The organism is Halomonas sp. MCCC 1A11062, assembly GCF_021404355.1.
Classification (GTDB): domain Bacteria; phylum Pseudomonadota; class Gammaproteobacteria; order Pseudomonadales; family Halomonadaceae; genus Halomonas; species Halomonas aerodenitrificans.
This window is the reverse complement of sequence record NZ_JABFTW010000029.1, coordinates 1-51,734: the sequence shown is the minus strand read 5'-3', so window position 1 is coordinate 51,734 and position 51,734 is coordinate 1. Positions and strand designations below refer to the sequence as shown.

The following is a 51,734-nucleotide window of genomic DNA, read 5'->3' as shown; positions in this document are numbered from 1 at the left end:
TGCGGCTCATGTTGAACGGCGCGGAGATGTCACGCCAGGTGGCGTAGTGCTCCAGGTAGCCGATCATGGAGTGGTAGACCTTGGCGTGGTCCGGGTGCTCGCAGGCGCCGCGCAGGATCACGTCGTTGGTGACTTGCTGGATATGAGCCAGGTCGGATTCAGAAAAATGGTTGATGGTCACACCGGCGTCGATGAATTTCTGAGTGCCCTCGGTCGACTCCCTTTCCGACCAAGCCAACGACCAGGCCAGGGTGGCATCGGCGGCGATCCTGAGCTTCTCCTGGGTCTCCTCGGAGAGGGCGTCCCAGGCGTCCTGGTTGATCATCACGCCGAACACCGTCGCCGACTGGTGCCAACCCGGCGTGGCCCAGTAGTCGGCCACTTCCGCCAGGCCCACGCTATAGTCGATCCCCGGCGCCGAAAACTCGGCGGCATCGACTACACCACGCTCGATGGCCTGGTAGACCTCACCGCCGGCCAGGGTGACTTGGGAGCCGCCCAGCTGCTCGAGCACGCGGCCCTGGTCGCGTCCGGCGAGACGCAGGCGCTTGCCGTCGAGATCGGCAAGGCTCTCGATGGGCGTGCGGCCCATGAAGCCCGACTCGTTGTTCAACACGCCATACGGCAGGTAAACCAGACCGAACTGACCGTAGATCTCTTCGTAGAGCTCGCGGCCGCCCCACTGCTGAATCCAGTTCAGGTAGTCCACGGCGTTGAACAGCATGGGCGTGGAGGCCAGCGGCGAGAAGGCCGGGTTGCGGCCGGCCCAGTAGCCGGGCCAGTCGCCAGAGGCTTCGATACTTCCGGTCTCGGTGGCGTCGAACACCTCGGTGCCGGGCATCAGGGTGCCGCCGGCGCGGAAGTCGATCTGCAGCTCGTCGCCGGCGAGTTTGTTGACCAGCTCCACCCAATGACGGTCGATCTTGATCGCATCGATACTGTCCGGCCAGGTGGTGGTCATGGTCCAGTTTTGCTGAGCCTGAGCGGTAGCGCTCAGAGAGAACAGGCTCACGCCGATGGCGAGCCCGGCGAGCATGATGGCGTGCTGGGATTTCATCTTGTTTTCCTTACCTTTCAATCAGCTTGATGCTGTTTTTATAAAAGAGGCGTTTTCACTCCCGACAACCCAGGCCTGTCTGGCGCTCTTTTGGCGAACCCTCGTCAATGGCCTCGGGAGCGATGTTGTCTGAGGCTACTCTACAAAGGTATCCTGGGTTCAAGGAAGGTCAGAAACGGTCTTCATGAGGTCTTTTTCGGACATTCATCGAGGCGGCCATCATGCCTGCTTTCCAAACTAACCTGCTGAATCAGAAGATTTATGCGCCTTATAAGATTGCCGCTTTGGTCGATGCCGTGGCGGCACAGGGCATAGCGCCCGAGGTGGTGTTGGATGGCCTTGGCCTGGATCGGGAGGCCCTCGCGGACCCGGCCACCCTGGTTTGCATCAAGCAGTACATCGATGCATGCACCAATGTCATTGAAGCAGGGGCCAACCTTTCCACTCCTTTCGAAACTGCCGCCAGGCTGCATTTGACTGCCTACGGCATGTATGGATATGCCCTGCTCACCAGCCCGACCATTCGTGATTACTTCAATTTCGGCGTGAAGTATCACCCCCTGGCGACGCCGACCCTGCATATGACATGGCGGGAATCGGAAGAGTCGGCCATCTTTGCGTTCAAGGAGGCCTACTCGTATATCACGAACATCGACACGAGAAATTTTCTTATCCAGCAACAGATGGGGCAAAACGTTATCCATATTCGTGACGCCGTTGGCCCCAGCCTGACGCCTACGAAAGCCCTGCTTGCCTATTCCGACGAAGGCACAAGGGACATTCACGAAAAATATCTTTGCTGCGAGTGTCACTTCGATCAAGAAGCGAGTGAGATTCACTACCCCAAGGAAATTCTCGATCAATCTCCTTTGTTGGGAAATCAGCTTTCCATCAAGTTGCTTCAGGAGACCTGCAACCAACTCCTCGGCCAGACCAAGATGTCGTCTGGTATCACGGGGGAGGTCTATCAAATCCTGATGATGTCGCCGAACAGCTTTCCCAGCATGGAAGCCGTCGCCAATACGCTCTGCATCACCACCCGCACCCTGCGCAGAAAGCTGGACGCAGAAATGACGAGCTACAGGGAAATCCTTGATGACGCCCGCAGCGCTCTGGCAACCGAGTATCTGCTGGCAACGAAAATGAGTACGGACGACATCGCAGCAAGACTGGGATTCAGCGACAGCGCAAACTTCCGAAGAGCATTCAAGCGCTGGACAGGCAAATCGCCACACCAGTTCAGAAAGAGCGGATAGTCGGTGCCGCCAGACACCGAGTGGCACGTTCTGCCTTCCAACCTCTAGACCAAAGTCTTATCCCCCACCTTTGCCCCACATAGTTGGCACGAATTGCAAAAAGTGTGGCGTGATGCGTAAACCCAGCGAATCACTTTCCTCCTACCATGAACGGGCGAGCCTGGGAGCGAGTGGCCGCTTTTGAGCCAACTCACACCCTTTGCACAGAGGTTCACCAAATTACACACAGGCTTATCCACAGCCTGTCGCAACGACCCACAGCCTCTCACAACAACCACAAGGGCAGACAATGACAACGACACGCCGCTTCACCCTGGGAGCGCTCGCCGCCTCCATCATGCTCGTCGGCCAAACAGCACACGCCGAGATCACCGACAACGAGATCCGCATCGGCTACCTGGCCGACATGTCGGGCCCCTATCGCGACCCCATCGGCCCCTTGGGGCTGGATGCCATTCAGATGGCCATCGAAGATGTCGGCGGCAGCGTGGCCGGCGCCAATATCGTGGTGTTCAGCGCCGACGACCGTAACAGCCCCGACGTGGGCTCGAGCATCGTTCGCGAGTGGATCGACGAACGCAACGTCGACATGGTCACCGGCCTGGTGGCCTCTTCCGTCACTCTGGCCGCCGTTCGGCTGCTGGAGGAAGAGAACCGCCTGGGCCTGGTCAACGGCGCCGTCTCCTCCGGGGTGACCAACGAGAGCTGTTCGCCCAACCACATTCACTGGGTCTACGACACCTGGGCCATGTCCAACGGCACCGCCAAGGCGATCACTCAGGAAGGCCACCACAACTGGTACCTGCTCAGCGCCGATTACTCCTTCGGCCATGCGCTGGAAGGCGACGTCGAGCGGGTGGTGCTAGAGAATGGTGGCACCATCGTGGGCAAGGCGCGCCACCCCTTCCCCAGCAACGACTTCTCCTCGTTCCTGCTGCAGGCCCAGGCCTCCGGTGCCGACGTGATCGCCCTCAACAACGCCGGTTCCGACACCATCAATGCCATCACCACGGCTGGCGAATTCGGCATCACCCAGGCGGGCCAGGTGCTGGCAGGCATGGTGCTGTTCAGCACCGACGTGCGCAGCATCGGCCTTGATGCCGCCCAAGGGCTGCAGTTCACCAAGGCCTGGTATTACGACCTCAACGACGAGACACGTGCCTGGGCCGAGCGTTTCCGCGAGCGTACCGGCAGCATGCCGACCATGGTTCACGCCGGTCTCTACTCCAGCACGCTGCACTACCTGCAGGCCATCGACACCATCGGCACCGACGAAGCCCAGGCCGTACGCCAGCAAATGGCGGCCACGCCGATCGACGACATCTTCGCTACCGGCGGCTACATCCGCGAGGACGGCCGCATGGTGCATGACATGTATCTGGTGGAAGTGAAGGCACCGGAAGAGTCCCAGAACGAGGACGACCTGTTCCGCGTGGTGCGCACCATTCCCGCCGAAGAGGCTTTCCGCCCGCTTTCGGAGAGCCAGTGCCGACTGGTCGCCAACGGCGCCTGAGCCAGGAGGATCATGCCATGAACCATATGCCCCCTTCCGCGCCGGCAACGGTCAATGCCTCCTTGCTGTGGGTGCTCTGCCCCGACGAGCCGGGCCTGCCTGCGGCTGAGTCCGCCGGCAGGCTGACGGGCCGCGAGGCAGGCACCCGCCTGGCAGGGAAGTGCGTCGATGCCCCCGCCGTCACGGCGGGGGCGACACGCCAGCGACAGCGTGGCATTGCGGCCAACGATGACTGAGAGGTCCAGGTAATGATGAACCAGACAGCATCCACACCCAGCAGAATTCAGCAGAACACCATCGGTGCCGCACTGAGTCGCAGCGCACGCAAGCACGGCGACAAGCTGGCGCTGGCCTTCGAGAGCCGACGCTGGAGTTACGCCGAGCTGAATCGGGCGGTGAACCGGGTCGCCAACCGCCTGCTGGCATCGGGCATGGCGCCGGGCGACCGCCTGGCCGCCTACGGCAAGAACTCCGATGCCTACGTGATCGCCTGGCTGGCCGCCACTCGCGCCGGCTTGGTGCACGTGCCGATCAACTTCGCGCTGAGCGCCGATGAGCTGCGCTACATTCTCGAGCAATCCGGCGCGAGTGCGCTGCTCAGCGACCTGAGCCTGGCCGACAACGTGGCCAGGGCGAGCGAAGGGCTCGGCCTCTCGCTTTCCGGTACCCTGCACGCCGAGGGCGAGACGGGCTTCGACGTGCTGCAGGTAGCCCTCGACAAGGAGAGCGGCGACGCTAGCGAGCCGGATGTCGCGATCGACAGCGCCAGCCTGGCCCAGCTGCTCTACACCTCGGGTACCACGGCGGCCCCCAAGGCGGCGATGATGACCCACCAGGCGCTGCTCGCCGAGTACATGGCCTGCATGGTGGAGCTCGACATCAAGGGCGACGAGCCGATGCTGGCCGCCCTGCCGCTCTATCACTCGGCACAGATGCACGTGTTCCTGATGCCGGCGCTGCTGCTCGGCGCCCCGGTGCACCTGCGCATGGCGCCACTGCCCGACGACTGCCTGGCGCAGATCGCCGGCGAAGGCATCGCTTCGTTCTTCGCCCCACCCACGGTGTGGATCAGCCTGCTGCGTCATCCCGCTTTCGACAAATTCGACCTCTCGACGCTGAAGAAGGCCTACTACGGCGCCTCGATCATGCCGGTGCCGGTGCTCGAGGAGCTGCAACAGCGCCTGCCCGGGGTGGGGCTCTACAACTGCTACGGCCAGAGCGAGATCGCGCCGCTGGCCACCGTGCTGCGCCCCGAGGAGCACGCCGAGCGCCCGGCATCCGCGGGCCGCCCCATCCTCACCGTGGAAACGCGCGTGGTCGACCTGGAGATGAACGACGTGCCACCCGGGGAGCACGGCGAGATCGTGCATCGCTCGCCGCAGTTGCTCACCGGCTACTGGGACAAGCCCGAGATGAGCGAGGAAGCCTTCGCCGGCGGCTGGTTCCACTCCGGCGACGTGGGCTACTTCGACGAGGCGGGCTATCTCTACATCGTCGATCGCATCAAGGACGTGATCAACACCGGCGGCGTGGTAGTGGCCAGCCGCGAGGTGGAAGAGGGGCTGTTCAAGCATCCTGCCGTTTCCGAGGTTGCCGTGATCGGCCTGCCGGACGCGAAGTGGATCGAGGCGATCACCGCCGTGGTGGTGCCCAAGGTGGGCATGGAGGTGAGCGAAGAGGAGCTGATCGCCCACGCCAAGGCCCACATGGCGCCCTACAAGGTGCCCAAGCGCATCCTCTTCGCCGAGGCCCTGCCCAAGAGCACCGCCGGCAAGATTCTCAAACGCAACCTGCGTAAGGAGCTCGGCTGACCCATGAGCGCACCGCAAGACGACCTGACGCCGTTGTTCCACGACACCATCCGCCGCTTTCTCGAGCAGGAAGTGGCGCCCCACTACGAGGCGTGGGAAGAAGCCGGCGAGATGCCGCGTTCGCTGTGGCAGCAGCTCGGCGAGGCCGGCCTGCTGGGCATCGATCTGCCGGTGGAACTCGGCGGTAGCGACGCCGACTTCGCTATCGTTCAGTTGGCGCTGGAGGAGATATCGCGGCAGGGCTTCGGCGGGTTGGCCAGTGCCTACAACATCCACGCCAACATCGTCATGCCCTACCTGCTGCACATCGGCACGCCGGCCCAGCGCGAGCGCTGGCTGCCGGCCATGGCCAGCGGCGAGACCATCGGCGCCATTGCCATGACCGAGCCCGGCGCGGGCAGCGACCTGGCAGCAATGAAGACCCGCGCCAGCCGTACCGAATCGGGCTGGCGGCTCGATGGCAGCAAGCTGTTCATCACCAACGGTCAGATCGCCGATCTGGTAATCGTCTGCGCCAAGACCGACCCCGCCGCCGGCGCCCGCGGCGTCTCGCTGTTCCTGGTCGATACCACCCTTGCCGGCTTCTCCCGCGGCCAGCCGATCAAGAAGATCGGCCAGCACGCCAGCGATACCGCCGAGCTGTTCTTCGACGACCTGCGCCTGCCAGAAGACGCCCTGCTCGGCGAGGCGGGCGCCGGCTTCGCCTATCTGATGCAGGAGCTGCCCCGCGAACGCCTCGGCGTGGCAGCCCAGGCGCTGGGCGCCATGGAGGGAGCGCTGGCGCTGACCCTCGACTACGTGCGCGAGCGCCGCGCCTTCGGCCGCGCCGTGGGCGACTTCCAGAACACCCGCTTCACCCTGGCCGAGGTGCGCGCGCAGATCGACATGGGCCGCGCCTACTTCGAGCAGTGCGTGACGAAGTACCGTCGCGGCGAGATGAGCAGTACAGATGCCGCCATCCTCAAGCTTCAGCTCAGCGAGATGCAGTGCCGCACCATCGACGCCTGCCTGCAGTTGTTCGGCGGCTACGGCTATACCCGCGAATACCCGATTTCACGCTTCTACCTGGATGCCCGCGTGCAGACCCTCTACGCCGGCACCTCGGAAATCATGAAGGAAGTGATCGCCCGCTCGCTGCTCGGCAAGAGCGACACGGCCTGATCGCTTGCCCAGGCAATCCAAGAAGGGCAATTCAAGGTACACAGGAGAGTTTCATGCGTCTCGATTCCGTCGTCATTCTCGACAGCGCCCGCACCGCCATCGGCAGCTTCGGCGGCAGTCTGGCCGGGCTCGCTCCCCATGAGTTGGGCACCATCACCGCCCGTGAGGCGCTGGCCCGCGCCGGCATCGAGGCCGGGGCCATCGACCATGCCATCTACGGCCACATCATCACCACCGGACCGCAGGACGCCTACCTGGCCCGTCATATCGCCCTGGATGCCGGCGTGCCCGAGGGCGCGGCGGCGTTCAACGTCAACCGCCTGTGCGGCTCAGGCGTGCAGGCGATTCTCTCAGCTGCCCAGCAGATCGTGCTCGGCGACAGCCGTCTGGCGCTGGCCGGCGGCGCCGAGTCGATGAGCCGAGGTGCCTACCTGCTGCCGCCCCAGGCTCGCAACGGCCTGCGCATGGGCCACGCCAGCGTCACCGACCTGACCCTGGGCGTGCTCAGCGACCCCTTCGGCAGCGGCCACATGGGCGTGACCGCCGAGAACATCGCTAAACGCTGCGGGCTCGAGCGCGAGGCGATCGACCGCTTCGCCCTGGAAAGCCACCACAAGGCTGCCCGCGCCATCGCCGAGGGCCGCTTCGATGAGCAGATCGTGCCAGTCACGGTGCGCGAGGGGAAAAACGAGCGCCAGTTCTCGCGTGACGAGCACGTGCGCGACGGTGTCACGCTGGAGGATCTCGCCCGACTCAAGCCCGCCTTCGCCAAGGAGGGCGTGGTCACCGCCGGCAACGCCTCGGGCATCAACGACGGCGCCGCCAGCCTGGTGCTGGCCCACGCCGACGAGGCCGAACGCCGCGGTCTTGCGCCACGCGCGCGGCTGGTCTGTGCCAGCACCGCCGGGGTCGAACCCGGGCTGATGGGTCTGGGGCCGATTCCCGCCGTGCGCCGCTGCCTCGACGAGGCAGGGCTCTCCATCGCCGACATTGACGTGATCGAATCCAATGAGGCCTTTGCCGCCCAGGCCATGGCGGTAGCACGCGAGCTCGACTTCCCCGCCGAGCGACTCAACCCCAACGGCGGTGCCGTGGGGCTGGGGCATCCCGTCGGCGCCACTGGCGCGATCCTGACCATCAAGGCGCTGGCCGAACTGGAGCGCACCGGCGGTCGCTACGGGCTGATCACGCTGTGCATCGGCGGCGGCCAGGGCATCGCACTGATCATCGAACGTTGCGCTTGATCGAAACGCAACCTGCCGCAGAGTGAAAAACAAATACAAGGACATGTAGATGAACACCGTCACACCAAAAATTCTGCCTGCCACGCCCTCCGCCACCAACCCACCGCTGCTGATCGGCGAGCTGCTCGACTCCGGCGTGCGCATGGCCGGCAACAATCAGATCGTCTATCGCGACCTGAGCCGCCATGATTACCGTCGCTTCCGCGAGCGGGTCCATCAGCTCGCCCACACGCTCAGCGCCCAGGGCGTAAAGGCCGGTGACGTGGTGGCAGTGCTCGACTGGGACAGCCACCGCTACCTGGAAGCGTTCTTCGCCATCCCCATGCTAGGCGCAGTGCTGCACACGGTGAACGTGCGCCTGTCGCCAGAGCAGATCCTCTACACCATGGAGCACGCCGAGGACGATTTCGTACTGGTGCATGAGGACTTCGTGCCGCTGCTCGAGCCCTTGGCAACGCGCCTGCCGCGCATTCGCGGCTACCTGCTATGTCAGGATGCTCCCGCTCGGGTAGAGAGTTCACTGAATCTGGTGGGCGAATACGAGGCGCTGCTGGCCACACAGCCTAGCCATTACGATTTCCCCACCTTCGACGAGAACGCGGTGGCCACGCTGTTCTATACCACCGGCACAACCGGCAACCCGAAGGGGGTGTTCTTCACCCATCGCCAATTGGTCCTGCACACCATGGGCGAGGCCAACGCCTTCCAGACGCCGGGCTTCGATCTGCTCAACCGCGACAAGGTGTACATGCCGATCACACCGATGTTCCACGTGCATGCATGGGGCGTGCCCTACACCGCCACGCTGATGGGTGCCACCCAGGTCTACCCCGGACGCTATGAGCCGGAAATGCTGGTCAAGCTGCTGGTGGGCGAGAAGGTCGACTTCTCCCACTGCGTGCCGACCCTGCTCAACATGGTGGTCGGCGCCGAGGCCATTGCTTCGGGCAAGGTGAACCTCTCCGGCTGGAAGGTGCTGGTGGGCGGCAGTGCCCTGACCCAGCCGCTGGCGCAGAAGGCCTGGGAACTGGGCATCGACACGCGCAGCGCCTACGGCATGTCCGAAACCTGCCCGCTGCTCACCGCCGACATCCTGCCGCGGGATATCAACGAGGCGGACTTCGCGACCCAGCTGCCGTGGCGCTGCAAGGCGGGTGTCGCGGTCCCGTTCGTGCATCTGGAAGTGGTCGACGAGAGCGGCACCCCACTGCCCCACGACGGCGAGAGCGTGGGCGAAGTGCGCGTACGTGCGCCCTGGCTCACTCAGGGCTACTACAAGGAGGAGACCCGCAGCGAAGAGCTATGGCGTGACGGCTGGTTGCATACCGGCGACGTGGCGGTACTCGACGAGCGCGGTTTCCTGCAGATCCGCGACCGCATCAAGGACGTAATCAAGACCGGCGGCGAGTGGATCTCATCGCTGGAGCTGGAGAACCTGATCGGCCAGTGCCCGGGCATCTCGGAGGTGGCAGTGATCGGCGTACCCGACGAGAAGTGGGGCGAGCGCCCCGCAGCACTGGCGGTGCCGAGCGATCCCAACAGCCCGCCCCAGGCGGAGGAGGTCCAGGCCTTCCTGCAGCGCTTCGTCGACGAGGGCCACATCAACCGTTGGGCGGTTCCGTCGTTCGTTCGCTTTGTCGACGAAATACCCAAGACCAGCGTGGGCAAGCTCGACAAGAAGCGTATCCGCCAGGAGGTATAGACAACGATGAAGGGGGACTTCGGATGCCCATGGCCTCTGAAGTTCAACTGTCGTTCAACAGCAGAGCTGGTTACTGTAAGCAAATAGACTGTAAGAAAGTAGACTGCAAAGAAAGTAATAAGAAAGGGCCTGGTTCACTGTGTTGGCGAATACCGTCGTGCAGCAGCCAGGCCGCTCATGAGAGGCCATTCATGTCGAACGTTCAGTATTACGATAACAAACCCTGGATGAGCCATTACCTTGCCGTCCAGCCTGACACCGGTGAAGCCACCGCCAGCCATCACCTTCACGACAACCTGCCGGCGCTCCTTCAGGCGGCCGGGCAGACCTACAGCCAACAGCTCGCCTTCACCACCTGCATGCCCAACGGCATGAACGGCCGCCTGACCTACGCCGAAGTGGAAGAGATGTCGGATGCCTTCGCCGTTTACCTGCGCGAATGTCTCCAATTGGAAGCCGGCGCCCGCGTGGCCGTGCAGATGCCCAACTGCCTGACGCTGCCGGTGGTGGCCTTCGGCATCCTCAAGGCCGGCTGCATCCTGGTGAACGTCAATCCGCTCTACACCAAACGGGAGATGGCACACCAGTTCAACGACAGTGGTGCCCAGGTGCTGGTGATCGTCGACATGTTCGTCGACAAGCTGGAGGCGATCCTCGAGCAGACCGGGATCAAGCAGGTCGTGGTCACCTCCGTAGCCCAGTGGTTCCCGCCCATGGTGAAAGGGGTCTTGCAGTTGGTGCTCAAGTACTGGAACCGGGTGATTCCCAAGCACCGGCTGAGCGTTCACACCATCGATCAGGCCCTGTCAAAGGGGCGCCAGGTGAAAGCCGACACCGGTGTCGATGTCCGCCAGTACTGGCAGCATCTGTCCCGCACGGATACCGCCCTGCTGCAATACACGGGGGGCACCACCGGGGTCAGCAAGGGCGCCGAGCTGACCCACGGCAACCTGATCAGCAACCTGGAGCAGGTCGACTCGGTGGCCGGCAGTCACATCGAGCCGGGCAAGGAGTGCATCCTGACGGCGCTGCCGATCTACCACATCTTCGCCTTCACCGTTAACCTGCTGGCCTTCTACCACAAGGGGGCGCACAACGTTCTGGTGCCCAGCCCACGCCCGATTCAGAACTGCCAGCGCGCCTTCGACAATTACGACATCTCCTGGATCTCGGGAGTCAACACCCTCTACAACGCCCTGCTGAACGAGGAGTGGTTCACCGTCTATCCGCCCCGCTCCATGAAGGTGGCACTGGCCGGCGGCACCTCTCTGCACAAGTCGGTGGCCGAACGCTGGCGCAACGTGGTGGGCAGCCCCATCACCGAGGGCTACGGCCTGACGGAAACCTCCCCCGTGATCTGCTTCAACCCCATCGGCAAGGAGCTCACCGACTCCATCGGCATTCCCGCGCCGGAAACCGACGTGCGCATCGTCGACGATCAGGGCGAGCCGGTGGCGGTGGGTGAGCCGGGCGAAATCATCGTGCGCGGGCCGCAGGTGATGAAGGGCTACTGGAACCGCCCTGAGGAGACCGCCAACGCCCTCAAGGACGGCTGGTTCTACACCGGCGATATCGCCGTGATGAGCGAAGACGGCCACTTCCGTATTGTCGACCGCAAGAAGGACATGATTCTGGTCAGCGGCTTCAACGTCTACCCCAATGAGGTCGAGGACTGCATCGCCCGCATCCCCCAGGTGCAGGAGTCGGCGGTGATCGGCGTTGCCGACGCCCAGTCCGGAGAGGCCGTGCATGCCTATGTGGTGCTGCGCGAAGAGGGCATCAGCGAGAAGGATGTCATCGCCCACTGCAAGCAGGAGCTGGCCGGCTACAAGGTGCCGAAAAAGGTGGTGTTCTGGGACGAACTGCCCAAGACCCCCGTCGGCAAGGTACTGCGCAAGGAAGTGCGAACCGCAGCCACAGGCGGTTGACCTCATTGACCGCGTAGCGGGTTCGATAACAACGACTCAATAACCATTCAATAACAACGAGACGCTGGAGCATAACGAATGCTGAGCCCATTGGAAGAGACCCTGCTCTCCCTCATGATGGTGATCATCATGTTCGGCATGGGGTCGTCGCTGACCTTCAAGGACTTCAGGCTGGCCATGCGCCACCCGCAGGCCGTCGGTGTGGGGTTCGCCTCGCAGTACATGCTGATGCCGCTGATCGCCTTCCTGCTGTCGCGGGTGCTGAACCTGACCCCAGAGCAAACGGTGGGCCTGATACTGGTGGGCTGCATGCCCGGCGGCACCACCTCCAACATCTTCGCCTACTTCTCGAAAAGCCTGCTCAGCCTGAGCATCATGATGACCATCTGCTCCACCCTGGCCGGTTTCATCATGGTGCCGCTGCTGATGGAGCTCTACACCCAGGGCATCGACGACGCCTTCCGCATTCCGCCGGATCAGATCGCCCGGCTGCTCTTCGTGCTGCTGATCCCCACCCTGATCGGCATGTGGCTGCGGCGCAGGAACTCCAACGTCGGCGCCGTCATCGAGCTGATGGGGGGCATCCTCGGCGCCATCGTCATCCTCTTCCTGGTGGTCACCTGGGTGCCCAGGAACTGGCGCCTGCTGGTCGAGACCGGCTGGGAGGTCTATGCCGCGGTCATCCTGATCGGTCTGATCGGCTTCGCCTTCGGCTACCTGTTCTCCCGCTCGCTGCGGCTGAATCCGCAGAAGGCCAGAACGGTGTCGCTGGAAACCGGCATTCAGAACGGTCCGTTGGCGGCGCTGATCGTGATCATGACCTTCGCCGACGAAACCCAGCAGCTGATCCTGCTGATTCCGGTGATGTACTCGCTGTTCATCGTCATCAACTCCACCATCGCCACGCTCTTCTATCGCCGCATGACCCGGCGCGAGGAGCTGGCACGGGACCAGGCCAAAGTCGAGCCGGCCTGACGGCGCAAGTTCAGGCGCTCTGGGGCAACCTTGTACTCGCCCGCCGGTAGGCAGCGGGCGAGTTGCCCGTCCAGCCCTTGAAGGCGCGGCTGAAGCAGGCCAGGTCCTGAAAACCCAGCTCGTCGGCGATGGCCAGCAGCGGCCGCTCGCTGCGGGTCAGGGCCTGGATGGCGAAGTCGCGCCGAAACTCGTCCTTCACTGCCTGGAAGTGAGTGCCTTCGGCGGCCAGACGCCGCGACAGCGTGCGCACCGACATGTGCAGCGCCCGGGCCACGTCATGCACCGAGCCCGAGGTGGCGAGATGGCGCGCCAGGTGCTCGCGCACTCGATGCGACACCACGCGATCCTCGAAGGAGACGTAGAACCAGTCGGCCGGTGCCCGGCGCAGGAAGGCGCCCAGGTGCTTCTTGGTCTGGCGGATCGGCAGCTCGAGCAGGGCGGCGTCGAAGTAGATGGCGGTCTGCTCGCGCTCGAAACTCACCTTGCCCGGATAGAAGTAGAGATAGTCGGCGCTGTGGGGCGGCTGGGCGTAGGCGCACTCCATCATCACCGGCGGGATCTTGCTTGCGATCAGCCACGAACAGATACCGTGGAACAGCTTGAGCATCAGCTCGTGCACCAGGATACGGCTGCCTGTCGGCGGCCGATGTTCCACCAGCGCCACCCGCGCCAGCCCGTCCTCGACGCGATACTCATAGCCGAAGTCGTCCAGCACGATGCGGAAGAACAGCGTGTAGCGATGCAGCGCCACCTTCAGCGTGGGCGCCTCCAGCACGCTCAGGCACAGCAGCTTGAGCGTACCGCTGCGCAGCGGCCGGGCGAAGAAACCCGGTGTCTCGTCGTCGCAGGCGTTGACCAGTAGCCGGTAGAGCGTGGCGAACTGCTCCACCGTCACCCGTCCGTGGGGCGCGCTGAGCAGGAACGGCGAGATGCCCGCGCGAACGAGATAGCCTTCGCGGGCAGCCTCGCTTTCGGGCACCCCGAGGAACAGCTCGTTGACGAAATGCATGGATACCGTGACGGTCAAGACTGGCTCACCTGCAAGCGTGATATCGCGTAATGATGCTAGACTCATCATGCCATTGATGGAGCACACCGCAATGCGCCTGACACATGAACAGGTTCATATCATCCTGACGACTGTCCACGATATTGTCGGTGGCGACGTCGAAGTGCGGTTGTTCGGCTCTCGCCTGGACGACAATCGCAAAGGCGGCGATCTCGATCTTCTGCTCATCTCGTCGACTCCGCTGCCACGCCTTTCCCTGGCCGAAATCAAGTGCAAGCTCGAAGAGAGGCTTTACCTGCCTGTGGATATTTTGGCTTACTCGCGGGACAAGAAGCCTTCGCCTTTCCAGGCCATTGCCCTTAACCAAGGTTGCCCATTGAAAGAGGCGGCATGACACACGACCTGCTCGAAGAACAGCGACTCCACCTTGCCAGGCTGCTCGAAGCCATTCAGCGCTGCGCATGGTTTCTTCATCAGTCTGATGGCAAGCTCGAGTGGCCGATCGATGCTGCCCAGTTGGAAGCGCAGAAGAAGGACGTCGACCTGTTCGAAACCTTGGCTGCCATCAATGAGCGATTTGCCAAGCTGCAAGACTCCCTCGCTTCCGCCATGCGGCACAGCGCTCTGTTGATGGGTGAGCCTACCGACAGCTTCCTGAAGATACTCGCCTTTTTCGAGAAACAGGGTGTCGTCGAGTCAATGGATGACTGGCAGCGCTGCCGTATGGTTCGAAACATGGCAGCGCATGACTATGCCACGGACTACAGCGAGATCGCTGATCATTTCAACTTGCTCCATGATCTCAGCAAGATGCTGTTCCAGACAGCACGCAGGTTGCTCGATATTTGCCATCGCCTGATCGGTATTGAGCCCGCTTCCTCCGACTTCACCAACGAGTTCGAACGCATCTTCGCCTGAGCCGTCCGCTTGGGAAGCACTGAACAAATCGACGAGCGAGATGAAGCACAAGGCGCACGGAGCACAGGAACCGGAGCATATGGGGTATATGTGAGAATTCCGCGCACCGCGCAACGCAGTGATTCGCTCGCGTAGGCATTTGTGCAGCGCTTCCCTTGTGGGACGATGAGCCTTTCCCCAAGGAAGGCCCGGCCATGCTCGAATTTCACCAGGTTCACAAGACCTACGCCACGCCCCAAGGGCCGCTTGCGGTGCTGGTGGGCGTCGACCTCGAGCTGCGCGGCGGCGAGAGCCTGGCGCTGATGGGCGAGTCCGGCAGCGGCAAGTCGACCCTACTGCACCTGGCGGCGGGTCTCGATCTGCCGGACAGCGGCGAGGTGCTCCTTGCCGACCGCTCGATCTCCGCGCTGGACGAGCCTGACCGCGCCCGCCTGCGTCGCGATACCCTGGGCCTGGTATTCCAGCAGTTCCACCTGGTGCCGAGCCTGAACGTGCTCGACAACCTGCGCCTGCAGGCGCGGCTGGCTGGGCGTGAAACGCCCGAGTGGTCGGCACATCTGATGCAGCGGCTGGGACTTGCCGGCCTGGAACGGCGCTACCCCGAGCAGCTCTCCGGCGGCCAGCAGCAGCGCCTGGCCATCGGTCGGGCGCTGGCGCCACGCCCCGCCCTGCTACTGGCCGACGAGCCCACCGGCAACCTCGACGAGACCACCGCTGGCGAAGTGCTGGCCCTGCTGCTGGAACTGGTGCGAGAGGCCGGCAGCGCCCTGCTGATGGTGACCCACAGCGCTCAGGTGGCGGCACCGCTGGACCGTTGCCTACGCCTCACCCACGGCCGGCTGGGCTGACGGACTTCTCAACCGAGCACGGCTGACAACAAGAAAGCTCCCAACAGGCTGACCAGCAGCATCGGTATCGACCAGGCGTGGAAGGCCACCCAGAGCCCCTGCTGGCGGCTGAGTCGCAGGGCGATCAGATTGGCAAGCGAGCCGATGGCAAGACCGAAGCCGCCGACGTTGACGCCCCAGGCCAGCCAGTACCACTGCTCGGAGAAGGGTGCCAGGAAGATGGCCGCCGGCACGTTGGAGATCAGCTGCGAGAGCAGCGCCGCCCCGGTGACCTCGCCGCCGGGCAGGGCAATGAGTCCATCAGCCACCTTCATCATGAAGGGCAGTTGGGCGAGCAGGCCCAGGTCGATGAACATCAGGATGAAGATGGCCAGGATCAGCCAGTCCACTCCCAGCAGCACCCGACGCCAGCAAAGCAGGAACAGTGCCAGCACCCCGGCAAGCGCCGGCAACGTCAGCCCGAACTCCACCAGCAACAGAAACACTGGGTAGCAGAGCAGCGAGACGCGAAACAGCCGGGAGTGAACGGGTGTGCGCGTCATGTCCAGATTTACGTCCACTCGACGGCCGGGAAAGGCGACGGCGGTCAGCAGCAGCAGGACCCCGAGCATCCAGCCGGCGATGGGCAGCATGGCCACGAGGAAGGTAATGAAGCTGTCGCCCGACAGCTGCCACAGAAAGAGATTCTGCGGATTGCCGATGGGGCTGACCGCCGAGCCGGCGTTCACCGCCAGCGCTTCGAAGATGATCAGGCGACCGATGGGCAGCCGCGCCATGTTGCCGAGACTGACGGTCAACGGCACGACGATGAAGAGCGCCACATCGTTGGTGATCACGGCGGACAGCAGCGCCGCGAAGAGCACCATGGCCAGGGCCAGCCGACGTTCGCTGTGCATGTGTACCAGCAGCCAACGCCCGGCCTGCGCGAGCGCGCCGCTGTCTTCCAACCCTCGGCTCAGCACCATCAGACCGGCCAGGATGGCGATGGTATGCCACTCGACCAGTTGGGGCAGCAGGCGCCACTTCTCCGGCATCATGGCGATCAAGGCCAGAAACGCCAGCACCAATGCCAGCAGCATCAGGTCCTCGGAAAGGCGGGAGTATACGTAACGCAGCAGTCTCAAGGTTCAACACGCCTATATCGATAGTGGGTCATTGTCCGGCCTGGGCTCGTGCTGCCCGTTGGCCTCGAGAATAGCCTTCACCAGCGGTATGCACTCGGCACATTTCGGTTTGCACTCCAGGCGGCAAAAGCAGGCGCGAACACTATTGGCGCCTTGGCTGCAGGCAGCCTGGAAATCTTCTGCGCTGAGATTGTGGCAGCTGCAATAGGCTTTTTCGCTCATTTGCCGACCTGCTCACGCTGCAAGTGCGGAATCAGCGAGCGCACCAGCGCCGGGTAGGCCTCCTGCCAGCGCGTGTAGACGCGGCCGACATTGCCCAGGGGCTTGGAGAGCAAGCGCAGGTTGATGACCAGCGCACTCGACTCGGCCAGGGTGATATCGGAAAGCGACGGCCCTACCCCCAGCCACATCGCCAGTAAGGCGAAGCCGGCAAACGACACCCAGAGCACCACATCGCTGGCGTTCTCGGCAAACCACTTGCACACGTGCATGTTGAGAACGGCGAGATAATAGCGCTCCTGATGACCGTAGAGAGACTGCTTGTCGCGCTTCCCTGCCGTCTCCGCAATACCCGACTGAGTGTCGAGGATCTGTTGGCTAGTATGGCGAATACGGCGGCCGAAGAACCACACGAACAGCAGCGTAGGCACCATGCTCAGCACCAGCACCGGCACCCAGTGTGCGCCCAGCGACAGCTGCCACAGAAGCACCGAGCTGGTGACGGTGATGATGGTCCAGATGTCCTTGTAGATGACCTGGAACCCCTTCTTCGCCACATCGCTGCCGAACAGCACGTGCGCGACGTCCTGCGAGACGTTACCGAGGGTGTGGCGCTCGAGGTAGCTGCGCTGCATGACGATGATGAGCCGGGTCTCGAGCAGCTTGCTGAGTATCGACTCGGCGAAGTCGGCCAGGATCAAGCCGGCGGTGATGGCCAGAAAGAGTGGCAGGAATTCCGGCAGCAAGGCCCAGGGGTCGACCTCGCCCTGCTCGATGCGCTGCACGGTGCTTTTGCTCAGCCAGGCAAAGGCGGGAGAGAGGGCGGCAGCCAATGCCGCCGCCCCCAATAGGCAAAGCAGGGTCCAGCGCAGCCGCAGCAGCACCCGCGCCATCTCCCTGAGCAGTAGCTTCCAGGCACGGTACTTCAGCTCGGAAGACACCGGCATCTCCGCCTGGGTCATCATGGCAGCGCGAGGATCACGCAGCGGTCGGTGATCAGGCGCGGCGCCATGCCAGTGACGCTCTTGACTGCGGGCAGCCAAGCCTTGAGCGCAGCCCACCTGGGCGCCTCGGCGGCTTCATCGAGCACCCAGCCGTTGGCCTGATTCCACACCAGCAGCCCCCGCTCTGAGGCAAAGGCCTCTTTCAGCCGCTCTGCCCCATCCGGATGAGCAAGCGGATTCACCGACCGAGCGGTCACCTCGAACAGCTGGCCGCCGCTGAGCACCCAGAGGGTCTTGCCCGTGGCAAGCAGCGGTTGGCAGGGAGCCTGGAACATCGCCTTGACTTCGCCCCGGCCGGTGCTCGAATCCACCAGCAGCAGGCGTCCGTCCACCATGCCGACCCAGAGGCCGCTGCCCTCGGCAAGCAGGGCGTGCACCGTGGCATCGCCGACGGCCTCGATCCAGGTGAGCTCCTTGGGTCGATCCGCCGCCGAGAGGAAGAGCCCAGCCTTGGAGCCCAGCGCCAGGCGATCGCCGACGAAGGCAAGGTCGGTCAGCTCGGCGAAGTGGGGTTGTGGGGTCAGCTTGACGTGCCGCCAGGAGGCGCCGTTGTCCCAGGAGCTGAACAGGCCGCGCTGAGTCGCCATGTACCAGGCGCCGTCCGCTGAGCATGCCAGCCCCTCGGCATCCAGCGCCGCCCACTCGGCCGCAGCCGGCTGCCAGTGGCCGCCACCGTCGTCGGAATAGAAGGTGCCGAAGGTGGCGGTCGCCAGGATACGCCCCTCGTCCAGGCTCCACAGTCGCTTGATCTTGGCGGCCGAGGGCGGCACGGCATGACCGGCGAACACGTCGTGTACCCGCCCGCCGCCCAGCTCGACCAGAAAGGCGCCGGTGATTCCGGCCACCAGGGCCCGCCCTTCCGGCATCAGGATAAGCTGCTCGGCCTCGGCAAACCGCGGCTCCTCCAGCTCGACGCTGTTGCCGTTGGCGAATTCACACACCAGCTTGTTGCCCACCACCCAGGCACGCGCCGACTCGCTTTCACCAGCGGCGCTGAAGGGGCGTTTCTGATGGCGTACCGGGCTGCCGGTGCGCCAGAGCCCGCGCCAGCGTGTGAGGTAGCCGTCCTTCCAGGCTGCGAGGATGCCGTCGTGGTAGCCGGTTTCCAGCTCCAGCGTCCAGCTTTCGCCGTGGTCGGTGGATACCAGCAGCGCCGGGCGCGCCTTGCTGCCCTGCTTCTTGCAGAAGGCCAGCAGGCGGCCCCGTTCGGCGGCCAGGCCGATGATCTCGGTGTGGCCCTGGCCATAGCAATGGCGCCAGCCATCCGCCTCCAGCCGGTAGAGGCCGCGCTTGCCGCCGGCCACAGTCGCCCCCTCGCTGCACAACAGAGCCTTCGCCTCGTCACGGGGCAAGGACGGCAGGCGCTGCTGCAGGCCGCCGTCGACGTCGGTTCTGGCAAGCACCTGACCCTCGGCACCGCTGGCGCCGACCAGCAGCCCTGCCTCGCTCGCCGCCAGTACGCTGATGCGCAGCCCCTGCCATTCCGGGATGGCCTCGAGCTTGGCGTCGCGCAGCCGATAGAGGCCGGCAGCGCTGCCAAGCCAGATATCGCTCCCCTGCTGTACGGCCGCCTTCACTTCCGGCCGGCGGTAGGCATCGAGTTGATCCACGCGGCTCATGGCATGAGCTCCTTTTCTGCGGTATGGCCTGCGGTTTCGAGACATGGCAGCGAAACGGTTCGCAGCTGTCGCCGGTCGGTGGTGAGTGCGCTGCGACCATCGGCGCGGATGCAGGCGTGGCGCACGCCTGCCGGCCAGTCGGGCAGCGCCTGTAGCGGTTCCTCGCCGCCGTGCCAGCGCCAGGCGCTGCGCTCGTTCCAGACCAGCAGACGCTGCTGCGAGTCGCTTGCGATGTGGTAATCGCCGGCCTGCGGCTGGGGCATCATCTCTTCGAGCACGACAGGGCCCTCGCCTGCACACGCAAGGCGGAACAGCCGCTCGCCGCTGGCGATCAGACAAGCGCTGAGCGTTCCACCGATCTGGGACTCGAACACCGGCACCTGGCCCGGCGCGGTCAGCGGCTGGGCTTGCTCCTCGACAGGGTCATAGCGCCACAGCCGGTCCTGGCCCGCCCCGTGGGTACCCACCAGCAGCAGCTGCCGCTCGTCATCGGTGAACAGCGCTTCGATGGCCTGCTCGCCAAACGCCGCGACCCGGGCGATGCGCTCGGGTGACGCCAGCGGGGCGACCAGCAGGCCGGTCTTGGTAGCGATGAAGAGCTGCCCGCCGACGACCGCCAGGCCGCCGCGCAGTTCGCAGTAGTGAGGCAGCTCGGCCAGCTTGAATTTCACGTAGCGCCAGCGCCTGCCGTTGTCGTCGCTGACGAACAGGGCGCGCTGACAGCCCAGCCACCAGCGGCCATCGTCGCTGCGCATCAGGTGCTCGGCATCCAGCACCGCCCACTCGGCGTCGGCAGCCTGCCAGGTTTGCCCCTCGTCGTCAGAGCGGAAGGTGCCATAGGTGGCAGTGGCCAGCAGCACCCCGTCGTCCAGCTCGAAGATGCGCTTGAGCTTGCCCAGCCCGGCAGGCCCTGCGGCTTCGCCGAAAAGATCGGTTACCCGGCCATGGCCGGGCTCGACCAGATAGGCTCCCTGCACGCCGGCGACCAGGAAGACATTGCCCTGCTCCAGCGGCAGCAGCCGCTCGGCTTCGGCGAGCAGCGGGTGTTCGAAGGCAACGCGGGCGTGGCCCTCCTGCTGGTATTCCAGCTTGTTGCCGTCCAGCACCGCCCAGCGGTCGCCGGCCAGGAAGCCTGCGGTCAGCGGGTGCTTCTTGTAGCCGCTGGTGGTGTAGCGCTCTCGGCACCCCTTCCAGCGAGTGATCAATCGCCGCTCATCGGCGGCGAGGATGAGATCCTGATAGTCGCCCAGCGACTCGACGTGCCAGCTCACCCCAGCGTCATGGGTCTCGATCAGCGCCGGCTTGGCAGCCGCTCCCAGCTTCTTGACCGAGGCACGGATGTGCTCGGCCTGCTGGCTGGAGGCCCACAGCACCTCGCCCCAGCCGGCAGAGTCACGGAACAGGCACTGCCAGTCGCTTGCCTGGGCGGTGTCGGCCAAAGGCAGCCGGTATAGGCCGCGCTTGGTGCCAACCAGCAGGTGCTCGGCCTGGGCATGCAGGCACTTGATCTTCTCGCCCGCCGGACGCGGCAGCTCGCGCCGGGGCTGCCACTGGCTGTCGCACAGGTGAAGGGTCTGGCCACTGTCGTCCTCCAGCAGCACCAGATAGCCCTCCGCTGCGGCAGCGACCTGCTGCACCGGACGGCCACGCCAGGCGGGCACTTCTCTCAGCTGCCTGTCATGCAACTCGTACAATCCGGTCTCGGCGGCAAGATAGATGCCCGTCGCTCCGGCAAGCACCCCCTTGACCTGGGGTCGCTCGAACGCCGCCAGCTCTCTGCTCATGTCACTGATCTCCTGGGTATGACCATACGGGCGGACAGCGGGGCGTCCCTGCCCCGGATGTCGCTGGACATCCGGCCCTTGCCGCAGCCGCCGCCATCGGCGTCTTACTGCTTGTTGCGACCGTCGAGTTCCAGCTTGCGGCTGCTGATGTTGCCGTTCTGGTCGATGGTGTGCAGGTGCACGTACTCGCGATGATCCTTGTCGTCGTGCTTGATCTTGATCTTGCGGATGCGCTGCGGCGCTTCGACTTTCACCGCGGCACGCCCGGACTCCGGCAGCACCTCGATGACGCGATCGAACACCGCGGGCTCGGACCCACCCAGCAGCTTGCGGGTGGTCTCGTCGTAGATGACGTCGTAAACCTTGCCGTCGCGCAGGTAGTTCACGCTGGTCTCGACCACGCCATGGGCATGGGCGGTCACGATTTCGAGAATCTGTGCGCCTTCGACGAACCCCGACAGGGCCTGGCGGGTCTCCTCGGGCAGCGAACCGAAATCGTTTACTACGCGCTCTTGTTCAGCCATCGTCATCGTCATTGACTCCTTGGGTTTCTTCTTTGAATGAAGCGCCCGTGCGGGCGCATGGCTTTCTCGCCAGCGAGAAAAGGGTTAGAAACGAGCCTCGATGCCCAGCCACAGCGTTCGGGGGATACTCACCGTGCGGTATTCCGTGTGGCTGAGCTCGCCATCCTGATCGAAGAAGGCCTTCGGTCCGGACTCCTGCTCATTGAAGAGATTGCTCGCTTCGAAGCGCACGCGAGTGGTGGGTGAAATCGGATAGCTGCCGGTTAGATCCACCGTGGTCAGCGAATCGAAACGCTTGCGGCTGAACTCGTCCTCTTCCGTGCGCTTGCCGTTATGGCTGGCTGCCAGCGAGAGCTGCATGCCCGAGCGCGGGCTGATCCAGTCGATGCCGGCCGCCACCAGATAGTCCGGCTCGCCGAAGAAGGGCACCTCACGCCCGCTCTGCAGGCGCATGCTGCCGTCGAAGAGGGTCTGGTTGCTCCAGAGGTGCACCCCTTCGAGAAGATCGATGCCCGTCAGCCCCAGGTGGAGGCGTTGCTCCAGCTCCAGACCGCGCAGGGTTCCGCGCTCGATGTTCCTTGGCTGCACGACGTCGCGATTGCCCTCTTGCTCACCGGTGCGGGCGTTGACGATCAGGTCATCGATGTCCTTGTGAAAGAGCGTTGCGGCGAGGAAGGCATCAGGCGTCGACCAGACCAGGCCCAGATCGCTGTTGACGCTGGTGGAAGAGGCAAGCTCGGGATTGCCGACGATGATCTCGCGGCCCCTTTGCACGCGGGAGGGCGTGATCTGGTCCAACTGCGGTCGGTTCTGCGTGCGCGAAACGGCGCCGTGCAGAGTGAACTCCGGGCTTAGCTGCCAGGCGGCGTGCAGGCTGGGCCCGACATGAAGGTTGTCGCTGCCTTGATGGACGCTCCCCCCTTCACCATCGTTGCTGCGTGCGGTCAGGCGATAATCTTCGATACGAACGCCAGGCTCTACACGAAGCCGATCGTCGAAGAACAGGAACTGCTGGCGCAGCCAGCCGGCGAGATAGTCTTCCCGCAGGGAATACTCGTCGCCACTTCCCGGCTCCCTGGCTTCGCCGTTTTCGATGACCGTTTTGGTTCCATCGCGCTCGTTGCGACGAGCCTGTACACCGAACTCCGCCTTGCCCAGGCCGGCAGCGTCCCATGAATAGGACAGCGCACTGCGAAGCTCCAGCATATCGTCGGTGAGTTCATCGCTGGTCCGGGTCACGGACTGATCACGCAAATCACCGTTGGCGTGGTAGCGCAACCGCACTTCATCCATGCTGCCATTCTGGTCGCTGCGGAAGGCCGACACTCTCCCTTCGGTCTGCCATTGCTCGCCGAGTTCGTGCTCCCAGCGGAAGTTACCGCCGTAAGTCCGAGTGCTGTCCTCTCCCGAACGAAAACGGTTGTCCTGGCGTCCGTTGGCCTCGGTGGTGCGGCGCTCATCCTGAACGCTGAGAGACTCCGCCATCAGCAAGGGCTCGACTTCGAGGTAGGTGCGATCCAAGGTCCAGCCGAACTTGGTGAAGGCGCTGACCCGGTTGACGTCCTTGCGGTCGCTCCTCTCGAACAGCTCGCGGAAGCTGCCGTCGGCGTTCTCCTCGACGGCTCGGTGAGCGCGCCGATGCGGCACGCCGTTGATATCCAGCCCGCCTAGCATGCTGAAGTCGTCAGTCACGGGTCCGCCGGCCCAGATACTGGCACGGCCGGCAAACATGCCCTCACCGTCTCCCTCATTGATCTGCCCGCCCATGACCTGGGCCCGGCCTTCGAACTGCTCGGGCGCGCGCCGGTAGCGGATGGAGACACGTCCGCCTATCCCGTCGTGCTCGATGTCGGCAGTCGGGTTGCGAATGACCCGAACCTCATCGACGAGACTGGTGGCCACCGTACCCAGCGACAGGTTGCGCCAGCGATTGCTGCCGGGGATGTTGACCCCATCCAGCTCGACGCGAGTGAACTCCTTGTCGAGCCCCCTGACCCTGACCTCCTGCTTCTCGGCCGGCGAGGTGGAGAACATGCCCGGCATGCGATCCAATGCCTTGCCGATATGCTCGTCGGGGAAGCGCTGCATTTGCTCGCTGCCAAGAATCAGGTCCGGACGCAGGGAGTGCAGCCGCTTCTCCTCGTTGGCGTGGATTTCTTCGTAGACATTCAGTCGATGGCCTTCGACGAGCACGGTGGAAAGCTCGACGACATCGCTGCGCAATGCAGGACGCAAGGTCACGCTATCAGGCCCGGTGAAGCGGTGGCTCAATCCACTGCCGGCCAGAATTGCTCGCAGCGCTTCGCTGACGGTGTAGTCGCCGCTCAGCCCCTGGCTGGTCTTGCCTTGGGTGAGATCAGGATCGAAGGTCAATGCCAGACCTGTCTGCCGCGCCAGGGCATTGAGCGCGGCGGTCATCGAGCCGGCAGGAATGTCGAAGTGCTGGCGTGCCTCGGATTGCATCTGTGTGCCGGCCTGCTAGGCCAGGGCCGGCTGGGCCGTCGCCAGGCCAACGGTCGCCGTCATCGCGGCCGCCAGGCTCAGCAAGCTAGCGGGTCGCTTGGTAATGCGAGAGTGCATGGGCAGTGATCCTCTTGCAGGTTTTTTCCTGGTTCTATGGGTAAAGACGAACCAAACCCGAAGAGGGACAGTGCGAATGAGAATTTTTTCTTTCCGGTCGAGACGGACCGCGTGGGTCAGTACTGGCGAGTGACGCGAACGATGAACGGCGTGTAGCGACTCACCTGGATGGGCTGGCTGGCGGCCAAGGCGTTCAGGGCCCGGTCGAGATCGTCCAGCGGCAGAGTACCGGATACCCGTAGGCCAGCCAGCGCTGCCTCGTCATAGCTCAGCAGCCCTCGCTGGTAGCGGCTCAGGGTGTGCAAAACTTGGGTGAGTGGCTGGTCATCCACTTCCAGTTGCCCCCGAACCCAGGAGGCCTCGGCGTCGGCATCCACGCTTTCGACAGGGCCGAGCTCATGCTGGCTGGCCCGTGCCCGCTGGTTGCGCTCCAGACGCACACACTCCTCGACGACGCGCCAGCACAGCTCCACGCGAGATTCCTGGATCGTCACGCTGAGGTAGGTTTGCCCTGCGCTCTCTAGCCGCTGCGCCGTAAACTGGGTGCCCAGAGCCCTGGCGCGGCCTTCAGGCGTGACCACATCCAGAGGTCGTTCGCTATCCGGCGCAACCGTGACTTGCAGCTCGCCGCCACGCAGGTGAATGACGCGGCGATCGTCACGATAGTCGATGTCCACCGCCGTACCCGTGTTCAACACCAGCTCGCTGCCATCGGCAAGAACGACATGCTTGCGCTCGCCCAGGTGGGTGTAATGGTCGGCCAGGAGGTGCATCGGCGAGCCGAGCCCCGAGACCAGCCATCCCAGAGGCAGCAGGGTCAACAGCAATAGCGTCAACGCCGATGCACCCAGCCAGCACCGGCTTAGCCGACGCTCGTCACGAAATGTCCGCTCCAGGGCCGCGCGGCTTCCAGGACGAGCTGCGCATGAGAAGCTCTGCCAGGTGGCGTCCATGGCCTGCCAGGCTTGCTGATGGTCGGGGTGGGAGAACAACCAATACTCGAAGGCATCGCTGTCGCCGGGAAGCGGCTCCTCCAGCCTTATGCGCCATTCCGCCGCTGCTTGCAGAGCAAGCTCATAGCGCTCGGCATCGGCGTCGGGCAAAGCGGAATGGCAAAGATCTCGAGGCGGCCGACTCATGGCAAGGCAGGGCAGTGAGCGGCTGAGGATGGAGAATGCAGGGCCTTGTGGCAGTGCAGCAGGGCCTGGGCCATGTACTTCTTGACCATACTGATGGAGACGCCCAGTTCATCGGCAATCTCCCCCTGGGCCATGCCGTCCAGCCGGCTCATCAGAAAAGCGCGACGGGGCTTGTCCGGCAACTCCTGGACCAACCGGGCCACCCACTCAAGAAGGTCCAGCCACTCGTTGACCTCTTCTGCGGAAGGCGCATGCAGATGTTCCTGGGCGAATGCCGTCTGAACCTCTAGCCAGGCCTGCTCCAGCCGCGCCCGGCGACTGTCATCGATGATCAGGCGAGTCGCGATACGGGTGAGAAACGCACGGGGTTGATCGAGCTTTTCTACGGGTGGGCGCACCAGCACGCGGAGAAAACTCTCCTGGGCAAAGTCCGCCGCCCGCTCTGGGCAGCCAATGCGACGATGCAACCAGCCTTGCAACCAGCCATGATGGTCATGGTAGAAGCTCTCGATAGAATAGGCGGTGCGCGGGCTGGCCATGGAAGACCCCAGATGAAAAAGATTGTGATAATTATTCGCATTCTATTGCGGCGCCAGCCGCGAATCAAGATCGTGTCTCACAGCAAAAACGGCGCTTGAATGCTGACTGCCCTTGCCACCCTGCTCTCCCACTACAAGCGCCACCCCGGCCAGCTCGCCATGCTGCTGCTCGGGCTGTGGGTCGCCAGCGCCCTGTGGAGCGGCGTGCAGGCGATCAACGCCTCGGCCCGCGACAGCTACGCCCGCGCCGAGGCGCTGTTCACCACCGGGCTCGACCGCCTGGAGCGCCGCGACGACGAGCCGCTGACCCGCGACGACTACCTGCGCCTGCGCCGCGCCGGCCTGCCCGTCTCACCGCTGCTGGAGGGCACACTGGAGGCGCCAGACGGCACCCGGCTGACGGTGATCGGCATCGAGCCCTTCACCCTGCCCGGCGACAGCGACTTCGCCGCGGCAGGCTCAGCCGGAGAGCTCACCGAATTTCTCACCCCGCCGTGGCAGACCCGTGTCGCCCCGGATACCCTGCCGGCGCTGGGCCTGAGCCACCGCGAGGCCCCCGGCGCCGAGCCGCGTCTGGCCGAGGCCCAGTTGCCGCCGCTGACTCTGGCCCCCATGCTGCCACCCGATACCCTGGTGATGGACATCGCCGCCGCCGCGGCGCTGCTGGGCAGCGGCGAGCGAATCACCCGTCTGGTCGCCGCCCCCGAGGCGCTCGAACAGGCCCCGGAAGGGCTGGTACTGACCCGAGCGGCCACGCTGGTCTCGCCCGGCCAGCTGACCGAGAGCTTCCACCTCAATCTCACCGCCATGGCGCTGCTGGCCCTGGCGGTGGGGCTGTTCATCGTGCAGGCGGCGCTGGGCCTGGCTCTGGAGCAGCGCCTGGGGCTGCTGCGTACGCTGCGGGCGCTGGGTGTGTCGGGGCGCGGGCTGGTCGGCCTGCTCGCCTTGGAGCTGTTGCTGCTGGGCAGCATCGGCGCCCTGGCCGGCATCGTCAGCGGCGTGTGGCTTGCCCGGGTGCTGCAACCCGACGTGGCGGCCACCCTGGGCAGCCTGTACGGGGCCGACGTGGCGGTTGCCCTCAACCTGCCTTGGCACTACTGGCTCGGTGGGCTCGCCGTGACTCTGGGCGGGCTGCTGCTGGCCGGCAGCGGCGTACTATGGCGGGCGGCCCGCTTGAGCGTACTCGGGTTGGGTCAGGCCCAGGCCTGGCGTGCCGGCTTCCATCGCCAGCTGCGATTCATGGGCATGGCGGGTGGCATCGTGGCCTTGGTGGGCTTGGCGCTATGGGTGTGGCTCGCCTGGCAGCCGCCGGGCGAGGGGCTGCTGGCCGGCTTCGGTCTGGTCGCCGCGCTGCTGCTGGCCAGCGCCCTGTGGCTGCCGCCGCTGATCGCCCTGCTGCTGGCCGGGCTCGGCCGCCTGCTGCAGCGCCGCCCCCTGGCCCAGTGGGCGCTGGCCGACATGCAGCTGCAGATGCCACGGCTGGCGCTGGCGATGATGGCGCTGCTGATCGCGCTCTCCGCCAACCTGGGCGTGAGCAGCATGGTCGGCGGCTTTCGCCTGACCTTTCTCGACTGGCTCGACCAGCGCCTGGTGGCGGACTTCTACCTGCGCCCGCCCGCCGAGCAGCACGACGACATCCACGCCTGGCTGGCCGAAAGCGCCGAGGTCGCCGAGCTGCTGCCCACCCGTCGCAGCGAGGCCACGCTGGTTGCCGTGGAACGGGGCGGAGATGCGCACAATGGAGACGAGCGCGAACGGGCCCTGCCGGTAGGCGTCTACGGCATCACCCCCGGCACGACGCTGCTGCCGAGCTGGCCGCTGCTGGCGACCGAGGCCGGCCGCGATGCCGCCTGGCAGGCCTTCGCCGCGGGCGAGGCGGCCTTCGTCAATGAGCAGCTCGCCATCGCCGAGGGGCTCGCCCCGGGCGATAGAATCACCCTGACGGCGCCCGGAGGAGAAGCGATGCTGCCGGTGGCCGCCGTCTACCCCGACTACGGCAATACCCGCGGCGAGGTGCTGCTGGCCACGCCGGAGCTTGCCAGCCGCTTCACCGCCCCGCCGGGCTCCATCGGCATCGTGCTGGCCCCGGGCGGCGACGGATCCGCGCTGCGGGCCGGCTTGCGCCAGCGCTTCGCCATTGGCGGCGACGAGCTGGTAGACCAGCGCGAGGTGAAACGCATCGCCACCGGCATCTTCGAGCGCACCTTCACCATCACCCGGGCGCTCTCCGCGCTGACACTGGCGGTGGCCGCCCTGGCGCTGCTGGCGAGCCTGCTGGCCCAGGCCCGGGAGCGCCGCCATCAGCTGGCGCCACTGTGGGCGCTGGGCGTGCCACGCAGGAAGCTGGTGACGGTGCAGCTGGCCCAGCTCGGCGGTTCGGCCTTCGTCGTCGGCGCCCTGGCGCTACCGCTGGGCACGCTGCTGGCCCTGGGGCTGGTGGCGGTGATCAACGTGGCGGCCTTCGGCTGGCGCCTGCCGCTGTACGTATTCCCCGCAGAAATGGCGCTTACGCTAGCCACCGCAGTGGGCGTGGCGCTGGTCGCTGCCGCCGTGCCGGCCACCAAGCTGTGGCGCACGCCGCCACGCGCATTGCTGGCGGAGGACTCGACATGAAGCGCAGCGTCGCATTGATCACGCTACTGGCCATGTTCACGCTCGCGGGCTGCGCCGAAGAGCCGCCGCCCAACGAGACCGCCGGCTTTGCCGGGCTGGGTCAGGAGGCCGGCGACTTCGCCCAGGCTCACGACGGCATCCGCCTGAGTTTCCCCGAGGACCACGCCGCCCACCCGGACTACCGCATCGAGTGGTGGTACCTCACCGCCAACCTCGAGGACGAGGACGGCGAGCCGCTGGGCCTGCAGTGGACGCTATTCCGCCAGGCGCTGACTGAACCCAAAGAGCCGCCACCGAACGAGCGCCCCGAGCCCGGCCCCTGGGCCGCAGACCAGCTGTGGATGGCACACATGGCAGTCTCCCAGGGGGAGACCCACCGGGTGGCGGAGCGCTTCGCCCGCAGCCACTCCGGGCAGGACGACGGACAGGCGGGCGCGGTGGCCGAGCCTTTCCGCGCCTGGATCGATCACTGGCAGTTGGCCACTCGCGTCGATACCTCAGACGAGCCGGGCGACACCTTCACCGAGCTACAGCTGACGGCCCACCAGGGCGACGCCCACGGCGGCTTCGGCTACGACCTGACCCTCGTCGCCGAGGGGCCGCTGGTGCTGCACGGCGCGGAAGGCTTCAGCCAGAAATCTGCCGACGGCCAGGGTTCCATGTACTACAGCCAGCCGTTCTGGCGAGTGGAAGGCGAGGTCACCCTGGACGGCGAGACCCGAGCGGTGAGCGGGCGCGGCTGGCTCGACCGTGAGTGGAGCAGCCAGCTGCTGAGCCCCGAGCAGCAGGGTTGGGACTGGTTCTCGCTGCACCTGGCGAGCGGCCACAAGCTGATGGCCTTCCAACTGCGCGGGGGCGGCGCCGACGGCAGCGACTACCGTTCGGGCACCTGGATCAGTCCCGAGGGCGAGCCCACCGCGCTGGCCCCGGACGAGATCGCCATGACGCCGCTGGCCACCCGACGCGTGGCGGGGCGCGAAGTGCCGACCCGCTGGCACCTGGAGATTCCCCGCGCCGAACTCGACCTGATCGTCGAGGCGCCCCACGCCGAGCGCTGGATGGAGACCAGCGTGGCCTACTGGGAAGGCGAAGTGATCGCCCGGGATGCCGCCAGCGGCGAAGATGGGGGTGATGAGAGAGGCATCGGGTATCTGGAAATGACCGGCTATTGAGGCTGCGCGAGGAGAGACCATGAACCTGCTGGATGCCATGACCGCCTTCGTGCGGGTCGCCGAACTCGGCAGCTACACCCGCGCGGCGGAAACGCTGGACCTGTCGCGTACGCGCATCTCGCGCCTGATCATGGAGCTCGAGAGCCACCTGGGCGTGCGCCTGCTGCAGCGTACCACCCGGCGCCTGCACCTCACCGAGGCCGGCGAGAGCTACCTGGCCAGCGCCCAGGGCATTCTGCAAGCGCTGGAAGAGGCCGAAGCCGAGCTGGGCGCCGGCAGCACCGAGGTGTGCGGCCGGCTGCGGGTCAACGGTCCGATGTCCTTCGGCATGCGCTATCTCTCGCCGCTGATCGCGCGCTTCATGGTCGAGCATCCTGCGCTGGAGGTACGCCTCGACCTCAACGACCGCCGCGTGGATCTGCTGGAAGAGGGCTACGATCTGGCCATCCGCATCGGCAGCCTGCCCGACTCCAGTCTGGTAGCACGGCGCCTGGCGCGCTGCCGCCTGGTGCCGTGCGCCTCGCCCGAGTATCTGGCCCGCTACGGCGAGCCACAGACCCTCGAGGAGCTGACCGAGCACCGCTGCCTGCGTTATCGCACCACCGGCGGCAGCGAATGGCAGTTCGGCGGGCAGCGCCTTACGGTTCACGGGCCGCTGGAGAGCAACAACGGCGACGTGCTGACCCATGCCGCCGAGGCCGGACTGGGCATCGCCCATCAGCCGAGCTTTCTGATCACCGAGAGCATCCTCGAGGGTCGTCTGATACCGCTGCTGCAACACGAGGAGCCGGTCACCCTGGGGATCTACGGCGTCTACCCGGCACGCCGCCACCTGCCGGCCAAGGTCGAGCGGCTGCTCGACTATCTTGCCGAGGCCTGGGGCGACCCTCCCGAATGGGAGCGGGAGATGGGATTGTCGCCTCTTGCGCAATAAAGTTGTTCGCCATTGAGTGATTATCCCGAGCAAAGCACAGCGTAGAGTGAAGGCATCCCTGACAACAACGGAGTCCTTCCCATGCAAACCACCACTATCCCGCTTGCCGCTTCACCGGCTCAAGCTCAAGCCCAGTCTCAAAACCAGGCCCATGCCACTGCCCTGCTACGCGTGTCGCTCGGTGTTATGGCCCTGGCCCACGGCCTGCTCAAGGTGTTCGTCTTCACCGTGCCCGGCACCGTAGGCTACTTCGAGTCGCTCGGTCTACCCGCCTTCATCGCCTACCTGACCATCCTGGCCGAAGTCGGCGGTGGTCTGGCGCTGGTGCTCGGTATCTACACCCGCTGGGTGAGCCTGGCCCTGGTACCCATCCTGCTCGGTGCCGCCTGGGCACATATCGGCAATGGCTGGGTCTTCTCCAACCCGGGCGGCGGCTGGGAATTCCCGGTATTCTGGGCCATCGCCCTGCTGGTCCAGGCCGGCCTTGGCAGCGGTAGCCTGGTCGTCAGCCGCCGCTTCGCCTGACCTCTCTGCCTGCTAGCCCTCTGCCTGGCGTCGCCCCGCGGCGCCAGGCATCGAGGAGCTTTTTCAAGGCGCTTTTTCAAGGAGCTATGCCATGTTGCCCAGCCTGTTCATTTCCCACGGCTCGCCCATGCTGGCCCTCACCCCGGGGCCGGCCCACGACTTCCTACGTGAGTTCGGCGCCGGACTTTCACCCAAAGCCATCGTGGTGGTCTCGGCCCACTGGGCCAGCGAGCGCCTGCTGGTGAGCGTCAGCCAGCGGCCCGAGACCATCCACGATTTCGGCGGCTTTCCCCGCGAGCTCTACGAGTGCCAGTACCCGGCGCCGGGCGCCCCCGAGCTGGCCCTGCGCCTGGCCCGCACGCTCAACGCCGTACCGGTTGAGCGGGGCCTGGATCACGGCGCCTGGGTGCCGCTGTCGCTGATGTTTCCCGCCGCCGACGTGCCGGTGGTGTCGTTGTCGCTGCCGGTGACCTGGTCGAATCAGGCGCTGATCAATATCGGCACAACACTGGCAGTGTTGCGTGAAGAGGGCGTACTGGTGGTCGGCTCAGGCAGCCTGACCCACAACCTCAGCGAGATGCAGGTACAGGGCGCACCGACGCCGGCCTGGGTTGGTGAGTTCACCGATTGGGTACACGACAAGCTGACCGGCGGAGAACGCGACGCACTGCTGGCGTGGGAAACCGCGCCTCAGGCCCGCCGCAACCACCCCACACCGGAGCACTTCCAGCCGCTGCTAGTGGCGCTGGGCGCCGGCGGCGAGGCCAGTCGCCTGCACCACAGCGTGGAGCATGGGGTGCTGGCCATGGATGTCTACGCTTTCAGCTAGCTTCAGGCGCAACCTGAAATTCGCCCTGATGGCGCGCCCGGAAATGCTGCTCCCCCGGCGCCACATCGTTGCGCACCGCCGCCAGCAGTGCGGCGTCCAGGCTGGGGTCGTCGAGCGAAAGCAGACCGCACTGCGACAGTGCCCGACGCAGTCCCACCTGCTCATCGATGCGTTCGAACATCACCCGCACGCAGCAAGGCATGCGCTCGCTGTTGTCCGCCACGCCGAGCCTGAGCCCGGTCAGCCGTGTCACCTGGCTCTGGAAGGTCGGAAACAGGATGGTATGCGTGACTTCGTAGCCATTGAGGGTTTCATGATCGGTCAGGAAGATGCGGTCGGCGAGTTTGACCGCGACCCCCGTATAGCGATTGTGGCAAGGTCGAGCCTGATTCGCCCCCTGCATGCGTTCGGTACGCTGGTAGACGATGCCGCTCTCCCGCTCCTCCAGACATACCAGCGTGCGAATGATGTGCCCGGGCTGGGCCATCGAGTGGTAGTACTCGAAGTAGCGCCCCAGATAGCGGGACATGCCCTCACGCCCACGCTGCAGTAAGGCATCCGGCCACTCGACTCCTCCCTGGCGTGTCGACTCGGTCGGCAGCCGCCCCGCCTGCACCAGAGAAACGAAGTTTTCGTGGGGCAAGTAGAGCTCGTGCTCTTCCACACCAAAGAACGCACACAGACGACGCATGGCGGCATGCCGAGGCCGATAGCGTCCGCTCAGATAGCGGTTGAACTGGGCGCGATTGATATCCAGCCGACGGCATACCTCGGCAATGGAAGGGTAATAGCTGCACAACAGCCTGAGGTTGGCGACGAAGTCGTCGTGCATGTGGGCTCCCGGTGCGCCAGACGGGATGGTGCACTCTGGCGCACTTACTTTCGCAGAAAGTGCACTAGAGTGCAACGTAGCGCCAAATCCCACCACAGCTCACAGTTGTTTCAATCGACAGTCGTTGCAATCGATACATGGCTTTTACGGCTTTCCAACCTCCCGTTACCGAATCGGCGCTCAAACAACAACATGTCCGAGAATCCCATATCGTTACGCATGAATTTCTGGTCCGGCCTGGGCGTCGCCGCCCTCGCGGTGCTGCTGCTCACCTGGGTCGTGCCCACCTACGGCGGCCGCGGCTTCGCCGTCGGCATGCATCCCCGCACCCTGGCCACGCTCGGCGCCTGGGTCATGCTGGGCTGTGCCCTGGCCCTGGCGCTGCTCAGCGCCATTGCGCTGATTCGCCAGCGCCTGCCGTTCTTCCGCCTGCCCGAGCTGGGGCATCTGTGGCATCAGACCTGGCCGTTTCTCTTCGTGCTGGGCTTCATCGTGCTGGTGGATCGCTTTCCGCTGACCTGGGTGGCGCCGTTCATGATCGGTTCGCTGCTGCTGTTGCTGGGCGAGCGTCGCTGGCATGTGGTGCTGCTGACGGCGGTGATTCCCGCCCTCGGGCTGTATGGGCTGACGGCGCATCTGATGCGCATCGGGGTGGTGTGAGATGATCGGGTTCGAGGCCATTCTGTCGTCCTTCGCCGCGGCGCTGCACTATGAGTCGATCGCGATCATTCTCGGCGGGGTGCTGCTGGGCTATATCGTGGGGGTGATCCCGGGGCTGAACCGGGCGGTGGCGATCGCCATCGCCATTCCGTTGACGTTTTACATGTCGGCCTATGCGGCCATCGCCTTTCTGATCGGGTTGTCCAAGGGCACTGCGGCGGGCAGTGCGGTGTCGGCGATTCTGCTCAATACGCCGGGGGAGCCGTCGTCGGCGGCGACCTGTCTGGATGGCTTTCCGATGGCGCGGGCGGGCAAGCCGCGCAAGGCGCTGAAGGTGGGCTTGCTGGCGTCGGTGGTGGGCGATCTGCTGGCGACGCTGCTGTTGATTGCGGTGGCGATTCCGTTTGCGTCGGTGGCGCTGCGCTTCGGGCCGTATGAGCTGGCGGCGATTCTGATCTTTGCGCTGGTGTTCATCGCCGGCATGGCGGGGGGCTCGTTCCTCAAGGGACTGGCGGCCGGCGGCATGGGGGTGATCCTGGGCACCGTGGGCCTCGATCCGGAGACCGGGGCGGCGCGCTTGACCTTCGGGTATGCCGAGCTGATGGAGGGGGTGCCGATCCTGCCGCTGGTGATCGGTACGCTGGCGCTGGCCGAGATGTTCGTGCAGTTGGATGAGTATCGCCGCAACAAGGGCGCCAGCGTGATCAAGCTGAGCCACGACAAGGCGGACGATCTCTCCTTCAAGGAGTTCAAGGCCACGCTGCCGACGGTGTTCAAGAGTACCGGGGTGGGGGCGTTCGTGGGGGCCTTGCCGGGGCTGGGGCCGTCGGTGGGGGCGTTCATGGCCTATGGCCTGGCCAAGCGCAGTGCCAAGGATCCGGACAGTTTCGGCAAGGGCAATCCCAACGGGATCGCGGCCGCCGAGGCGGCGGACAATGCGGTGATCCCGGCCAGCTACATTCCGCTGTTCGGCCTGGGCATTCCGGGCAGCGTCTCCGCCGCGCTGCTGGTCGGGGCGTTCATGATCCACGGCATCCAGGTGGGGCCGCTGATGCTGCGCGACCATCCCGAGATGCTGTTCACGCTGTTCTCGGGGATGATCGTGGCGAGCCTGCTGATGCTGGCGGTGGGCTGGTACGGCCTGCGTATCTTCGCCAAGGTCACCAGCGTGCCGCCGCACATCGTGATCCCGGTGGTGATCTTCCTGTGCCTGGCGGGCATTCAGGTGCAGGGCTACGGCACCTTCGGCCTGGTCACGGTGTTCGCCTTCGCCATCTTCGGCTACTTCCTGAAGAAGTTCGACTACTCCTTCGTGACCTTTCTGGTGGCGTTCATCGTCACGCCGATGCTGGAGATGAACCTGCGCCAGGCGGTGATTCTCTCCGGCGGTGACATCGCCATCCTGCTCAACCGCCCCATCGCCCTGGCCTTCGTCGTCTTCACCGCGCTGATGGCGCTGCACCTGGGCTGGAGCGGCTATCGCCAGTGGCGCCGAAAGCGCCTCAAGGCGTTGGGTAACTGAACCCACAGCCGGCAGCGACCGGCATCACCACACCACACCACACCACAACAAACGCAACCACGAGGTTCCGACTCATGAAAATGAAACTGCTGGGTACTGCCATTCTCTCTTCCGCCATGACCTTCGGCGCAGCCGGCATGGTCCAGGCCGATGACTTCCCGACCAAGCCGGTGACCATGGTGATCGGCTGGGGTGCCGGCGGCAGCACCGACATTCAGGGCCGCGTGCTGGCCGACATCCTCTCCGAGGAGCTCGGCCAGCCGGTCAACGTGGTCAACCAGCCCGGCGCCGGCGGCGGCGTAGCCCTGGCGCGCCTGGCCAACAGCCGCGACGAGGGTTACACCTTCGTTTTCGGCACCTCCATGACCATCACCTTCGGCCCGCTCTCCACCGAAGCCACCTACGAGCTGGACGACTTCCGCTACGTGGCCGGTGTGACCCTCGGCCAGTCGGCCATCGTCACCGGCGAGAACCGCCCCTTCGGCGACAGCTGGGAAGATCTGGTGGAGTATGCCCGCGAGAACCCGGGCATGAGCTATGCCACCCAGACCGCGCTGGACCGCATGATCATCGAGTACATCGCCCAGCAGGAAGGTCTCGATCTGCGCATCGTGCCCACCTCCGGCGGCGCCGGCATGGCACCGCTGATCCTCTCCGGCGACGTCGACTTCGCCTATAGCGGCGGCACCCACTCCGGCTATGCCGAGACCGGCGAGATGCCGGTGCTGCTGAGCCTGGCCGAGGATCGCCTGGTGGCGTTCCCGGATGCCCCCACCCTGCCGGAAGCCGGCTACGACATCAATGCCGCGGAGATCCGCGTCGCCATGGTGCCGCAGAACACCCCCGACGCCCACGTCGAGCGTCTGGCCGAGGCGCTGGAAGCCGCCACCCAGGACCCGCGCTTCATCGAGATCACCGAGGAGCGCATCCTGATGCCGGTGACCTACATCGCGGAAGACGAAGTCACCCAGACCCTGCGCGATCAGGTGGAAGGCTACAAGGCGCTGATCGAAGAGCTCGGCGGCCTGCCCGGCGAGGAGTGATTCTCGCCATGGCCCTGTCGTGACAGGGCCGTTCGAACGCCGACGCCGCCCCACGGGGCGGCGTCGCTGTTTGCATGGGCTGTACGGAATAGGGGGCGAGTTCAGTCGCCCAGCGCCCCCAGGCGGTCGGCCTGAACCACCTCGATCCAGTAGCCGTCCACGTCCTTGACGAAGATGACATCCTTCATCTTGCCCTGATCCGAGCGCTTGACGAATTCGACCTCATTGGCATCGAACCACGCCTCGGCGGCGTCGAGGTCGGGCACCGAAAAGCAGATGTGGCCGAAACCCTGGGGCTGGGCATTGCCGTCGTGATAGGCAAAGTCTTCCTGGCTCTCGGTGCCCCAGTTGTGGGTCAGCTCCAGCAGGCCCGTCTGGCTGAAGGTCCAAACCGTGCGCTCACTCTGGTCCTCCGGCACCTGCTCGGCGTCGTCCAGCCTGGCCAGGAAGTAGAGCGAGAAGTTCATCTCCTCGAAGTCGAGCCGGCGCATGACCCGCATGCCGAACACCCGCGTATAGAAGGCCAGCGCCTGTTGCGGATCCTTCACCCGCAGCATGGTGTGGTTGAGACGAAAGCCCTGCGAATCCGCCGTCGGCGTCTGCACGCCGGGGTGCTGCTCTCCCTTGAAGCTCATGCGTTTCTCCTGTGGTGTCGCTGTCATCTTGCTCGTCATCACCAGGATGATGCGGATCGTTACGACGTTTTTCCAGCCGCAGGCGGCTGTCTTACCCTTCGGATCGCGCTAAAGTAGGAAAAGTACCGCCATGAAGAGCGACCGCCCATGCCGACCTCATCCAGTCTCGAACAGGTAGCGCCAGGGGCCTTTCACAACGCCGTTGGGCATTTGCTGCGCCATCTGACCTGGCTGCTGGCGCTGACCCTGCTGGCCGGCTGCGCCAGCCGTGACATTGCCACCCACGACCCGAGCCGCGGCCCGGACGCCCTCTCCATCGAGCGGGCGTTGATCCTGGCCACGGCCAAGAATGCGTTGGGCACCCCTTATCGCTTCGGCGGCAACACCTCGGAAGGGCTCGACTGCTCGGGCCTGGTGGAGATGGCCTACCGCGCGGCAGGCATTCAGGTGCCGCGCACCGCCGACGAACAGTTCCGTGCTCTGCCGTCGGTGCGCCAGGCCCAGCCCGGCGACCTGCTGTTCTTCGGCGACCGGCGCAAGGCGACCCATGTGGGTATCTACCGCGGCAACGGCCAGATGATTCACGCCCCGGGCAGCGGGCGCGAGGTCACCAGCGTGCCGCTGCATATCGACTACTGGCAGCAACGGTTTCTGGGGGCCGCCGGCCCGGCCCCCTAACAACCTCATCGCTCTGGTAAGATGAGTGGCTTTCCAATCGCATTGGTGATGCCATGCCACTCGATCTATCCCTCTATCTGGTAACCGACCCCGAGCTCTGCGCCCGCCATGGGCTGGTGGAGACCGTGGTGGCTGCGGTGCGTGGCGGGGTCACCGTAGTGCAGCTGCGCGACAAGCACGCCTCCGACGACGAGATGATCGCTCAGGCGCGCCGTCTCAAGGCGGCGCTGGCCGGCAGCGGCGTGCCACTGATCGTCAACGACCGCCTGACGGTGGCGCTGGAAAGCGGCGCCGATGGCCTGCACATGGGGCAGGACGATGGCGACGTGGCGGCGGCCCGCGCCGCCCTGGGCGAGAGCGCCATCCTCGGGCTCTCGGTGCAGAATCACGAGCAGCTTTCGCGCCTCGACCCGGCCGCCCTCGATTATCTAGGCTTCGGCCCGGTATTCGCCACCTCGACCAAGCGCAACCACGCCACCCCGCTCGGCTTCGATGGCCTGGCTGCCCTGGTGGCGGCAAGCCCGCTGCCGGCCGTCGCCATCGGCGGCCTCAAGGCGGAGCATGCCGCAGCGGTGCGTGCCGCGGGAGTCAAAGGGCCGGCGGTGGTATCGGCGATCTGCGGACAGTCGGACGCCGAAGCCGCCGCCAGGGCGTTCTTTGCCTGAAGTCAGAAAAAACCAGGGGTGAAAGAGGTAATGAGCCCGAGGTGAGAGAGCCTGAGATGAGAGAGCCTCAGACGTCGCGGCGCCCCTGTTCGCGGGTATAGCGCTGCATGATCTCCAGGGTTTCCTGGCTGACGTGATGCTCCATGCCTTCGGCATCGATGCGAGCAGTGCGGTCGCTGACGCCGAGGGCGCGCAGGAACTGCAGCACGATGGCATGGCGCTGATGCGACATGGCCGCCATCGCCTCGCCCTTCTCGGTCAGGAACAGCGAACGGTAGGGCTTGCTGGACACCAGCCCCAGTGACTTGAGCCGGGTGACGGTCTTCGACACCGTGGCCTGGCTGACCCCCATACGCGCCGCAATGTCCGTCGAGCGCGCCTCGCCCTGGTGCTCGAGCAGGTCGGCGATCAATTCCACGTAGTCTTCGAGAAGTTCGGTTTCGTGTGCGTTGCGCACGGCAGCGTACTGCTGCGCATGCTGGTCGCTGGGCGGCAGGGCGTCCGCCTTGCACAGGCGATCAGGCGTCACGTCATTCGGCGAGTCGGTCATCGGGCCAATATAGCCAAAGTGCTCATAGGGCAGCAACAGGGCCTCGATAGAGATTTCCTACTACCCTACAAGTTAACCTTGGCTAAAATAGTGTCTATACGCTTACAAACTCACCGCAACGTAACAACCGACCGCTAACGTTCAGCCACCAGAGGAGAGTGATCGATGCCGACCCCCAAGGGCTTCCTGCTGCTCAGCGCGTTTGCTTTCGCCATGTCGACCTCGGCCCAGGCCGAAGAGCCGCCCCTGAAGGTAGCGGCCACTTTTTCCGTGATCGGCGATCTGGTGCGCGATGTGGCGGGTGACGATGCCGATGTCACGGTACTCACGCCGGTGGGCGCCGAGGTCCACGAGTGGGAGCTGATACCGAGCAACTTCATCGCTCTCGAAGAGGCCGATGTGGTGTTCTACAACGGCTACGGCCTCGAGCAGTGGCTCTCTCAGATCAACGCCACGGTAGGCAACGGCGTGCCCGTGGTTGCCCTGGCCGAGGAGAGCGGCTACGCCACCCAGCCGATCGCCACCGGCGAATACGCCGGCGAGGTCGACCCGCACATGTGGATGGACCCACGCGCCGCGGCGGAATATGCACGCGTGATTGCCGAAACGCTGGCCGAGGCCCGGCCCGACGCCGCCGAGGCCTTCCAGGCGCGCGCCGAAGCCCTGCAGGAGTCGCTGCATGCGTTGCATGAGGAGCTGCTGGAGACGCTGGCGATCATTCCCGAGGAGCGGCGTCTGCTCATCACCAGCGAGGCGGCCTTCGTCTACTTTGCCGATGCCTTCGGCTTCGAGCACGACGGCATCTGGGGTACCAACGCCGAGGAAGAGGGTTCGCCGCGTCAGATCATGCGCATCGTCGATCTGATCGAGGAAAAGCAACCGGCCGCCATCTTCTGGGAGAGCACCATTTCCGACCGCCACGTGCGCAGCGTGGCCGACGAGACCGAGGTGGCGATTGCCGGCCCCCTCTACGTCGACTCCCTCAGCGAGCCGGACGCTGCAGCGCCCGATTACGCCAGCATGCTGCGCCACAACGTTGGGCTGTTGCGCGAGGCCCTGGGAGACACACATGAATGACAAGGTGCCGGCGCTCGAGGCACACCGCCTCAGCGCGGCCTATCACCAGCACCCCGTGCTGGAAGACGTCACCCTGGTGCTGCCGCAAGGCGAGTGGACCGCCATCGTGGGCCCCAATGGGGCCGGCAAATCGAGTTTGCTCAAGCTGGTGATCGGTGGCCTCACGCCGCTGCGCGGCGAACTGCGCATTCTCGGCGCAAGCCCAGCCGTGCAGCGCAGGGCCGGCAACATCGCCTACATGGCGCAGCAGGAGCACATGGAGTGGGACTTTCCCATTTCAGTGCGCGAGACGGTGCTGACCGGCCGCTACGGCCTGATGCGCCAGGACCCTTTGTGGCAACGCCTGCTGCCGCGCCACTGGGCCAACCCCAGCCATCGCCAGGCCGTAGAAGCTGCACTGGACGACGTCGACATGGCGGAGCATGCCGAGCGTCCCATCGGCGAGTTGTCCGGCGGCCAGAAGAAGCGTGTGCTGCTGGCCCGCGCGCTGGCACAGCAGGCCAGTATTTTGCTGCTAGACGAGCCACTGGCCGGGGTCGACCCACCCAGTGAGGCGCTGATTCTCGCCACGCTGGAACGGCAGCGCGACGCAGGCCGCACCGTCATCATGGTCACCCATGACATGCCCAGCGCACGTCGCCACGCCGACCGCGTACTGCTGATCAATCGCAAGGTGGTGGGCATGGGCACGCCGGAAGAGATGCTCAGCGACTCCATGCTGGCCCGCCTGGCGGTGGGTACGGCTTCCCGCTCAGCGTACGGAGGTACACGTGCCGCCGCTTGAATTGCTGGCCCAGGTGATCGATGGCTTGATCGCTCTGCTGATGCTGGTGGTGAACCTGCTGCCCGAGCCCCTGGCCGCTCCCTTCGAGTACCGCTTCATGCAGCGTGCCCTGCTCACTTCGGTGCTGGTGGGGGCGATCTGCGGCCTGCTCTCCTGCTACGTCGTGCTGAAGCGCTGGTCGCTGCTGGGCGATGCCATCTCTCATGCAGTGCTGCCTGGCGTGGCCATCGCCTACCTGCTGGGCTGGCCGTTCTTCATCGGCGCCTTCGTCACCGGCGCACTGACCTCGCTGGGCATCGGCGCGCTGGAGCGTCACACCCGGATCAAGGCAGATGCAGCCATGGGACTGATGTTCACCGCCGCCTTTGCGCTGGGCATCGTGATCATCAGCAAGATCGCCACCAGTACCCACCTGATGCATATCCTGTTCGGCAACGTGCTGGGCGTACAGACCACCGCGCTGTTGCTGACCCTGGCGGCGAGCCTGGTGACCGTCCTGACCATCTGGCTTGCCTACCGCCCGCTGCTGCTCTACACCTTCGATCCGCAGCAGGCCCAAGCCCTGGGCTTCAACACCAGCCTCATCCACTACGGTTTGATCCTGTTGCTGACGCTGACCATCGTCGCCAGCCTGGAGACCGTGGGCATCATCCTGGTGGTAGCCATGCTGATCACCCCAGGCGCCACGGCCCACCTGCTCACCGACCGCTTCCCGCTGATGCTGGCGATCTCGGTCACTGTCGGCGTCACTTCCGCCGTGGTGGGCCTGGTGCTGTCGGTATCGCTGGACGTCGCCTCGGGCGGCGCCATCGTGCTGGTCGCCTCGGGACTGTTCCTCATCGCCCTGCTGGCGGCCCCCAAGCATGGCCTGGTGGCGCGCCAGTGGCGACGCTGGCGCCTGAACCGGGTTTAGCTGAATCGGATTAGGCTACGTCTGAAAAGTCGCCGAGCGAAGGCCAGACAAGGCAAAAATCAGCGAAAAGATGGAGTTTGCTTGGTGCAAATGAGTACTTTGAGCTGAGTTTTAACGCCGTATGGCCAAGCGCAGGCAGTTTTCAGGCATAGCCTAGGAGGTGGGGCGGCGCTTCAGGGTAGTCCGGCGATCATGATAGGCGATCGCCAGCCCGCTGCCGATGATCAGCGTACTACCCAGGAAGACCCAGAGATCAGGCATTTCCCCCCAGAACCACCACCCTAGCAACACCGCCCACAGCATGGCCGTGTAATCGAAGGGGGCGGCGATGGCCGCCGGAGCGAAGCGAAAGGCCATGGTGATGCAGGCCGTCGCCCCCACCCCGATCACGCCGGCACCGAGAAACCCCAGCCAATGCCAGGGTTGCGGTTCCTGCCATACCCAGGGCAGGGTCACAGCGGTCAGCACCAGCGGCACCAGGGTGATGTAAAACACCATGGCCCAAAGGTGCTCGGTGGCCCCGTAGCGTCGCGAGGTGATCATCAGCAGTGCATAGAAAACCGCCGCGCCCAGCATGATCAACGCGCCGGGATGGAAACCCTCGCCTCCCGGCCGCACCACCACCATCACACCGACAAAGCCCAACAGCGAAGCCGCCACGACTTGGTAGTCGACCCGTTCACCGAGCAACGGAACCGACAGCAATGTGACGAACAGGGGTGCAGCAAAGGCGATGGCCGTAGCCTCGGCAAGCGGCAACATGGTCAATCCCAGCACGAAGAAGCCCATGGTGCCGGTATAGATCAAACCGCGCACCAGGTGGACCCCGGGCCGACGAGTACGTAGCTTGGTCAACCCACCGCCGTAGTGCGCCAGCACGGCGATCAACGGCAGCGAGACCAGGGTACGGAAGAAGATGATCTGCAGCGGCGAGTGCACCTCGCCAAGCCACTTGGCAATGGCATCGCCGATGGCCAGGCAGAGTACGCCGGCACACATGAACAGGATGCCCTTCAATGACGGCGACATGGCCCCTCCCCCCGGCAGGAAAAAACCACCCCGCCGACCAGGATGGGCGGCGGGGCTTGTTGATTACCAACCTAACGGGTGGGGCGCACGGCGGCAAGTGCCATGCCCCAAGATGGCGCATCGGGGTGGGTGGAGGTCGAACCCAGAATGACGCGAGGTCAGGGCATAGTCACGCCATGAACGTTATGTTATAACGAATCATTCTCAGCGTCCGACCGCCTGCATACGCGAGCGTCCTGCAATGTCTACCATCGCTTCGAAGCGGGCGGACCTCGCAGCACGAATGATATGTTATAGGGTTTCACAAGGAGGTGCCATGCAGCCCCATCTCTCTCTCGATACTTCGGCGCACTGGGCATTCGGCCAGGAGATCGAGGTGCTGCCGCGCATTTTCGACGACGACATCACCCTGGCCGTCATGCAGCGACGGCTCGACTCGGCCCTCACCCTGGCCGTGCGCGCCCAGCTCAATGGCTCCCGCTCTCTCGACTGGCACTGGCGCGGCGCACCCGGCCAGGCAATGAAAGAGGATCTCGAGCGTCGGCTCCCCGCCCCTGAGGCCGGCGCAGCCCTGGTGGAAGACGTCGGTCATATCGCCGAGGCCATGGCCTATCTCTTCTCTACCGAGGCCATCGGCATCCGTCTGCGCACGCTGGAGGGCGCCATGTGCCCGCGCTTCCACGTCGACAACCTGGCGGTGCGTCTCGTGACCACCTATGCCGGCCCGGCCAGCGAATGGCTGCCCGAGCATGCCGTCAACCGCGCCGGGCTCGGCGCTCCGCATCCTGACAAGCCCGACATCGTCGCCGATCCCGACGCCATTCGGCAGCTCGCCGTTGGCGATCTGGCTCTGCTCAAGGGCTGTGGCTGGATCGGCAACGAGGAGCGCGGCCTGGTCCACCGCAGCCCGCAGCCCGCTGCGGGCGAACGACGCCTGCTGCTGGCGCTGGACCCGGGCTGACCCCGCTCCACCCGTTACTCAACTCCCTTCTTTCCATCTGAGGAAGCCCCCCGGCAATGACTCCATGCCTTCGTCCCCTCCTGTTTGGCCTGGCCCTGCTGCCACTGGCGGCACAGGCCGATCGCCCACTGGCGGTCGTCGCCCCTTGGGAGATCACCGGCCTCGACCCCTCCACCTCAGGCTATGTGTTCAGCCGCATGCGCGTTGCCGAGACCCTGGTCGACACCGATGCCGATGGCCAACCAGCCCCTGGGCTGGCCAGCGGCTGGCAGGTCTCCGACGACGGCCTGACCTGGCGTTTCGCTCTGCGTGAGGGCGTGACCTTCCACGACGGCAGCCCGCTGACGGCACAGGCCGCGGCCGCGAGCCTCGAGCATGCCCTGGCCAAGCCGGGCATACTCGACTCGGCCCCCATCGTCTCCATCGAAGCCGAAGGCGACGACGTCGTGGTGCGTCTCGACAGCCCCTTCGCACCGCTGCCGGCCCTGCTGGCTCACTCCACCACGCTGATTTTGGCAGCGGATGCCTTCGACGACGAGGGGCGGGCCACCCAAGTGATCGGCACCGGCCCCTATCGAGTCGCATCGGTCGCGCCGCCTCAGCGTCTGACGGTGGAACGCTTCGACGGCTACTGGGGCGAGACACCCGCCATTGGCAACGCCAGCTATCTGGCGGTGGGGCGTGGTGAAACCCGCGCGCTGATGGCCGAGAGCGGCGACGCCGACGTGGTGTTCACACTCGACCCGGCCAGTCGCGCACGGCTGGCACGCCATGATCGCTTGGCGCTGCATGCCGAGCCGCTGCCGCGTACCATCGTGTTCAAGCTCAATGCCGAACACCCCTTCCTCGAGGACGAGCGCGCCCGCCAGGCATTGAGCCTGGCCGTCGACCGTATCGGCATTGCCGCCGGGCTGCTGCGCCACCCCGAGGCCGCTGCGGCCGAGCTGTTCCCGACCAGCCTCGGCCCCTGGCATCTCGGCCTTTCTGTAGAAGAAGCACAGGACGTGGAGCGCGCCCGCGAGCTGCTGGCCGAGCTGGGCTGGGAAGCCAACGGCAGCGGCATGCTCGAGCGCAACGGCCAGCCCTTCCAACTGACCCTGCGCACCTTCTCCGACCGCCCCGAGCTGCCGCTGGTGGCAACAGCCCTGCAGGACCAGTGGCGCGAGCTCGGCGTGGCGCTGGAAGTCGCCGTGGGCAACGCCAGTGATATCCCTTCCGGGCACCGCGACGGCAGCCTTGAGCTGGGTCTGATGGCACGCAACTACGGGCTGGTGCCCGATCCGCTCGGCACCCTGCTCGACGACTTCGGCACCGACCCTGAAACGATGGGCGGCGACTGGGGCGCCATGGGCTGGCGCGACGCGGACGTGGCGGCCTGGCTCGATACCCTGCGCCAGGAGGCCGACATGGATGCCCGCGCCGAACTGGCCGAGCAGGTTGCACGGCGCTTGAACGAGGCGATGCCGGTCGTGCCCGTGGCCTGGTATCAGCAGACGGCCGCGGTGAACGCCAAGCTGGAAGGTTTCTCCATCGACCCGTTGGAGCGCAGCTACCGCATCGACGAGCTGAGGTGGGGGGAATGAGCGAAACGCTGGCAGCGCGATCGACGTCGCGCTGGGCCTCTCGTATGACGACAGGCCTGGGTGGCCTGCTGCTGCAGCGCCTGTTCCAGGCAGGGCTGGTGGCATGGATGGTCGGCACCCTGACCTTCGTGCTGACCCGCTCGCTGCCCGGCGACATGGCCTATCGCATTGCTGCCGGCCGCTATGGACACGATATGGTCAACACCAGCGCCGCCGAGGCGGTACGCGCCGAGCTGGCGCTGGACCAACCGGCGCTGAGCGCCTACTTCGGCTGGTTGTGGGACCTGGTGCAGCTCGATCTGGGCCGTTCGCTAGTCAGCGGTGAACGCGTGGTGACCGAGCTGTGGCATCAGCTCGGCCACTCGCTGGGCCTGGCGACGATGGCCGTGCTGCTCTCGCTACTGCTGGGCCCGCCGCTGGGCCTGCTCGCCGGACTCAAGCCCAACGGCGTGCTGGACCGCGTGAGCGAAGTGGCGGCCAGCGTGCTGCGCGCCCTGCCGCCCTTCGCCGTGGGCCTGATCCTGATCCTGATCTTCTCGGTCAGCCTAGGCTGGTTGCCTGCCGCCGGACATGGTCGCAGCGCACACAGCGTGCTGCCGGCGCTGACCCTGGCGTTGGCGCTGGCCGCCATCTCCAGCCGGGTGGCGCGCAACGCCATGGCCGACGTCTCGCAGTCGGCCTATTACGCCTTCTCGCGCACCAAGGGGCTGGGCGAGCGCCTGAGCTTCATGCGTCATGGCCTGCGCAACGCCGCAGTGCCGGTGGTGGCTTACCTCGGCGTGCAGTTCGTCTACCTGATCGAAGGTGTGGTGGTGGTCGAGACCCTGTTCGCCTGGCCCGGCATCGGCCATGCCCTGGTGCATGCCATCGTGGCCCGCGACGTGCCGATGATTCAAGGTACCGCGCTGGTCATGGGGCTGATGTTCGTCGCGCTCAATACCGTGGTGGACCTGATCTGCTACTGGCTCGACCCCAGGAGGCGCAGCGCATGAACGGCTCGACCCTGACGTCTACCCGCCGCCTTGTCCTGCCGACGCTGAATGGCCGCCAGCGCCTCGGTGCCACACTGCTGGCGCTGCTGCTCGCCTTCGCCTGGCTGGTGCCCTGGCTGTTCGATGCCGATCCTGCACGCCAGCAGCTCACCCGCATCCTGCAGTTGCCTTCGCTGGCCGAGCCGCTCGGCACCGACCACCTCGGCCGTAGCCTGCTGGCGCGGCTGGCAAGCGCCGTGCGTCTGTCGCTGGGCATGGCGCTGCTGAGCGTAGCCAGTGCAGCCATACCGGGCGTGATTCTCGGCGTGATCGCCGGCTGGCGCGGCGGCTGGCTCGACCGCGTGCTGGGCAGCTTGGCCGATGCCTTCCTGGCGTTGCCGGGCCTACTGCTGGTGCTGTTGCTGGTGGCCATCGCTCCAGGCAACTTCTGGGCTCTCTACGTGGGTATCTCACTGGTGCTGTGGATCGAGTACTTCCGCGTGGTGCGCGCCCGCACCCGGGTGCTGGTCGCTTCGCCTCAGCTCGAGGCGAGCCGCCTACTCGGCTTCGGCCCGCTCTACCTGTTCCGCCGCCACCTGTGGCCGGAGCTGGCACCACAGGTGTTGACCCTGGCCGCCTTCGGCGCCGCCAGTGCGATCCTGGCCATGGCCGCGCTGGGCTTCGTCAGCGTCGGTCTGCGCCCGCCCACCGCCGAGCTGGGGCTGATGATGATCGAGCTGCTGCCCTACTACCACGAAGCCCCTTGGGCCATGGCCCAGCCGATCCTGGTGCTGTTCGTGCTGGTACTGAGCCTCAACCTGCTGGCAGGAAGGGATCCACGATGAGTGCGTACTTACTTCAGGCCGAAGACGTCACAATCCAGGGCGAGGGCGTCACCATTGCGCCCTTCTCCTGTTCGCTCGAAGCCGGCAGCCGGCTGACCCTGCTCGGCGAGACCGGCTCGGGCAAGAGCCTGCTCGCTCAGGCGATCATGGGCACGCTGCCCCGCGGCCTGACCGCGCGGGGGCGGCTCGTCATCGACGGCGAGACCTTCGATGCCACCGATGGCAAGTCGCGCCGCGCCCTGTGGGGCCGGCGCCTGGCGCTGCTGCCCCAGGAGCCTTGGCACGCGCTGGACCCAACCATGCGTGCCGTAGCGCAGGTGGCCGAAAGCCACCGCCACGTGGCCGGGCGCGATCGCCGCGCCGCGCTGCAAGCGGCCTGGGCCGACCTGGCCGAGCTGGGTCTGGCCGAGGCCGGCGGCAAGCTGCCCGGCGAACTCTCCGGCGGCATGGCACAGCGCGTGGCCTTTGCCGCCGCCAGTGCCGGCGGAGCACCCATCGTTATCGCCGACGAACCGACCAAGGGACTCGATGCGCCGCGCCGCGATGCCGTGGTCGAGCTGCTGGCTCGCACGCCCGAGAGCGGCGGCGTTCTGATCACCATCACTCACGACATCGACGTGGCCCGCCGCCTGGGTGGGGAAGTGGTGATCCTGCGCCAGGGGCAGGTGGTCGAGCGCGGACCTTCCCAGCAAGTGCTCACTCACCCCCAAAGCGAGTACGGGCAGGAGTTGCTGGGTGCCGAGCCCAGCCGCTGGCCACGCCCGGCGCCGCTCGGAGAAACGGCCCAGGCACCGGTGGTGAGCGCCACCGACCTGGCCAAGGCCCGCGGCGGCCGCGAGCTGTTTCGCGAACTCTCCCTCACGGTGCGCCCCGGCGAGATCGTCGGCGTGGTCGGTCCCTCCGGCTGCGGCAAGAGTACCCTCGGTGACATGCTGCTCGGCGTGACGCGCGCCGACGACGGCAAGATCCAGCGCGCGACAGGGCATCCGCTCGGCTTTCAGAAGCTCTATCAGGACCCGCCGGCGGCCTTCTCGCCCCACTGGCGGCTCTCTCGCCTGCTCGACGACCTGGTACGCCGCCACCGCCTGGATCGCAGTGTCATCCCACCGTTGATGGCACGCCTTGGGCTCGATGAGCGCCTGCTGGAACGGCACCCCGGCGAGATCTCGGGCGGCGAACTGCAACGCTTTGCCATCCTGCGGGTGCTGCTGCTCGAGCCGTGCTTCCTGTTCGCCGACGAGCCGACCTCACGCCTCGACCCCATTACCCAGCGCAGCACCCTGGCGCTACTGGTGGAGCTGGCTCGCGAACGACGCTGCGGGGTAATGCTGGTGAGCCACGACCCAGCGCTGATCGGGCGCATCTGCGATCGCCGAATCTCGCTGGGCGGGGAGCCAGTGAGCGAGGTCCGCCAGACGCTCGATCCGGCCCTGGCCTGAAGGCAGCTCGCAAGACAGCACCCTCTAAACGTCTAAACGACATCGCCCCGCACGAGCGGGGCGATGTCGAATCGGCTTGGCAGCCAGGAACGTCAGTAGTGCGCCACCACCATGCAGTCCATCCCCTGGGCGCGCAGGCTGTTGCAGGCGGAGTGGGCATCGCTCTCCTGCAGGTCGACCAGACGTGCGCGGAACACTCGCCGCTCGCCCTCCGACTCCGCTACCGACACCCGCAGGTCGCGCATGAAGCCGGAAAGCTGATCGGCGGCGCGGGTGGCCAGGTGGCGAGCCTGATCCGGGTCGTTGAAGGCACCGACCTGTACCGCCCAGTTGCCCCTACGCGGTATATCGGCCTGATAGGTGTCACGCGGCATATCGGCCTGGTAGGTGATGCGCGGTGTGTCGGCCTGGGCGATCAGGGCACGAATCGGGTCATCGGCGGAGCCCATCTCGACCCCCATCTCCGACTGGAAGGAGAACTGACGCTCGCCGCTCGAGGCTGGCCCAACGGCCTCAGGTGCAGCGGCCAACTGCTGGGCGGAAGGGGACGGGCTCTCCGGCAGATCCATGCTATCGCCCAGCACATCGGCCTGGGCAATCCAGTCGCCGCGCTGCAGCATGGAAAGCCGGGCAAAGCCGCGGTCGAGCAGGTCGGCCATATGCGTGTCGCGCGAGGCGGCGGTGAAGCCACCCATTACCACGGAGACGATACGACGGTCGTTACGGATCGCCGAAGTCGCCACGTTGAACCCGGAGGCGCGGATGAAGCCGGTCTTGAGGCCATCGGCGCCGGCATAGTTGCGCAGCAACCGGTTGTGGCTGGTGTGGGTGGTGCCGCGATAGGAGAAGCTCTGGGTGGAGAAGTAGTGATAGTACTGGGGGAAATCCTGCATCACGCGGATTGACAGCGTGGCCATGTCGCGGGCCGTGGTGACCTGAGCGTTGTCGGGCAGCCCGGAAGCGTTACGGAACACGGTGCTGGTCATGCCCAGCTCGTTGGCACGCTGGGTCATCATGCGGGCGAAACCGGATTCGGTGTTGCCCAGCGCCTCGGCGACCACCACGGCAACGTCGTTGGCCGAACGCACCACCAGCGCCTTGATGGCCTCTTCCGCCGTGATCGTGCTACCCGCCGCGAGCCACAGCTTGGAAGCGGGCATCGAAGCGGCATGGGCCGATACAGGTAACGGCTGGTTCAAGCGTATGGTGCCGTTCTCGAGGGCCTCGAACAGCATGTAAAGTGTCATCATCTTGGTCAGCGAGGCGGGATAGCGCGTCGCATCGGCATTGGCCTGATGCAGCACGTCGCCGCTCTCGACATCTATCACGATGGCCGCATAGCGGGGGTTGGCCTGCGCCGAACCGATCGTCAACAACTGAAGAAAGAGAAAAAAGAAAATGGCCACACCGAGGTAATGTCGGTTGTAGGAGCGCATGACGAACACCTCTGGTTCCCTTTTGATTCCCCGTGGCCCGATTCTAAAGCGGACCTTGCCTCAGTATGGCCGGATAACGAAGCGCTTAACAGCCGGAATAGCGAGTTTTTTTGCATATATACCGGCTGCTTCCATCAAACTTCCGTTTATTAATCAACTGGAATAACAGCCCGTTACCTTTGGGTTGCAGACCCGCTACTCCCAGGCCGGAAAGGGGTCGGGCAAGTCGGCCCACGCCCGATGACCATCCGCCAATACGGCGTCGCTCAGCAGACACTCGTCCAAAGCCTGACGGATACGCGCTTCGTCGAGATTCTGGCCGATGAAGACCAGTTCCTGACGCATGTCGCCGAACGGCTCCTCCCACTGCTCCATGATGTAGCCACGCGTCTCCGGATCCTTGGGCCAGCGAGACTCGGGGACGGCCTTCCAGAACATGCCGGCAAAGCCGTAATGGGCAATGCCACCCGCCTGACTCCACTGACCAGCGTACTGGGGTCGCGTAGCGAGCCAGAAGAAGCCCTTCGAACGCAGCAGCTTGCCGCCGAACCAGTCACCATGCAACAGGGCGTGAAACTTATCGGGATGGAAAGGCCGCCGGGCGCGGTAGACGAAGCTCGAGATGCCGTACTCCTGGGTTTCGGGCACGTGCTCACCGCGCAGCTCCTTGAGCCAGCCCGGGGCGAGCCTGGCCCGTTCGAAGCTGAAGCGACCGGTATCGAGCACCTTGTCGAGCGGCACCCGGCCATGGGCCATGGGTACCAGCTCGGCATCGGGATTGAGCGAGCGCAGTACCGCCTTCAACTCGGCCAGTTGCACTTCGTCGATCAGGTCGGTCTTGCTGATCAGCAGCACGTCGCAGAACTCGATCTGATCCACCAACAGGTCAGCCACGTTGCGCTCGTCCTCCTCGCCCAGGCTCTCGCCCGCCTCGGCGAGGGATTTTGCCTCCTGGTACTGCACCAGGAAATTGGCACCGTCGACCACCGTCACCAGGGTGTCGAGGCGGGCGACACTGGAGAGACTCTGGCCCTGCTCATCCTCGAAGGTGAAGGTCTCCGCCACCGGCAGCGGCTCGGAGATCCCGGTGGACTCGATCACCAGATGATCGAAGCGGCCTTCCCGCGCCAGCCGGCTCACCTCCACCAGCAGGTCCTCACGCAGCGTGCAGCAGATGCAGCCATTGCTCATCTCGACCAGCCGCTCCTCGGCCCGGTTGAGCGTCACCTCGTCATCGGCACTGCCCGGAGCGCCTCGTACCAGGGCCGCATCGATGTTGACCTCGCTCATGTCGTTGACGATCACCGCCACGCGGCGTCCGTCGCGATTGGCCAGGATATGGTTTAGCAGGGTGGTCTTTCCCGCTCCGAGAAAGCCGGAAAGCACGGTAACCGGCAGTGGCTTATGGGACATTACGCGTCTCCTCGCTGCTTGCTGTAGTGATGTTCGCGTTTCTCCTGTCGCTCCTTGGCCTCCAGGCACAGTTCGGCAGTCGGCCTGAGCAACAGTCGAGGCAAGCCGATGGGCTGGCCGGTTTCGGCGCAATAGCCGTAGTCGCCCTCTTCGATACGCCGCAGCGCCTGACGAATCTTGCGCAGCAGCCGCGTCTCGCGGTCGGCCTGGCGTAACAGCAGCCGCAGCTCCTCCTCCACGGCGGCACGATCGAGCTCGTCGCCGCTGCGTTCGTTGTCGGCTATGGCATTGCGCACCTCCACCAAGTGCGCCTCCACTTCGGCCTGTTCGGCAGCCAGCCGGTGCTGGAAAAATGCCAGCTGCTCATCGTTCATGTATGCCTCTTCGGGCATGGCCAGCAGTCGCTGCACCTCGGGATCGGCCGACATGGGCATCCTCTCCTGAAAATAGACGTTATAACATAACAATACTACTTCCCAAGGCAAGCCCTCTACAGCAAGCCGTGTTTGTGCTCCCGATTTCCCATGGATACCAGGCAATTTCTTGCCCGCCGGGCAACTTCTTGCCCGACCCGGGCAACTTATTGCCTAATTAGGCTTAGCAATGATTGGCCAGGAAATCGCTAACACACTGTATAAAAACAGGTTTGAAGGGGATGGCACACATACTGC

At 65.3% G+C, this 51,734-nt stretch carries 47 protein-coding genes; 30 read left to right on the top strand and 17 right to left on the bottom strand.

Translation table 11 applies throughout. The annotated features are described in order from the left end of the window. On the bottom strand, positions 1-1,057 hold a 1,057-nt coding region (gene dctP / locus HOP58_RS20580; RefSeq protein WP_234261421.1), incomplete at its 3' end, for a TRAP transporter substrate-binding protein DctP. Between the two features lie 221 nt (positions 1,058-1,278). Between dctP and HOP58_RS20575 the strand changes: the two genes are divergently transcribed. The 9 genes from HOP58_RS20575 (at position 1,279) to HOP58_RS20535 (ending at position 12,647) form a co-directional block, all read left to right on the top strand. Further along, on the top strand, positions 1,279-2,313 hold the full coding sequence (locus HOP58_RS20575) for an AraC family transcriptional regulator (protein ID WP_234261419.1): 1,035 nt from the start codon (positions 1,279-1,281) through the stop codon (positions 2,311-2,313). A gap of 289 nt (positions 2,314-2,602) precedes the next feature. Continuing rightward, positions 2,603-3,826 carry an ABC transporter substrate-binding protein gene (locus HOP58_RS20570; RefSeq protein ID WP_234261417.1) on the top strand — a complete coding sequence of 408 codons (1,224 nt, stop codon included), beginning with the start codon at positions 2,603-2,605 and terminating at the stop codon, positions 3,824-3,826. Positions 3,827-3,843: 17 nt separating this feature from the next. Then, positions 3,844-4,062, top strand: a complete 219-nt coding sequence (locus tag HOP58_RS20565) for a hypothetical protein (RefSeq protein WP_234261415.1) — start codon at positions 3,844-3,846, stop codon at positions 4,060-4,062. A gap of 15 nt (positions 4,063-4,077) precedes the next feature. After that, positions 4,078-5,637, top strand: a complete 1,560-nt coding sequence (locus tag HOP58_RS20560) for an acyl-CoA synthetase (protein ID WP_234261424.1) — start codon at positions 4,078-4,080, stop codon at positions 5,635-5,637. A 3-nt stretch (positions 5,638-5,640) separates the two neighbouring features. Next, positions 5,641-6,798, top strand: coding sequence for an acyl-CoA dehydrogenase family protein (locus HOP58_RS20555; protein WP_234261413.1), 1,158 nt, complete (start codon positions 5,641-5,643; stop codon positions 6,796-6,798). A gap of 53 nt (positions 6,799-6,851) precedes the next feature. After that, positions 6,852-8,042 carry a beta-ketothiolase BktB gene (gene bktB / locus HOP58_RS20550; protein WP_234261411.1) on the top strand — a complete coding sequence of 397 codons (1,191 nt, stop codon included), beginning with the start codon at positions 6,852-6,854 and terminating at the stop codon, positions 8,040-8,042. Positions 8,043-8,091: 49 nt separating this feature from the next. Continuing rightward, positions 8,092-9,744 carry a fatty acid--CoA ligase gene (locus HOP58_RS20545; RefSeq protein ID WP_234261403.1) on the top strand — a complete coding sequence of 551 codons (1,653 nt, stop codon included), beginning with the start codon at positions 8,092-8,094 and terminating at the stop codon, positions 9,742-9,744. 191 nt (positions 9,745-9,935) lie between these two features. Beyond that, positions 9,936-11,672: an AMP-binding protein gene (locus tag HOP58_RS20540; protein WP_010626347.1), complete on the top strand. Its 1,737-nt coding sequence runs from the start codon at positions 9,936-9,938 to the stop codon at positions 11,670-11,672. A 78-nt stretch (positions 11,673-11,750) separates the two neighbouring features. Next, positions 11,751-12,647 (top strand): bile acid:sodium symporter, encoded by an 897-nt coding sequence (locus tag HOP58_RS20535; protein WP_010626346.1) that lies wholly within the window; start codon positions 11,751-11,753, stop codon positions 12,645-12,647. Between the two features lie 10 nt (positions 12,648-12,657). Here HOP58_RS20535 and HOP58_RS20530 read toward each other — a convergent pair whose 3' ends face one another. Then, positions 12,658-13,674, bottom strand: coding sequence for an AraC family transcriptional regulator (locus tag HOP58_RS20530; RefSeq protein WP_234255718.1), 1,017 nt, complete (start codon positions 13,672-13,674; stop codon positions 12,658-12,660). Between HOP58_RS20530 and HOP58_RS20525 the strand changes: the two genes are divergently transcribed. From HOP58_RS20525 to HOP58_RS20515, 3 genes are all read left to right on the top strand, one after another. Continuing rightward, entirely contained in the window at positions 13,655-14,050 is a 396-nt protein-coding gene (locus HOP58_RS20525) for a nucleotidyltransferase domain-containing protein (protein ID WP_234261402.1), read from the top strand. The two genes, HOP58_RS20530 and HOP58_RS20525, sit on opposite strands and share 20 nt — an antisense overlap. Continuing rightward, positions 14,047-14,574: a hypothetical protein gene (locus HOP58_RS20520; protein WP_234261401.1), complete on the top strand. Its 528-nt coding sequence runs from the start codon at positions 14,047-14,049 to the stop codon at positions 14,572-14,574. Before HOP58_RS20525 ends, HOP58_RS20520 begins: the two co-directional genes overlap by 4 nt. A gap of 194 nt (positions 14,575-14,768) precedes the next feature. Further along, the gene (locus HOP58_RS20515; protein ID WP_234261400.1) at positions 14,769-15,422 is read left to right on the top strand and encodes an ABC transporter ATP-binding protein; all 654 of its coding nucleotides are present in this window, start codon (positions 14,769-14,771) and stop codon (positions 15,420-15,422) included. Between the two features lie 8 nt (positions 15,423-15,430). On the opposite strand, the gene HOP58_RS20510 is transcribed toward HOP58_RS20515, so the two are convergent. The 8 genes from HOP58_RS20510 to HOP58_RS20475 all read right to left on the bottom strand — a co-directional run bounded on the left by HOP58_RS20510 (position 15,431) and on the right by HOP58_RS20475 (position 25,954). After that, complete coding sequence (locus HOP58_RS20510; RefSeq protein WP_026037863.1) at positions 15,431-16,546, bottom strand: SLC13 family permease; 1,116 nt, start codon at positions 16,544-16,546, stop codon at positions 15,431-15,433. 218 nt (positions 16,547-16,764) lie between these two features. Next, complete coding sequence (locus tag HOP58_RS20505; RefSeq protein ID WP_141638502.1) at positions 16,765-17,706, bottom strand: ABC transporter ATP-binding protein; 942 nt, start codon at positions 17,704-17,706, stop codon at positions 16,765-16,767. A gap of 20 nt (positions 17,707-17,726) precedes the next feature. Next, positions 17,727-19,388: a hypothetical protein gene (locus HOP58_RS20500; protein ID WP_234261399.1), complete on the bottom strand. Its 1,662-nt coding sequence runs from the start codon at positions 19,386-19,388 to the stop codon at positions 17,727-17,729. Continuing rightward, on the bottom strand, positions 19,385-21,172 hold the full coding sequence (locus HOP58_RS20495; RefSeq protein ID WP_234261398.1) for a sialidase family protein: 1,788 nt from the start codon (positions 21,170-21,172) through the stop codon (positions 19,385-19,387). Before HOP58_RS20495 ends, HOP58_RS20500 begins: the two co-directional genes overlap by 4 nt. 104 nt (positions 21,173-21,276) lie before the next feature. After that, positions 21,277-21,702: a hypothetical protein gene (locus HOP58_RS20490; RefSeq protein WP_010626339.1), complete on the bottom strand. Its 426-nt coding sequence runs from the start codon at positions 21,700-21,702 to the stop codon at positions 21,277-21,279. A gap of 78 nt (positions 21,703-21,780) precedes the next feature. Further along, the gene (locus HOP58_RS20485) at positions 21,781-24,159 is read right to left on the bottom strand and encodes a TonB-dependent receptor (protein WP_234261397.1); all 2,379 of its coding nucleotides are present in this window, start codon (positions 24,157-24,159) and stop codon (positions 21,781-21,783) included. A 233-nt stretch (positions 24,160-24,392) separates the two neighbouring features. Next, on the bottom strand, positions 24,393-25,379 hold the full coding sequence (locus HOP58_RS20480; protein ID WP_234261396.1) for a FecR domain-containing protein: 987 nt from the start codon (positions 25,377-25,379) through the stop codon (positions 24,393-24,395). Between the two features lie 32 nt (positions 25,380-25,411). Further along, entirely contained in the window at positions 25,412-25,954 is a 543-nt protein-coding gene (locus HOP58_RS20475; protein ID WP_010626336.1) for a sigma-70 family RNA polymerase sigma factor, read from the bottom strand. Between the two features lie 99 nt (positions 25,955-26,053). On the opposite strand from HOP58_RS20475, the gene HOP58_RS20470 reads away from it, so the two are divergent. From HOP58_RS20470 to HOP58_RS20450, 5 genes are all read left to right on the top strand, one after another. Beyond that, entirely contained in the window at positions 26,054-28,567 is a 2,514-nt protein-coding gene (locus tag HOP58_RS20470) for an ABC transporter permease (RefSeq protein WP_234261395.1), read from the top strand. Next, positions 28,564-29,739, top strand: coding sequence for a lipocalin-like domain-containing protein (locus HOP58_RS20465; RefSeq protein WP_234261394.1), 1,176 nt, complete (start codon positions 28,564-28,566; stop codon positions 29,737-29,739). Before HOP58_RS20470 ends, HOP58_RS20465 begins: the two co-directional genes overlap by 4 nt. Positions 29,740-29,758: 19 nt before the next feature. After that, positions 29,759-30,673, top strand: a complete 915-nt coding sequence (locus HOP58_RS20460) for a LysR family transcriptional regulator (protein ID WP_234261393.1) — start codon at positions 29,759-29,761, stop codon at positions 30,671-30,673. Between the two features lie 81 nt (positions 30,674-30,754). Then, entirely contained in the window at positions 30,755-31,198 is a 444-nt protein-coding gene (locus tag HOP58_RS20455; RefSeq protein WP_234261392.1) for a DoxX family protein, read from the top strand. Positions 31,199-31,289: 91 nt separating this feature from the next. Then, positions 31,290-32,027, top strand: a complete 738-nt coding sequence (locus HOP58_RS20450; protein ID WP_234261391.1) for a class III extradiol ring-cleavage dioxygenase — start codon at positions 31,290-31,292, stop codon at positions 32,025-32,027. Here HOP58_RS20450 and HOP58_RS20445 read toward each other — a convergent pair. After that, positions 32,020-32,859, bottom strand: a complete 840-nt coding sequence (locus HOP58_RS20445) for a helix-turn-helix transcriptional regulator (protein WP_010626329.1) — start codon at positions 32,857-32,859, stop codon at positions 32,020-32,022. The genes HOP58_RS20450 and HOP58_RS20445 overlap by 8 nt on opposite strands. 219 nt (positions 32,860-33,078) lie before the next feature. Here HOP58_RS20445 and HOP58_RS20440 point away from each other — a divergent pair, with 219 nt between their 5' ends. From HOP58_RS20440 to HOP58_RS20430, 3 genes are all read left to right on the top strand, one after another. Beyond that, positions 33,079-33,519 carry a hypothetical protein gene (locus HOP58_RS20440; RefSeq protein ID WP_234261390.1) on the top strand — a complete coding sequence of 147 codons (441 nt, stop codon included), beginning with the start codon at positions 33,079-33,081 and terminating at the stop codon, positions 33,517-33,519. 1 nt (position 33,520) lies between these two features. Continuing rightward, on the top strand, positions 33,521-35,041 hold the full coding sequence (locus tag HOP58_RS20435; protein ID WP_234261389.1) for a tripartite tricarboxylate transporter permease: 1,521 nt from the start codon (positions 33,521-33,523) through the stop codon (positions 35,039-35,041). Positions 35,042-35,115: 74 nt separating this feature from the next. Continuing rightward, positions 35,116-36,084, top strand: coding sequence for a tripartite tricarboxylate transporter substrate binding protein (locus tag HOP58_RS20430; RefSeq protein ID WP_010626327.1), 969 nt, complete (start codon positions 35,116-35,118; stop codon positions 36,082-36,084). A 101-nt stretch (positions 36,085-36,185) separates the two neighbouring features. On the opposite strand, the gene gloA is transcribed toward HOP58_RS20430, so the two are convergent. Beyond that, complete coding sequence (gene gloA, locus HOP58_RS20425; protein ID WP_234261388.1) at positions 36,186-36,719, bottom strand: lactoylglutathione lyase; 534 nt, start codon at positions 36,717-36,719, stop codon at positions 36,186-36,188. A gap of 147 nt (positions 36,720-36,866) precedes the next feature. Between gloA and HOP58_RS20420 the strand changes: the two genes are divergently transcribed. Both HOP58_RS20420 and thiE read left to right on the top strand, forming a co-directional pair. Then, positions 36,867-37,397: a C40 family peptidase gene (locus HOP58_RS20420; protein ID WP_234261387.1), complete on the top strand. Its 531-nt coding sequence runs from the start codon at positions 36,867-36,869 to the stop codon at positions 37,395-37,397. Positions 37,398-37,450: 53 nt separating this feature from the next. Continuing rightward, entirely contained in the window at positions 37,451-38,062 is a 612-nt protein-coding gene (thiE, locus tag HOP58_RS20415; protein WP_234261386.1) for a thiamine phosphate synthase, read from the top strand. A gap of 67 nt (positions 38,063-38,129) precedes the next feature. On the opposite strand, the gene mntR is transcribed toward thiE, so the two are convergent. After that, positions 38,130-38,612, bottom strand: a complete 483-nt coding sequence (mntR, locus tag HOP58_RS20410; protein WP_234261385.1) for a manganese-binding transcriptional regulator MntR — start codon at positions 38,610-38,612, stop codon at positions 38,130-38,132. 165 nt (positions 38,613-38,777) lie between these two features. Between mntR and HOP58_RS20405 the strand changes: the two genes are divergently transcribed. From HOP58_RS20405 to HOP58_RS20395, 3 genes are read left to right on the top strand one after another with little or no spacing between them, the layout of a single operon-like run. Next, positions 38,778-39,689, top strand: coding sequence for a zinc ABC transporter substrate-binding protein (locus HOP58_RS20405; protein ID WP_234261384.1), 912 nt, complete (start codon positions 38,778-38,780; stop codon positions 39,687-39,689). Next, positions 39,682-40,473 (top strand): ABC transporter ATP-binding protein, encoded by a 792-nt coding sequence (locus HOP58_RS20400; RefSeq protein WP_010626321.1) that lies wholly within the window; start codon positions 39,682-39,684, stop codon positions 40,471-40,473. Before HOP58_RS20405 ends, HOP58_RS20400 begins: the two co-directional genes overlap by 8 nt. Before the next feature lie 40 nt (positions 40,474-40,513). Further along, entirely contained in the window at positions 40,514-41,386 is an 873-nt protein-coding gene (locus HOP58_RS20395) for a metal ABC transporter permease (RefSeq protein ID WP_234261423.1), read from the top strand. A 153-nt stretch (positions 41,387-41,539) separates the two neighbouring features. Here the strand turns inward: HOP58_RS20395 and HOP58_RS20390 are convergent, their stop codons facing one another. Further along, positions 41,540-42,415: a DMT family transporter gene (locus HOP58_RS20390; protein WP_234261383.1), complete on the bottom strand. Its 876-nt coding sequence runs from the start codon at positions 42,413-42,415 to the stop codon at positions 41,540-41,542. A gap of 316 nt (positions 42,416-42,731) precedes the next feature. Between HOP58_RS20390 and HOP58_RS20385 the strand changes: the two genes are divergently transcribed. The 5 genes from HOP58_RS20385 to HOP58_RS20365 are packed head-to-tail and all read left to right on the top strand — an operon-like array spanning position 42,732 to position 48,214. Further along, positions 42,732-43,376: a DUF1826 domain-containing protein gene (locus HOP58_RS20385; protein WP_234261382.1), complete on the top strand. Its 645-nt coding sequence runs from the start codon at positions 42,732-42,734 to the stop codon at positions 43,374-43,376. Positions 43,377-43,432: 56 nt separating this feature from the next. Further along, complete coding sequence (locus HOP58_RS20380) at positions 43,433-44,959, top strand: ABC transporter substrate-binding protein (RefSeq protein WP_234261381.1); 1,527 nt, start codon at positions 43,433-43,435, stop codon at positions 44,957-44,959. Continuing rightward, the gene (locus HOP58_RS20375; RefSeq protein ID WP_234253212.1) at positions 44,956-45,951 is read left to right on the top strand and encodes an ABC transporter permease; all 996 of its coding nucleotides are present in this window, start codon (positions 44,956-44,958) and stop codon (positions 45,949-45,951) included. Before HOP58_RS20380 ends, HOP58_RS20375 begins: the two co-directional genes overlap by 4 nt. Beyond that, positions 45,948-46,775 (top strand): ABC transporter permease, encoded by an 828-nt coding sequence (locus HOP58_RS20370; protein ID WP_010626314.1) that lies wholly within the window; start codon positions 45,948-45,950, stop codon positions 46,773-46,775. Before HOP58_RS20375 ends, HOP58_RS20370 begins: the two co-directional genes overlap by 4 nt. Next, positions 46,772-48,214, top strand: a complete 1,443-nt coding sequence (locus HOP58_RS20365) for an ATP-binding cassette domain-containing protein (RefSeq protein ID WP_234261380.1) — start codon at positions 46,772-46,774, stop codon at positions 48,212-48,214. Before HOP58_RS20370 ends, HOP58_RS20365 begins: the two co-directional genes overlap by 4 nt. Positions 48,215-48,306: 92 nt before the next feature. Here HOP58_RS20365 and HOP58_RS20360 read toward each other — a convergent pair whose 3' ends face one another. From HOP58_RS20360 to dksA, 3 genes are all read right to left on the bottom strand, one after another. Further along, a complete protein-coding gene (locus tag HOP58_RS20360) occupies positions 48,307-49,650 on the bottom strand; it encodes a D-alanyl-D-alanine carboxypeptidase (protein ID WP_026037858.1) in 1,344 nt (447 codons plus the stop codon). 195 nt (positions 49,651-49,845) lie between these two features. Then, complete coding sequence (gene zigA / locus HOP58_RS20355; RefSeq protein ID WP_010626311.1) at positions 49,846-51,063, bottom strand: zinc metallochaperone GTPase ZigA; 1,218 nt, start codon at positions 51,061-51,063, stop codon at positions 49,846-49,848. Further along, on the bottom strand, positions 51,063-51,491 hold the full coding sequence (gene dksA, locus HOP58_RS20350) for an RNA polymerase-binding protein DksA (protein WP_010626310.1): 429 nt from the start codon (positions 51,489-51,491) through the stop codon (positions 51,063-51,065). Before dksA ends, zigA begins: the two co-directional genes overlap by 1 nt. Between the last annotated feature and the right edge of the window lie 243 nt (positions 51,492-51,734).

What these genes read in the sequence shown, in the direction of transcription:
- HOP58_RS20575 (WP_234261419.1), top strand. Translation starts at nt 1,279, where the DNA reads ATGCCTGCTTTCCAAACTAACCTGCTGAATCAGAAGATTTATGCGCCT.
- HOP58_RS20570 (WP_234261417.1), top strand. Translation starts at nt 2,603, where the DNA reads ATGACAACGACACGCCGCTTCACCCTGGGAGCGCTCGCCGCCTCCATC.
- HOP58_RS20565 (WP_234261415.1), top strand. Translation starts at nt 3,844, where the DNA reads ATGAACCATATGCCCCCTTCCGCGCCGGCAACGGTCAATGCCTCCTTG.
- HOP58_RS20560 (WP_234261424.1), top strand. Translation starts at nt 4,078, where the DNA reads ATGAACCAGACAGCATCCACACCCAGCAGAATTCAGCAGAACACCATC.
- HOP58_RS20555 (WP_234261413.1), top strand. Translation starts at nt 5,641, where the DNA reads ATGAGCGCACCGCAAGACGACCTGACGCCGTTGTTCCACGACACCATC.
- bktB (WP_234261411.1), top strand. Translation starts at nt 6,852, where the DNA reads ATGCGTCTCGATTCCGTCGTCATTCTCGACAGCGCCCGCACCGCCATC.
- HOP58_RS20545 (WP_234261403.1), top strand. Translation starts at nt 8,092, where the DNA reads ATGAACACCGTCACACCAAAAATTCTGCCTGCCACGCCCTCCGCCACC.
- HOP58_RS20540 (WP_010626347.1), top strand. Translation starts at nt 9,936, where the DNA reads ATGTCGAACGTTCAGTATTACGATAACAAACCCTGGATGAGCCATTAC.
- HOP58_RS20535 (WP_010626346.1), top strand. Translation starts at nt 11,751, where the DNA reads ATGCTGAGCCCATTGGAAGAGACCCTGCTCTCCCTCATGATGGTGATC.
- HOP58_RS20525 (WP_234261402.1), top strand. Translation starts at nt 13,655, where the DNA reads ATGGATACCGTGACGGTCAAGACTGGCTCACCTGCAAGCGTGATATCG.
- HOP58_RS20520 (WP_234261401.1), top strand. Translation starts at nt 14,047, where the DNA reads ATGACACACGACCTGCTCGAAGAACAGCGACTCCACCTTGCCAGGCTG.
- HOP58_RS20515 (WP_234261400.1), top strand. Translation starts at nt 14,769, where the DNA reads ATGCTCGAATTTCACCAGGTTCACAAGACCTACGCCACGCCCCAAGGG.
- HOP58_RS20500 (WP_234261399.1), bottom strand. Translation starts at nt 19,388, where the DNA reads ATGAGCCGCGTGGATCAACTCGATGCCTACCGCCGGCCGGAAGTGAAG.
- HOP58_RS20495 (WP_234261398.1), bottom strand. Translation starts at nt 21,172, where the DNA reads ATGAGCAGAGAGCTGGCGGCGTTCGAGCGACCCCAGGTCAAGGGGGTG.
- HOP58_RS20490 (WP_010626339.1), bottom strand. Translation starts at nt 21,702, where the DNA reads ATGACGATGGCTGAACAAGAGCGCGTAGTAAACGATTTCGGTTCGCTG.
- HOP58_RS20485 (WP_234261397.1), bottom strand. Translation starts at nt 24,159, where the DNA reads ATGCAATCCGAGGCACGCCAGCACTTCGACATTCCTGCCGGCTCGATG.
- HOP58_RS20475 (WP_010626336.1), bottom strand. Translation starts at nt 25,954, where the DNA reads ATGGCCAGCCCGCGCACCGCCTATTCTATCGAGAGCTTCTACCATGAC.
- HOP58_RS20470 (WP_234261395.1), top strand. Translation starts at nt 26,054, where the DNA reads ATGCTGACTGCCCTTGCCACCCTGCTCTCCCACTACAAGCGCCACCCC.
- HOP58_RS20465 (WP_234261394.1), top strand. Translation starts at nt 28,564, where the DNA reads ATGAAGCGCAGCGTCGCATTGATCACGCTACTGGCCATGTTCACGCTC.
- HOP58_RS20460 (WP_234261393.1), top strand. Translation starts at nt 29,759, where the DNA reads ATGAACCTGCTGGATGCCATGACCGCCTTCGTGCGGGTCGCCGAACTC.
- HOP58_RS20455 (WP_234261392.1), top strand. Translation starts at nt 30,755, where the DNA reads ATGCAAACCACCACTATCCCGCTTGCCGCTTCACCGGCTCAAGCTCAA.
- HOP58_RS20450 (WP_234261391.1), top strand. Translation starts at nt 31,290, where the DNA reads ATGTTGCCCAGCCTGTTCATTTCCCACGGCTCGCCCATGCTGGCCCTC.
- HOP58_RS20445 (WP_010626329.1), bottom strand. Translation starts at nt 32,859, where the DNA reads ATGCACGACGACTTCGTCGCCAACCTCAGGCTGTTGTGCAGCTATTAC.
- HOP58_RS20440 (WP_234261390.1), top strand. Translation starts at nt 33,079, where the DNA reads ATGAATTTCTGGTCCGGCCTGGGCGTCGCCGCCCTCGCGGTGCTGCTG.
- HOP58_RS20435 (WP_234261389.1), top strand. Translation starts at nt 33,521, where the DNA reads ATGATCGGGTTCGAGGCCATTCTGTCGTCCTTCGCCGCGGCGCTGCAC.
- HOP58_RS20430 (WP_010626327.1), top strand. Translation starts at nt 35,116, where the DNA reads ATGAAAATGAAACTGCTGGGTACTGCCATTCTCTCTTCCGCCATGACC.
- gloA (WP_234261388.1), bottom strand. Translation starts at nt 36,719, where the DNA reads ATGAGCTTCAAGGGAGAGCAGCACCCCGGCGTGCAGACGCCGACGGCG.
- HOP58_RS20420 (WP_234261387.1), top strand. Translation starts at nt 36,867, where the DNA reads ATGCCGACCTCATCCAGTCTCGAACAGGTAGCGCCAGGGGCCTTTCAC.
- thiE (WP_234261386.1), top strand. Translation starts at nt 37,451, where the DNA reads ATGCCACTCGATCTATCCCTCTATCTGGTAACCGACCCCGAGCTCTGC.
- mntR (WP_234261385.1), bottom strand. Translation starts at nt 38,612, where the DNA reads ATGACCGACTCGCCGAATGACGTGACGCCTGATCGCCTGTGCAAGGCG.
- HOP58_RS20405 (WP_234261384.1), top strand. Translation starts at nt 38,778, where the DNA reads ATGCCGACCCCCAAGGGCTTCCTGCTGCTCAGCGCGTTTGCTTTCGCC.
- HOP58_RS20400 (WP_010626321.1), top strand. Translation starts at nt 39,682, where the DNA reads ATGAATGACAAGGTGCCGGCGCTCGAGGCACACCGCCTCAGCGCGGCC.
- HOP58_RS20395 (WP_234261423.1), top strand. Translation starts at nt 40,514, where the DNA reads ATGCTGGTGGTGAACCTGCTGCCCGAGCCCCTGGCCGCTCCCTTCGAG.
- HOP58_RS20390 (WP_234261383.1), bottom strand. Translation starts at nt 42,415, where the DNA reads ATGTCGCCGTCATTGAAGGGCATCCTGTTCATGTGTGCCGGCGTACTC.
- HOP58_RS20385 (WP_234261382.1), top strand. Translation starts at nt 42,732, where the DNA reads ATGCAGCCCCATCTCTCTCTCGATACTTCGGCGCACTGGGCATTCGGC.
- HOP58_RS20380 (WP_234261381.1), top strand. Translation starts at nt 43,433, where the DNA reads ATGACTCCATGCCTTCGTCCCCTCCTGTTTGGCCTGGCCCTGCTGCCA.
- HOP58_RS20375 (WP_234253212.1), top strand. Translation starts at nt 44,956, where the DNA reads ATGAGCGAAACGCTGGCAGCGCGATCGACGTCGCGCTGGGCCTCTCGT.
- HOP58_RS20370 (WP_010626314.1), top strand. Translation starts at nt 45,948, where the DNA reads ATGAACGGCTCGACCCTGACGTCTACCCGCCGCCTTGTCCTGCCGACG.
- HOP58_RS20365 (WP_234261380.1), top strand. Translation starts at nt 46,772, where the DNA reads ATGAGTGCGTACTTACTTCAGGCCGAAGACGTCACAATCCAGGGCGAG.
- HOP58_RS20360 (WP_026037858.1), bottom strand. Translation starts at nt 49,650, where the DNA reads ATGCGCTCCTACAACCGACATTACCTCGGTGTGGCCATTTTCTTTTTT.
- zigA (WP_010626311.1), bottom strand. Translation starts at nt 51,063, where the DNA reads ATGTCCCATAAGCCACTGCCGGTTACCGTGCTTTCCGGCTTTCTCGGA.
- dksA (WP_010626310.1), bottom strand. Translation starts at nt 51,491, where the DNA reads ATGTCGGCCGATCCCGAGGTGCAGCGACTGCTGGCCATGCCCGAAGAG.